Source organism: Bradyrhizobium sp. WSM4873, from assembly GCF_055811355.1.
The window spans coordinates 1-57,671 of the sequence record NZ_JBVVPS010000015.1; the positions used below are offsets into that span (position 1 = coordinate 1).

At 64.3% G+C, this 57,671-nt stretch carries 47 protein-coding genes; 31 read left to right on the plus strand and 16 right to left on the minus strand.

The genetic code is table 11. The features are described from left to right. The coding region (locus AC0L21_RS20105; protein ID WP_473263562.1) for an adenylate/guanylate cyclase domain-containing protein at nucleotides 1-960 on the minus strand (960 nt) is incomplete at its 3' end. A gap of 304 nt (nucleotides 961-1,264) precedes the next feature. On the opposite strand from AC0L21_RS20105, the gene AC0L21_RS20110 reads away from it, so the two are divergent. From AC0L21_RS20110 to AC0L21_RS20135, 6 genes are all read left to right on the plus strand, one after another. Beyond that, nucleotides 1,265-1,885, plus strand: a complete 621-nt coding sequence (locus AC0L21_RS20110; RefSeq protein WP_473263563.1) for a hypothetical protein — start codon at nucleotides 1,265-1,267, stop codon at nucleotides 1,883-1,885. A 31-nt stretch (nucleotides 1,886-1,916) separates the two neighbouring features. After that, on the plus strand, nucleotides 1,917-2,366 hold the full coding sequence (locus AC0L21_RS20115) for a DsrE family protein (protein WP_473263564.1): 450 nt from the start codon (nucleotides 1,917-1,919) through the stop codon (nucleotides 2,364-2,366). Nucleotides 2,367-2,582: 216 nt separating this feature from the next. Further along, complete coding sequence (locus AC0L21_RS20120) at nucleotides 2,583-2,909, plus strand: ArsR/SmtB family transcription factor (RefSeq protein ID WP_473263565.1); 327 nt, start codon at nucleotides 2,583-2,585, stop codon at nucleotides 2,907-2,909. Further along, entirely contained in the window at nucleotides 2,906-3,337 is a 432-nt protein-coding gene (locus AC0L21_RS20125) for an SRPBCC family protein (RefSeq protein ID WP_473263566.1), read from the plus strand. Before AC0L21_RS20120 ends, AC0L21_RS20125 begins: the two co-directional genes overlap by 4 nt. Nucleotides 3,338-3,381: 44 nt before the next feature. Beyond that, nucleotides 3,382-3,600 carry a hypothetical protein gene (locus AC0L21_RS20130; RefSeq protein WP_027570573.1) on the plus strand — a complete coding sequence of 73 codons (219 nt, stop codon included), beginning with the start codon at nucleotides 3,382-3,384 and terminating at the stop codon, nucleotides 3,598-3,600. A 2-nt stretch (nucleotides 3,601-3,602) separates the two neighbouring features. Beyond that, entirely contained in the window at nucleotides 3,603-4,043 is a 441-nt protein-coding gene (locus tag AC0L21_RS20135; protein WP_473263568.1) for a DUF1801 domain-containing protein, read from the plus strand. 223 nt (nucleotides 4,044-4,266) lie between these two features. On the opposite strand, the gene AC0L21_RS20140 is transcribed toward AC0L21_RS20135, so the two are convergent. The 4 genes from AC0L21_RS20140 to AC0L21_RS20155 form a co-directional block, all read right to left on the minus strand. Beyond that, nucleotides 4,267-5,802 carry a SpoVR family protein gene (locus AC0L21_RS20140; protein ID WP_007613791.1) on the minus strand — a complete coding sequence of 512 codons (1,536 nt, stop codon included), beginning with the start codon at nucleotides 5,800-5,802 and terminating at the stop codon, nucleotides 4,267-4,269. Continuing rightward, entirely contained in the window at nucleotides 5,799-7,076 is a 1,278-nt protein-coding gene (locus AC0L21_RS20145; RefSeq protein ID WP_473263718.1) for a YeaH/YhbH family protein, read from the minus strand. Before AC0L21_RS20145 ends, AC0L21_RS20140 begins: the two co-directional genes overlap by 4 nt. Before the next feature lie 19 nt (nucleotides 7,077-7,095). Then, nucleotides 7,096-9,039 (minus strand): PrkA family serine protein kinase, encoded by a 1,944-nt coding sequence (locus AC0L21_RS20150; protein ID WP_473263569.1) that lies wholly within the window; start codon nucleotides 9,037-9,039, stop codon nucleotides 7,096-7,098. A 299-nt stretch (nucleotides 9,040-9,338) separates the two neighbouring features. Further along, nucleotides 9,339-9,989: a hypothetical protein gene (locus AC0L21_RS20155; RefSeq protein ID WP_473263570.1), complete on the minus strand. Its 651-nt coding sequence runs from the start codon at nucleotides 9,987-9,989 to the stop codon at nucleotides 9,339-9,341. A gap of 307 nt (nucleotides 9,990-10,296) precedes the next feature. On the opposite strand from AC0L21_RS20155, the gene AC0L21_RS20160 reads away from it, so the two are divergent. From AC0L21_RS20160 to AC0L21_RS20185, 6 genes are read left to right on the plus strand one after another with little or no spacing between them, the layout of a single operon-like run. Further along, nucleotides 10,297-13,146, plus strand: coding sequence for a bifunctional transaldolase/phosoglucose isomerase (locus tag AC0L21_RS20160; protein WP_473263571.1), 2,850 nt, complete (start codon nucleotides 10,297-10,299; stop codon nucleotides 13,144-13,146). Between the two features lie 13 nt (nucleotides 13,147-13,159). Beyond that, nucleotides 13,160-14,158 carry a phosphogluconate dehydrogenase (NAD(+)-dependent, decarboxylating) gene (gnd, locus tag AC0L21_RS20165; protein WP_473263572.1) on the plus strand — a complete coding sequence of 333 codons (999 nt, stop codon included), beginning with the start codon at nucleotides 13,160-13,162 and terminating at the stop codon, nucleotides 14,156-14,158. Nucleotides 14,159-14,212: 54 nt separating this feature from the next. Continuing rightward, complete coding sequence (gene zwf / locus AC0L21_RS20170; protein WP_473263573.1) at nucleotides 14,213-15,724, plus strand: glucose-6-phosphate dehydrogenase; 1,512 nt, start codon at nucleotides 14,213-14,215, stop codon at nucleotides 15,722-15,724. Beyond that, the gene (gene pgl / locus AC0L21_RS20175; protein WP_473263574.1) at nucleotides 15,721-16,473 is read left to right on the plus strand and encodes a 6-phosphogluconolactonase; all 753 of its coding nucleotides are present in this window, start codon (nucleotides 15,721-15,723) and stop codon (nucleotides 16,471-16,473) included. The genes zwf and pgl overlap by 4 nt, the downstream gene beginning before the upstream one ends. Then, on the plus strand, nucleotides 16,460-17,002 hold the full coding sequence (locus AC0L21_RS20180; RefSeq protein ID WP_473263575.1) for a gluconokinase: 543 nt from the start codon (nucleotides 16,460-16,462) through the stop codon (nucleotides 17,000-17,002). Before pgl ends, AC0L21_RS20180 begins: the two co-directional genes overlap by 14 nt. After that, the gene (locus AC0L21_RS20185; RefSeq protein WP_473263576.1) at nucleotides 16,999-17,811 is read left to right on the plus strand and encodes an HAD family hydrolase; all 813 of its coding nucleotides are present in this window, start codon (nucleotides 16,999-17,001) and stop codon (nucleotides 17,809-17,811) included. The genes AC0L21_RS20180 and AC0L21_RS20185 overlap by 4 nt, the downstream gene beginning before the upstream one ends. 213 nt (nucleotides 17,812-18,024) lie before the next feature. On the opposite strand, the gene AC0L21_RS20190 is transcribed toward AC0L21_RS20185, so the two are convergent. Both AC0L21_RS20190 and malQ read right to left on the minus strand, forming a co-directional pair. Further along, nucleotides 18,025-19,824, minus strand: a complete 1,800-nt coding sequence (locus AC0L21_RS20190; RefSeq protein WP_473263577.1) for a glycoside hydrolase family 15 protein — start codon at nucleotides 19,822-19,824, stop codon at nucleotides 18,025-18,027. Nucleotides 19,825-19,867: 43 nt separating this feature from the next. Further along, nucleotides 19,868-21,829 carry a 4-alpha-glucanotransferase gene (malQ, locus tag AC0L21_RS20195; protein WP_473263578.1) on the minus strand — a complete coding sequence of 654 codons (1,962 nt, stop codon included), beginning with the start codon at nucleotides 21,827-21,829 and terminating at the stop codon, nucleotides 19,868-19,870. Nucleotides 21,830-22,032: 203 nt separating this feature from the next. On the opposite strand from malQ, the gene AC0L21_RS20200 reads away from it, so the two are divergent. Genes AC0L21_RS20200 through treY form a run of 6 tightly spaced genes read left to right on the plus strand, consistent with a single transcriptional unit; the run spans nucleotide 22,033 to nucleotide 36,033 of the window. Continuing rightward, nucleotides 22,033-23,979 carry a maltotransferase domain-containing protein gene (locus AC0L21_RS20200; RefSeq protein ID WP_473263579.1) on the plus strand — a complete coding sequence of 649 codons (1,947 nt, stop codon included), beginning with the start codon at nucleotides 22,033-22,035 and terminating at the stop codon, nucleotides 23,977-23,979. 11 nt (nucleotides 23,980-23,990) lie between these two features. Then, nucleotides 23,991-27,284, plus strand: coding sequence for a maltose alpha-D-glucosyltransferase (treS, locus tag AC0L21_RS20205; protein ID WP_473263580.1), 3,294 nt, complete (start codon nucleotides 23,991-23,993; stop codon nucleotides 27,282-27,284). Then, nucleotides 27,277-29,415 carry a 1,4-alpha-glucan branching protein GlgB gene (gene glgB, locus AC0L21_RS20210; protein ID WP_473263581.1) on the plus strand — a complete coding sequence of 713 codons (2,139 nt, stop codon included), beginning with the start codon at nucleotides 27,277-27,279 and terminating at the stop codon, nucleotides 29,413-29,415. Before treS ends, glgB begins: the two co-directional genes overlap by 8 nt. 3 nt (nucleotides 29,416-29,418) lie before the next feature. Beyond that, entirely contained in the window at nucleotides 29,419-31,497 is a 2,079-nt protein-coding gene (gene glgX / locus AC0L21_RS20215) for a glycogen debranching protein GlgX (protein WP_473263582.1), read from the plus strand. Continuing rightward, nucleotides 31,494-33,245: a malto-oligosyltrehalose trehalohydrolase gene (gene treZ, locus AC0L21_RS20220; protein WP_473263583.1), complete on the plus strand. Its 1,752-nt coding sequence runs from the start codon at nucleotides 31,494-31,496 to the stop codon at nucleotides 33,243-33,245. The genes glgX and treZ overlap by 4 nt, the downstream gene beginning before the upstream one ends. 1 nt (nucleotide 33,246) lies before the next feature. Continuing rightward, nucleotides 33,247-36,033, plus strand: coding sequence for a malto-oligosyltrehalose synthase (treY, locus tag AC0L21_RS20225; RefSeq protein ID WP_473263584.1), 2,787 nt, complete (start codon nucleotides 33,247-33,249; stop codon nucleotides 36,031-36,033). Between the two features lie 3 nt (nucleotides 36,034-36,036). Here the strand turns inward: treY and AC0L21_RS20230 are convergent, their stop codons facing one another. Further along, on the minus strand, nucleotides 36,037-36,354 hold the full coding sequence (locus AC0L21_RS20230) for a polyhydroxyalkanoic acid system family protein (protein WP_473263585.1): 318 nt from the start codon (nucleotides 36,352-36,354) through the stop codon (nucleotides 36,037-36,039). A 185-nt stretch (nucleotides 36,355-36,539) separates the two neighbouring features. Between AC0L21_RS20230 and AC0L21_RS20235 the strand changes: the two genes are divergently transcribed. Then, on the plus strand, nucleotides 36,540-36,704 hold the full coding sequence (locus AC0L21_RS20235; RefSeq protein WP_007595743.1) for a DUF3309 family protein: 165 nt from the start codon (nucleotides 36,540-36,542) through the stop codon (nucleotides 36,702-36,704). 93 nt (nucleotides 36,705-36,797) lie between these two features. On the opposite strand, the gene ligD is transcribed toward AC0L21_RS20235, so the two are convergent. Next, nucleotides 36,798-39,482 carry a DNA ligase D gene (gene ligD / locus AC0L21_RS20240; RefSeq protein ID WP_473263586.1) on the minus strand — a complete coding sequence of 895 codons (2,685 nt, stop codon included), beginning with the start codon at nucleotides 39,480-39,482 and terminating at the stop codon, nucleotides 36,798-36,800. A 118-nt stretch (nucleotides 39,483-39,600) separates the two neighbouring features. Here ligD and ku point away from each other — a divergent pair, with 118 nt between their 5' ends. Further along, a complete protein-coding gene (gene ku / locus AC0L21_RS20245) occupies nucleotides 39,601-40,485 on the plus strand; it encodes a non-homologous end joining protein Ku (protein ID WP_473263587.1) in 885 nt (294 codons plus the stop codon). 143 nt (nucleotides 40,486-40,628) lie between these two features. Here ku and AC0L21_RS20250 read toward each other — a convergent pair whose 3' ends face one another. From AC0L21_RS20250 to AC0L21_RS20275, 6 genes are all read right to left on the minus strand, one after another. Then, a complete protein-coding gene (locus AC0L21_RS20250; RefSeq protein ID WP_473263588.1) occupies nucleotides 40,629-41,318 on the minus strand; it encodes a response regulator in 690 nt (229 codons plus the stop codon). Beyond that, nucleotides 41,315-44,038, minus strand: a complete 2,724-nt coding sequence (locus tag AC0L21_RS20255) for a DUF4118 domain-containing protein (RefSeq protein ID WP_473263589.1) — start codon at nucleotides 44,036-44,038, stop codon at nucleotides 41,315-41,317. Before AC0L21_RS20255 ends, AC0L21_RS20250 begins: the two co-directional genes overlap by 4 nt. Nucleotides 44,039-44,075: 37 nt before the next feature. Then, complete coding sequence (locus AC0L21_RS20260; protein ID WP_473263590.1) at nucleotides 44,076-44,678, minus strand: K(+)-transporting ATPase subunit C; 603 nt, start codon at nucleotides 44,676-44,678, stop codon at nucleotides 44,076-44,078. Between the two features lie 110 nt (nucleotides 44,679-44,788). Further along, entirely contained in the window at nucleotides 44,789-46,903 is a 2,115-nt protein-coding gene (gene kdpB, locus AC0L21_RS20265; protein ID WP_473263591.1) for a potassium-transporting ATPase subunit KdpB, read from the minus strand. Between the two features lie 65 nt (nucleotides 46,904-46,968). After that, on the minus strand, nucleotides 46,969-48,672 hold the full coding sequence (gene kdpA, locus AC0L21_RS20270; RefSeq protein WP_473263592.1) for a potassium-transporting ATPase subunit KdpA: 1,704 nt from the start codon (nucleotides 48,670-48,672) through the stop codon (nucleotides 46,969-46,971). 111 nt (nucleotides 48,673-48,783) lie between these two features. Further along, nucleotides 48,784-48,873: a K(+)-transporting ATPase subunit F gene (locus tag AC0L21_RS20275; protein ID WP_018454042.1), complete on the minus strand. Its 90-nt coding sequence runs from the start codon at nucleotides 48,871-48,873 to the stop codon at nucleotides 48,784-48,786. Between the two features lie 439 nt (nucleotides 48,874-49,312). Between AC0L21_RS20275 and AC0L21_RS20280 the strand changes: the two genes are divergently transcribed. The 9 genes from AC0L21_RS20280 (at nucleotide 49,313) to AC0L21_RS20320 (ending at nucleotide 54,806) form a co-directional block, all read left to right on the plus strand. Then, on the plus strand, nucleotides 49,313-49,783 hold the full coding sequence (locus AC0L21_RS20280) for a hypothetical protein (protein WP_473263594.1): 471 nt from the start codon (nucleotides 49,313-49,315) through the stop codon (nucleotides 49,781-49,783). A gap of 20 nt (nucleotides 49,784-49,803) precedes the next feature. Continuing rightward, on the plus strand, nucleotides 49,804-50,082 hold the full coding sequence (locus AC0L21_RS20285; protein WP_473263596.1) for a hypothetical protein: 279 nt from the start codon (nucleotides 49,804-49,806) through the stop codon (nucleotides 50,080-50,082). Nucleotides 50,083-50,208: 126 nt separating this feature from the next. Continuing rightward, nucleotides 50,209-50,463 (plus strand): hypothetical protein, encoded by a 255-nt coding sequence (locus AC0L21_RS20290; RefSeq protein ID WP_473263597.1) that lies wholly within the window; start codon nucleotides 50,209-50,211, stop codon nucleotides 50,461-50,463. A 24-nt stretch (nucleotides 50,464-50,487) separates the two neighbouring features. Continuing rightward, nucleotides 50,488-51,405, plus strand: coding sequence for a 4-hydroxy-tetrahydrodipicolinate synthase (gene dapA / locus AC0L21_RS20295; RefSeq protein WP_473263598.1), 918 nt, complete (start codon nucleotides 50,488-50,490; stop codon nucleotides 51,403-51,405). Between the two features lie 174 nt (nucleotides 51,406-51,579). Then, complete coding sequence (locus AC0L21_RS20300; RefSeq protein ID WP_473263599.1) at nucleotides 51,580-51,771, plus strand: hypothetical protein; 192 nt, start codon at nucleotides 51,580-51,582, stop codon at nucleotides 51,769-51,771. A 17-nt stretch (nucleotides 51,772-51,788) separates the two neighbouring features. After that, the gene (locus AC0L21_RS20305; RefSeq protein ID WP_473263720.1) at nucleotides 51,789-52,175 is read left to right on the plus strand and encodes a hypothetical protein; all 387 of its coding nucleotides are present in this window, start codon (nucleotides 51,789-51,791) and stop codon (nucleotides 52,173-52,175) included. Between the two features lie 90 nt (nucleotides 52,176-52,265). After that, nucleotides 52,266-52,394 (plus strand): hypothetical protein, encoded by a 129-nt coding sequence (locus AC0L21_RS20310; protein ID WP_473263600.1) that lies wholly within the window; start codon nucleotides 52,266-52,268, stop codon nucleotides 52,392-52,394. Nucleotides 52,395-52,553: 159 nt separating this feature from the next. Further along, a complete protein-coding gene (gene upp / locus AC0L21_RS20315) occupies nucleotides 52,554-53,189 on the plus strand; it encodes a uracil phosphoribosyltransferase (RefSeq protein WP_018454040.1) in 636 nt (211 codons plus the stop codon). A gap of 33 nt (nucleotides 53,190-53,222) precedes the next feature. Further along, on the plus strand, nucleotides 53,223-54,806 hold the full coding sequence (locus AC0L21_RS20320; RefSeq protein WP_473263601.1) for an AMP-binding protein: 1,584 nt from the start codon (nucleotides 53,223-53,225) through the stop codon (nucleotides 54,804-54,806). A 61-nt stretch (nucleotides 54,807-54,867) separates the two neighbouring features. On the opposite strand, the gene AC0L21_RS20325 is transcribed toward AC0L21_RS20320, so the two are convergent. Further along, nucleotides 54,868-56,034, minus strand: coding sequence for an acyl-CoA dehydrogenase family protein (locus AC0L21_RS20325; protein ID WP_473263603.1), 1,167 nt, complete (start codon nucleotides 56,032-56,034; stop codon nucleotides 54,868-54,870). Between the two features lie 179 nt (nucleotides 56,035-56,213). On the opposite strand from AC0L21_RS20325, the gene AC0L21_RS20330 reads away from it, so the two are divergent. Further along, nucleotides 56,214-56,717: a MaoC family dehydratase gene (locus AC0L21_RS20330; RefSeq protein ID WP_473263604.1), complete on the plus strand. Its 504-nt coding sequence runs from the start codon at nucleotides 56,214-56,216 to the stop codon at nucleotides 56,715-56,717. Continuing rightward, complete coding sequence (locus AC0L21_RS20335; protein ID WP_007613847.1) at nucleotides 56,717-57,568, plus strand: HpcH/HpaI aldolase/citrate lyase family protein; 852 nt, start codon at nucleotides 56,717-56,719, stop codon at nucleotides 57,566-57,568. The genes AC0L21_RS20330 and AC0L21_RS20335 overlap by 1 nt, the downstream gene beginning before the upstream one ends. Nucleotides 57,569-57,671: the final 103 nt, after the last annotated feature.

Here is a 57,671-nt window from a genome sequence, read left to right on the forward strand (position 1 = left end):
ATGGACAGGACGCTCGGTCGGGTCGTCATTGCTTCCCATCGCAAAGCTGCCGCCGCGAATGGCGACCATCTCGGGTTCGCGGACGGGGGGTGCCGATTGACTTGTCGATTGACTTGGCGCGGGAGCGGGCGACGGAGATGACGAAGCCGAGGTGGGAGATGGCTGCGGCGTCTGAGGCGCCGCTTCGCGCGGCGGACGCTGCGGGCTCGGTGATGCGGCAGGAGAAGCGTTAGGAGAAACGGTAGTGACGGCAGCCTGCTCGCCCACCCTGCCCGGTGCCTGAGCCAGCAGATACCACAGCACGCCGGCGGCCATCACCGACAGCGTGATCCCCAGCAGAAAGATCAGGGCATTCTCGCGCCGCCCCCGCGTCCTGCCGACCGCGTCTGCATCCGGCAGCACTTTATAGACGCGCACGGGATCGGTGATGTTCTTGACTTTGCGGTCCCCGAGCGACTCGTAGCCGCACACGACCTTGTGCTTGATCTGCTCGTAGATCGCGCCGGAGATAAAGACCTGGCCTGGCTCGGCGATGCCCTCGATGCGCGTCGCGATGTTGACACCATCGCCGTAGACGTCATCAGGCTCCACGATGACGTCACCGAGATTGACGCCAATCCGGTACTCGATCCGGGTCTCCTTCGGAAGCGAGGCGTTGCGGCCGATGAGATTCTGCTGGATGACGATGCTGCATCGCACGGCCTCGACCGGACTGTCGAAAATCGCGATGAAGCCATCGCCCGTCGTCTTCACCAGACTTCCGTGGTGCTCGACGATGCTGGGCTGGATGAGATCCCGCTCGATCCGCTTGACGCGGACGTGCGTGCCCTCCTCGTCGGCCTGCATCAGGCGGCTGTAGGACGCGATGTCACCGACAATGATGGCCGCGAGACGACGAGGCATAGGGCCGTGTGAAGGCGGCTCGTCATTCCCGGATCTGAAGTTGCGAATTTCGCCCATTGCGGGGGACTCCACAAACTTACAAGGCAGGCCCCAGCCTACGACCGCCAGAGGCGATCGTCTGTGAAGGCTATCACATCGATGACGTCGGGTAATGTCGTAAGAACCGCAGGGCGTCAGGTTCCGAAAGGCGAAGGCGTCACGTCGAATGAACCTTCATGACCCCACCGATGACTAAAGCCCGGCGTGGAACTGATCACCTCGCTGCGCCCTGCGATGATCCTGTCAGATGTGCGGACGTTGAACGCATCGCACCCGGGCCGCGTCTACAGCGTACAGCTCAGCTGCTGCAGGCGAGGCCATCATGAAGCTTTTTCTCGTTGCTGCCGTCTTCCTTGCCGCGGTCGGGGGCACCGCTCATGCTGAGGAGGCCGACGATATCCGTGAGGCCAGCAAGGCCGAAGCCGAGACCTTCAACGCGCGCATGTATGCGGGTGCACCCAGCAACAAGGCCTATGCCTGCTTCGTGCGGCGCTACGATGCCGAGCATCTGGCGCGCCATCCGAAGCAGAAGGTCGCCTCGATGAAGCTGCTGATCTCGGCGGAATTGGACACGGAGGACAAGCAGTTCCACAATTCCTTCCGCCTGGGATTCAGATATCGTCACCGCTCCGGCGATTTCGACTCCAGCGGCTCCTGTCATCACGCCGTGTTCACCAAGGACGGCACCGAGATCCGCCTCGGTTGCGGCGTCGACTGCGAGGGCGGCGGCATCGGCGTCGCGCTCTCGAAGGACGACAAATCGGCGATCGTGCGGCTGGCGCGGGTCAGGGTCTGGCAGAACAACAAGCCGGATGAGGATGCCGAACTGTCGCTGGTTGCCGGGGCCGACGACGGAATTTTCCGCCTAGATCGAACGGACAATAAGGAATGCGCCTCGCTCGTGACCGACCGCAAGGAACTCGCCGCGCTCCGCCACAAATGATATGTGTCCGGCGCAATCGAGGGAGATCGTCATGAACCGCCGGAACATGTTGTGGAGCGCCATCTCGGGCTTGGGCGCGGCGCTTGGCGCCTCCAGCGCGAAGGCTGCGACCGAAGCCGGCGCGGGCAACAAGCTGAAGGTGGTCTATCATTTGAGCGATGCCGAGAAGGTCAACTTCGTCCTCGGCAACATCCAGAACCACATCGACGGCGTCGGCGGCCCCGAGCATGTGACGATCGCGCTGGTGATCCACGGGCCGGCGCTGAAGGCGTTTCACTGGGCGCAAGCCAACCCTGACATCAGCAAGCGCGTCGGCGACTTCTCCAAGGATGGCGTCGAGCTTGCCGCCTGCGGCAACACGATGAAGGCGCAGAACGTCACGCTCGCGGATCTCCTGCCGGGCTTCGTCAGCGCGGAGAAAGGCGGCGTGGTCCGTTTGGCCGAGCTCCAGTCGCAGGGCTATCTCTATCTGCGGCCGTAGGGGCGCGGGAGGTGCCGCTACATTGTCCGTCATTGCGAGCGCAGCGAAGCAATCCAGTCCCTCCACGGAAGCAGACTGGATTGCTTCGTCGCAAGGGCTCCTCGCAATGACGGCGGAGCGGGTTGCGCGAGCGAGTACCACATGCTTGCAAGGCGCTTGACTTACCCATAACCCTGCGGTTATGAATACATCCATAACTTACAGGTTATGGATTCCATGCCCGTCGCCGCCCACGACCTTTTGTTCAGGACGCTCGCCGACCCCACGCGTCGGGCGATCTTCGAGCGATTGTGCCGCGAGGGCGAACAGACGGTCCGGGCACTGACAGCACTGTCGGGCGTGTCCCAGCCGGCGGTCTCGAAACATCTCGGCGCGCTGAAGCAGGCTGGCCTCGTGCGCGACCGGCATCAAGGGCGGCAGACGCATTACAGCGCCCAGCCCGGCGCGCTCAATCCGTTGATCGACTGGACCAGCCAGATGGCCGGGTTCTGGCAGAACCGGCTCGACGCGCTCGACGATCTCCTGAAGAGGATGGACCAATGAACGAATCCGCGGCCGAAACCCGATCTGTCGTCGTCGAACGCGAATTTGCCTTTCCCCCCGAGCGGATCTGGCGCGCGCTGACGCAGCCGCATTTGATCGAGGAATGGCTGATGAAGAACGACTTCAAGCCGAACGTGGGCCACCGCTTCAACCTTCGCGGCGAGTGGGGCGGCGTGCTGGACTGCGAGGTCCTCACCATCGAGCCGCAGAAGACGCTCGCCTACACCTGGAATTTCTCGCATGAGGACGCGGCGTTCGATCTCAAGAGCGTCGTGACCTTCACACTGACCCCGACGGGCGCAGGCACGCATCTGCGCGTCGAGCAAGCCGGCTTCAGCCCGACGCAGAAGCAGGCTTTTGGCGGCGCGCATGCCGGCTGGAAGCAGTTTCTCGCCAAGCTGGACGAACTGCTGGCGCGGGCAGATTAGCTCGGCCGCCGGCCTTCATTCGATCATCTCAAGAGGAGGTTTCATTGACCGGAAATATGTGGATTCGGCAGATCCATCGCTGGTTGTCGATCGCTTTCACGCTCGCCGTCATCGCCAACATCGTCGCCCTGACGCTGCAAGTCCAGGCGACGTGGATCGGCTTGCTCGCGTTCGTCCCATTGATCCCATTGCTTGCGACCGGGCTCTATATGTTCGCGCTGCCCTATCTCGGCCGCCGCCGCGGCGCCCGACAAGAGGCGTGAACATGAAGAAGGCCGCGACCGCGAAAAACAGCAGCGCGACGAAAACGGATGGCGCTTCGCCCTCCAGGATGATCGACGGCAGGATCAAGGAGCTCGGCGACTGGCGCGGCGAGATGCTCGGGCGAATCCGCCGCCTGATCAAGGAGGCCGATCCTGAAATCGTCGAGGAATGGAAATGGCGCGGCGTTCCCGTGTGGGAGCACGACGGCATCATCTGTACCGGCGAGACATACAAGGCCGTGGTGAAGATGACCTTTGCCAAGGGCGCGGCGCTGGACGATCCCGCCGGCCTGTTCAACTCGAGCCTCGACGGCAACGTGCGCCGCGCGATCGATATTCGCGAAGGTGAGAAGATCAACGAGAAGGCATTGAAGGCGCTGATCCGCGCGGCCGTGGAGCTGAACGCGTCCAAGGCCAGGAAGAAGCGGGCTGGAAAGCGCTAGTGGAACACTCTCTCCGTTCCCTCCCCCCCTGTGGGGGAGGGTCAGGGAGGGGGGGTGCCACACGGGGGTTCTCTCCATCGCGCAAAGCGCTCGCCGCCATCGACGACTGGCACCTTTTGCTGGGCTACCCCTCTCCCTAGCCCTCCCCCACAAGGGGGGAGGGAACGCACCTTCGTCGGGGCACCAGTAGAGGCTCATCGAGCGCCAGGGGTAGTCAGCAGCGTCAGGCCACCGCGGAGATCGGGCGCGGGCTCACGACGTATTCGCGCAGCACCTTGTCGTTGGCGTCGACCTCGATCAGTGCGACGTCGTAGGTCCAGAGATCGGCGAGATGCTGGAGCACGCGCTTGGCGTCGGTCTCGTTGAGCTGCGCGCCCTTGATGACATGGTGATGCAGGATCAGCCGCCGGTCGCCGGAGAGATCGACGTCGACCACCTCGATATTCGCGTCGATGTAGCCGACATCGTGCTGCCGTGCCAGCTCGCGCCGGACGCGGCGGAAGCCGCGCTCGTCGTGAATGGCGTCGACCCGGATGCCGGCGCGTTCCTCGGGATCGTCATGCAAGTGGAACATGCGAAGGTGCCGCATCAGCTTCGGGCTCAGGAACTGGGCGATGAAGCTTTCATCACGGTAGTTGGCCCAGACGTCGCGCAGCACGCCCATCACGTCATTCTTGCCGGCGATGTCCGGGAACCACTCGCGGTCCTCGTCTTCCGGCCGCGTCACGATGCGCTCGATGTCCTGCATCATGGCGAAGCCGAGCGCATAGGGGTTGAAGCCGGAGAAGCGCTGGTCGTCGAATTCGGGCTGGAACACGACGTTGGTGTGCGACTGCAGGAATTCGAGGAAATTGCCGTCGCTGATGCGGCCCTGCTGATGCAGCTTGGTCATGATGCGATAGTGGACGTAGGTCGCCGTCCCCTCGTTCATCACCTTGGTCTGGCTCTGCGGATAGAAATATTGCGCGATGTGGCGCACGATGCGCAACAGCTCGCGCTGCCATGGCGCCAGCCGCGGCGCGCTCTTCTCGAGGAAATACAGCAGGTTCTCCTGCGGCAGGCCGAGCAGCTTGCGGCGGCGTTCGATGCTGAGCGCGGACCGGGTCTTGCTCTTTCCCGCCGGCACGGTGCGCCAGAGGTCGTTGAAGACCTCCTCCTCGTGCTGGCGGCGGCGCCCTGCCCGCTTCTCTTCGGCGCGGAGATCGAGCTTCTTCTTGCCGGGATAGCGGTCGATCCCATGCGACATCAGCGCATGCGCGGCATCGAGGGTGCGCTCGACCTCGACGCGGCCGTAGCGATCCTCGCATTGCATGACGTAGTTCTTGGCGAAATCCAGATAATCCAGGATGCCGTCGGCGTCGGTCCACTGCTTGAACAGATAGTTGTTCTTGAAGAAATGATTGTGACCGAAGGCGGCGTGCGCGATCACCAGGGTCTGCATCGTCGCCGTGTTCTCCTCCATCAGGTAGGAGATGCAGGGGGAGGAGTTGATCACGATCTCATAGGCAAGACCCATGAGGCCCTTGCGGTATGAGGCCTCGTGATACGCAAAGTGCTTTCCGAACGACCAATGCTTGTAGAACAGCGGCATGCCGACCGACGAATAGGCGTCCAGCATCTGCTCGGCGGTGATGACTTCGATCTGGTTCGGATAGACGTCGAGCCCGAGATCTTTCGTCGCTACCTCCTCGCAGGCATCCGTGATGCGCTGCAAGGTGTGAAAATCCCAATCGGCGCCTTCGAACAAGCGTTCCGTCATGGAGCGGCTTTCTCCTGGGCAGTGTCGCGGCGCTGGAACAGATCGTGGAACACCGGAAAAATCTCGCTGCGCTCGCTGACCTTGCGCATCGAGAGCGGCGCGCCGCTGTTGCGCAGGCGCTCGTAGAGGGTCCACAGCGAGGAGTCGGACAGATCGAAGGCGCTGCCGCCGGACTCGCCGACCTCGAGATAGGCGAAGAACTGGCAGACCGGCAGGATCTTGTCGGTCAGCAGCATGCCCGCGAGCTCGCCGTCGGAATAGGAATTGTCGCCGTCGGAGGCCTGCGCGGCGTAGATATTCCAGTCCGACGGGCTGAAGCGTTCGCGCACGATCTCGTGCATGGCCTGCAGCGCGCTGGAGACCAGCGTGCCGCCGGAAGCCGGGCCGTAGAAGAAGGTCTGCTCGTCCACCTCCTCGGCGCGATCGGTGTGGCGGATGAAGACGATGTCGACATGCTTGTAGCGGCGCTTCAGGAACACGTAGAGCAGCATGTAGAAGCGCTTGGCGAGATCCTTCATGTGCTCGGACATCGAGCCCGACACGTCCATCAGGCAGAACATCACGGCCTGGGCAACGGGCTTGGGCACCGTCTCGAAGCGGCGGTAGCGGATGTCGAGCGGATCGATGAAGGGAATGCGCTTGGACTTCGCCTTCAGTTTTTCGAGCTGGGCCATCAGCACCAGACGCTCGTCCTCGTCCGCGCAGGCGGCGATGGCGGCTTCGAGTTCTTCGATCTCCTCCTTGCTGGGACGCTTGAGCGCGATACGGCGCGCCATCGCGCGCCGAACCGTCCGGCTCACGGAGATGTTGGCGGGCGAGCCCGACGTGGTGTAGCCGGCGCGCTGGATGCCCTCGCTCTCGGTGTGCGCGATCTTGCGCTTGGCGAGATCGGGAAGTTCGAGATCATCGAGGAAGAGATCAACGAATTCGTCGCGGCTGAGCACGAAGCGGAAGGCGTCCTCGCTGTCGCCTTCGCCCGGACCGGAATCCTTGGCGCTGCCCTGGCCGGAGCGCTGGAGGTAGTCACCCTCGATGAACTTCTTGTTCCCGGGCAACACCATGTCGCGCGTTCCGCCGTCGCGGCGGAAACGCGGCTCGTGCATGCCGTCGAGCGGAATCGTGACCTCTCCACCCTCTAGGACGTCCTTGATGTCGCGTTCCTGCGAGGTCTTCTTGACGGCGCCCTGCACCAGGGATTTGGCCCGACGCAAGAACCGCTGCCGGTTCTCGAGACTCTTGCCGCCCGGATTCAGGCGCCTGTCAATAATGTGAATCGGCACTTTTCCATCCGCCTCAACCGGCCTGCTTCACGCGCATGTACCATTCGACGAGCCGGCGAACCTGACGCTCGGTGTAGCCGCGCTCCACCATGCGTGCGACGAACTCGCCGTGCTTCTTCTCCGTCTCGCCGTCCTTCTTCGACCCGAAGGAGATGACCGGAAGCAGGTCCTCGACCTGGGAGAATATCCGCTTTTCGATCACATCGCGAATCTTCTCGTAGGAGATCCAGGTCGGATTCTTGCCACCGTTCTGGGCGCGCGACCGTAACGAGAATTTGACCACCTCGTTGCGGAAATCCTTCGGGTTGGCGATGCCCGCCGGCTTCTCGATCTTGGTCAATTCCTGGTTCAAGAGTTCGCGATCCAGCAGCTGGCCGGTATCGGCATCCTTGAAATCCTGGTCCTCGATCCAGGCATCGGCGTAGTCCACGTAGCGGTCGAACAGGTTCTGGCCGTAATCCGAGTAGGATTCGAGATAAGCCTTCTGGATCTCGTTGCCGATGAACTCGGCATAACGCGGTGCAAGGTCGGCCTTGATGAATTCGAGGTAGCGCTTCTCGACTTCCTCGGGCAGCTGCTCGCGCTTGATCGATTGCTCCAGCGCGTACATGAGATGCACGGCGTCGGCGGCGACTTCCTGCGGATCGTGGTTGAAGGTCGCAGCCAGGATCTTGAAGGCAAAGCGGGTGGAGACACCGTCCATGCCCTCGTCGACGCCGGCGGCATCGCGATATTCCTGGACGCTGCGCGCCTTCGGATCGGTCTCCTTCAGGCTCTCGCCGTCGTAGACCCTCATCTTGGCGTAGGTCGTGGAATTTTCGTGCTTGCGCAGGCGCGACATCACCGAGAACCGCGCCAGAGTTTCCAGCGTCGCGGGCGCGCAAGGCGCGGCCGCGAGCTCGGAGCCCTGGATCAGCTTCTCGTAGATCTTCTGCTCTTCCGTGATCCGCAGGCAATAAGGCACCTTGATCACGCAGATGCGGTCGATGAAGGCCTCGTTGTTCTTGTTGGCCTTGAAGCTCGACCACTCGGCTTCGTTGGAGTGCGCGAGGATGACGCCGGTGAACGGGATCGCGCCGATGTTCTCGGTGCCGATGTAGTTGCCTTCCTGCGTCGCGGTGAGCAGCGGGTGCAGCATCTTGATCGGCGCCTTGAACATCTCGACGAACTCGAGCACGCCCTGGTTGGCGCGGTTGAGGCCGCCGGAATAGCTGTAGGCGTCGGGATCGTTCTGCGCGTAGGTTTCGAGCTTGCGGATGTCGACCTTGCCGACAAGCGAGGAGATGTCCTGGTTGTTCTCGTCACCCGGCTCGGTCTTGGCGATCGCGATCTGGCGCAGCCGTGACGGCTGGATTTTTGCGACCCGAAACTGGGAAATGTCGCCGCCGAAGGCTTCCAGCCGCTTGTAGCACCATGGGCTCATCAGGCCGGTGAGACGGCGGCGCGGAATGCCGTATTTCTCTTCCAGCATCGGGCCGAGCTGATCCGGATCGAACAGGCTGAGCGGGCTTTCGAACACGGGCGAGAGCTCGTCGCCGGCCTTGAGCACGTAGATCGGATGCACTTCCATCAGCGACTTGAGCCGCTCGGCGAGGGAGGATTTGCCACCGCCGACCGGACCGAGCAGATACAGGATCTGCTTGCGCTCTTCGAGGCCCTGCGCCGCGTGACGGAAGAAACCAACGATGCGCTCGATGGTTTCTTCCATGCCGTAGAAGCCGGCGAAGGCCGGATAGGTGCGGATCGTGCGGTTCAAAAAAATACGGCCAAGGCGTGGGTCCTTGGCCGTGTCAATCGTCTGGGGCTCACCGATCGCTGCTAGCAGTCGTTCGGCCGCGTTCGCGTATTTCATGGGATCGCTTCGACACGATTCCAGATATTCCGCCATCGACATGTCGTGTTGGCTTCTCGCCTCGAACGACTTAGCGAAAGCGTTGAATAGAGAATCGTTGTACATGATCCCTCTCCGCGTGAGTTCCGCTACACAATTGAACGAAAGCAGCGACCGGACCGTTCCTTAGCGCCACTCTCGAATCAGCGTGAGCACATGACGATCATTCGACACCCGGGCGCCTTCTCGGCGCAACGCACAACGTAGGCACAGGGTGAGTTACGAACAGGCACCTGCCTGATATTTGAGCGAATCTTTGTCTATATTGGCTCATTTCCAGAAAATGTCACTCGCTCGCAACATCCGGGCATTACCGGGGATGCGTTCATCCGGCGCCGCATCATAGCCGTCTGCGAACGGCGATCTTATGACGCTTGTACGGCGAAGCCTTGGGTGCCGCGTTCATCTTCCTGCTGCAATGCGGTGCGCGGACCGCCGGCGGCGTGACAGTCGCGGCAAGCGCGCAGCAGTGTATCAAAATCGGTCGCCGGGCCCTCCGACCGGATGACGATGCGATCGTCCGTCACACCGCGGGCCAAGCCGCGGATGCTGCAAAGCTGCCGCTGCAAGGCCGGCGTCGGCGTCAGCACGATCACCTTGCGCCCGCGGCGTTGTTCAGCCGAAATCTCTGCGATCGAGTCCCACAGCAGAAATTCATTGCCGATGCGGAGGTCGCGAATGCCGTAGGGGGTGACGATCACCACCGATCCCCGCTCGGCGGGGAGCATCCAGATCAGCCGACCGGTCATGACGGCGAATGCCACCACGCCGGCACAGCCGAGCGTCGTGTCGTAATCGCCAAAAGCGTTCCACCAGCCCAGGGCGAGCGTTGCGCTGAGCAGCGTCATTGCGAAGCCCGCTACGACCAGCAATCGCAGTTGGGTCGTACATGGACCGATTTCGAGATCGTGGGACGCATCGACGCATCCGGCCGACGTGACCGGCTGGGGCATGTCTGTGACAGCGAGCGCCAGACGGTCATGATGTGCTTGCATGCTTTCCCCCAGCATGGCCATTCGCGACCGAGCCACGATGCATCAGGCGGACCGGAATCCGCTGATGAGTACTCCGCGCAGCCGCTAGCGGCGAGGCGAGGCAGCTGGCGTTACACAACAAGGCTTGGCCGATTCCTCACGGCCAACGACCTTTTACGCAACTCGGCTCCCTCTACGCGGATCGCCACGATCGCGACGGAGTTACACTGGAGGATATGACGCCCATACCCTTGATTGGTTCCCTCAAGGAAGCATGTAAGCTAGAGGATAGCGCGTCAGGACCGGCGCGGAAACCCCTCGCCCGCAGGCTTGGAGATAAATTAGCATCATGAATCCCGTCAAAGAACTGGAAAAGCACGGACAAGCCGTCTGGCTGGACTTCCTGGCCCGTGGCTTCATCGCCAAGGGCGACCTCAAGCGGCTGATCGATACCGACGGCGTCAAGGGTGTCACCTCCAACCCCTCGATCTTCGAGAAAGCGATCGGCAGCTCGGACGAGTACGACGCGCCGATCGGCAAGGCGTTGAAGCGCGGCGACCGGTCGGTCGCCGACCTGTTCGAGGCCGTCGCGGTCGAGGACATCCAGAACGCCGCCGACGTGCTGCGCCCAGTCTACGACCGCCTCAAGGGGGGCGACGGCTATGTCAGCCTGGAAGTCTCGCCCTATCTGGCGATGGACACGGGTGAAACGGTCACAGAGGCGCGGCGGCTCTGGAAGGACGTCAACCGCAAGAACCTGATGGTGAAGGTGCCGGCAACGCCTGAGGGCCTGCCGGCGATCGAGACCCTGATCGGCGACGGCATCAGCATCAACATCACGCTGCTGTTCTCCAGGGACGTCTATCTGCAGGTTGCCGAGGCCTATCTCGCCGGTCTGGAGACATACGTCGCAGGTGGCGGCGACCCCTCGCACGTGGCGAGCGTGGCGAGCTTTTTCGTCAGCCGCATCGACTCGGTGGTCGACAAACAGCTCGACGAGAAGATCGCCCGCGCCAACGACCCGAGCGAGAAGGAACGGCTCGCCGCGCTGAAGGGCAAGGTCGCGATCGCCAATGCGAAGGTCGCCTATCAAGATTACAAGCGCCTGTTCTCGGGTCCCCGCTGGGACAAGCTCGCAGCCAAGGGCGCCAAACCGCAGCGCATGCTGTGGGCCTCGACCGGCACCAAGAACAAGGATTACAGCGACGTCCTCTATGTCGAGGAATTGATCGGCCCCGACACCATCAACACAGTGCCGCCGGCGACGCTGGATGCGTTCCGCGACCACGGCAAGCCGCGCGACAGCCTGGAAGAGAATGTCGACGACGCCAGGCGCGTGCTGGAGGAGCTGGAGCGCTCCGGCGTGTCGCTCGATGCCATCACAGAGGAACTCGTCAAGGACGGCGTCAAGCAGTTTGCCGACGCCGCCGACAAGCTCTATGGCGCGGTCGCACACAAGCGGGCCACGGTGCTCGGGCCCGCGATCGACCGCCAGCTGCTCTCGCTCGGCGACGGGCTCGGCAAGGCCGTGGCTGAGAGCACCGAGGAATGGCGCGCGTCAGCCAAGATCCGTAGGCTGTGGCAGCGCGACAAATCGGTCTGGACCGGCACCGACGAGGACAAATGGCTCGGCTGGCTCGACAGCGCCGCCAAGGCCGACGTCGCCGATTACGAGGATTATGCCAGCCGCGTGAAAGGCCAGAAATTCTCCGACGCCGTCGTGCTCGGCATGGGCGGCTCGAGCCTCGGGCCGGAGGTGCTGGCCGAGACCTTCGGCAAGAAGCCCGGGTTCCCGAAGCTGCACGTGCTGGATTCCACCGATCCGGCGCAGGTGCGGGCAATGGAGGCCAGGATCGACATCGCAAACACCGTGTTCATCGTTTCCAGCAAATCCGGCGGCACCACCGAACCGAATGCGATGAAGGATTATTTCCACGAACGCGTTGCGCAGGCGGTCGGGCCGAAGGTCAAGACCGGCCATCGCTTCATCGCGGTCACCGATCCCGGATCGTCGCTGGAGAAGGCGGCGAAGACGCTGAGCTATGCGCGCATCTTCCACGGCGAGCCCTCCATCGGCGGACGCTATTCGGTGCTCTCGCCGTTCGGCCTGGTGCCGGCGGCAACCGCGGGCATCGACATCAAGACCTTCATCAAGCACGCGCTTGCGATGGCCCGCTCCTGCGGACCGGACGTGCCACCAAGTGAGAACCCCGGCGTGCAGCTTGGCCTTGCCATGGGCCATGCAGCGCTCGAAGGCCGCGACAAGGTGACGATCCTGTCGTCGAGGAAGATCGCCGATTTCGGCGCCTGGGCCGAGCAGCTCATCGCGGAATCGACCGGCAAGGACGGCAAGGGCCTGATCCCGATCGACGGCGAGCCGCTGGGCGAGCCCGCGGTCTACGGCAATGACCGGCTCTTCATCGACATCCGTATCGAGGGCGAAGCGGACGCCGCCCATGACTCGCAGCTTGCGGCGATCGAGGCGGCCGGCCATCCCGTCGTGCGCATCGTGATGAAGTCGATCGACCATCTCGGCCAGGAGTTCTTCCGCTTCGAGATGGCAACGGCGGTGGCGGGCAGCATCCTCGGCATCAACCCGTTCGACCAGCCGGACGTGGAAGCCGCCAAGATCAAGACCCGGGAGCTCACCGCCTCGTTCGAAAAGACCGGCGCGCTGCCCGCGGAGCAGCCGGTCGTCAGCACGGATGAGGCCGATCTCTACACCGACGAGGCCAACGCTACGGCCCTGCGCGCGGCCGGCGCCAACGGCGACCTCACCTCATGGCTGAAGGCGCATCTGTCGCGCTCCAACCATGGCGATTATGTCGCCCTGCTCGGCTACATCGCCCGCGACAAGGCGACGATCGACGCACTCCAGGCCATGCGGCTCGAAGTGCGCGAGAAGCGACATGTCGCAACCTGCGCCGAGTTCGGCCCGCGTTTCCTGCACTCCACAGGGCAAGCCTACAAGGGCGGCCCCGACAGCGGCGTGTTCCTCCAGATCACCGCCGACGATGCGAGGGACCTGCCGGTGCCGGGCCAGAAGGCGAGCTTTGGCGTCATCAAGGCCGCGCAGGCGCGCGGCGATTTCGACGTGCTCACCGAGCGCGGCCGGCGCGCGCTGCGGGTCCACCTGAAGGGCGGGCTCAAGAAGGGTCTCGCGGCGCTCAATGCGGCGCTCAACGACGCACTGAACTAAGGGAATTTCTCAAATGCAACTCGGCATGATCGGCCTCGGCCGGATGGGCGGCAACATCGTTCGCCGGCTGATGCGCCACGGCCACTCGACCGTGGTCTACGACAAGGACGCCAGGGCCGTCGCGGGCCTTGCCGCAGACGGCGCCGTCGGCTCGGCGACGCTCGAAGAGTTCATTGCGAAACTGGAGCGGCCGCGCACGGCCTGGGTGATGCTGCCGGCCGGCCACATCACCGAGACCACGATCGACACGATCGCGGGCGCGATGCAGGAAGGCGACGTCATCATCGACGGCGGCAACACGTTCTGGCAGGACGACGTCCGCCGCGGCAAGGCGCTGAAGGAGCGCGGCATCCACTATGTCGACGTCGGCACCTCCGGCGGCGTCTGGGGCCTCGACCGTGGCTATTGCATGATGATCGGCGGCGAGAAACAGGTGGTCGATCGGCTCGATCCGATCTTCGCCGCGCTCGCGCCCGGCGCCGGCGACATTCCACGCACGGAGGGACGTGAGGGGCGCGATCCCCGCATCGAGCAGGGCTACATCCATGCCGGCCCGGTCGGCGCCGGGCATTTCGTCAAGATGATCCACAATGGCATCGAATACGGCTTGATGCAGGCCTATGCCGAAGGTTTTGACATCCTCAAGAACGCCAACATCGAGGCCTTGCCGGCGGATCATCGTTACGATTTCGATCTCGCCGACATCGCAGAAGTCTGGCGGCGCGGCAGCGTGATCCCGTCCTGGCTGCTCGACCTCACCTCGACGGCACTGGCCGACAGCCCGGCGTTGGCGGAATATTCCGGCTTCGTCGAGGATTCCGGCGAAGGACGCTGGACCGTCAATGCCGCGATCGACGAGGCGGTGCCGGCTGAAGTCCTGACCGCGGCGCTCTACGCGCGTTTCCGGTCCCGCAAGGAACACACCTTCGCCGAAAAAATTCTCTCCGCGATGCGTGCGGGATTCGGCGGCCACAAGGAGCCGAAACAGCCGGGCGCGTCGAAGCCGAAATAAGAAGCTGAAGTAAAAAGCCGAAGTAACAGGTAACAGAGCCAAGGCCGATCATTCGTGACAAAAGACCCGCAAGCCAAGCGCAAGCCGGAAAATTGCGCCTTCGTCATCTTTGGTGTCACCGGCGACCTCACCCATCGGCTGGTGATGCCGTCGCTCTACAATCTGGCGGCCGAGCATCTGTTACCGGAAAAGTTCTGCGTGGTCGGCGTCGCCCGCAGGAGCCAGTCGGACGACGAGCTGCGCGACGGCCTGATGAAGGGCCTGCGCCAGTTCGCAACCCGGCCCGTGGACGACGACATCGCTAAAAGGCTGCTGGAATGCGTGACCTTCGTCGAGGCCGACGCAAAGGATCCGCCCTCGTTTGATCGCCTGCGCGAGCATCTGGATTCGCTGGAATGCGCACAGGACACCGGCGGCAACCGCTTGTTCTATCTGGCGACGCCGCCCGCCGCATTCGCACCGACCGCGCGCGAGCTCGGCCGCACCGGCATGATGAAGGAGAACGGCGCCTGGCGACGGCTGGTGATCGAGAAGCCGTTCGGCACCGACCTTGCCTCGGCCAAGGCGCTGAATGCAGAGCTGCTGAAGATGATGGAGGAGCACCAGATCTACCGGATCGACCACTATCTCGGCAAGGAGACGGTGCAGAACATTCTGGTGCTGCGCTTTGCCAACGGTATGTTCGAGCCGATCTGGAATCGCAACCATATCGACCACGTCCAGATCACCGTGGCGGAGAAGCTCGGCGTCGGCCATCGCGGTGGCTTCTACGATGCCACCGGCGCGTTGCGGGACATGGTGCCGAACCATCTGTTCCAGTTGATGTCGCTGGTGGCGATGGAGCCGCCCGCCCGCTTCGACGCGCATTCCGTGCGTTCCGAAAAGGCCGAAGTGCTCAGCTCGATCCAGCAGCCGGGCCACGAGGACGCGCTGAGGAATTCGGTCCGCGCGCAATATCTCGCGGGGCGCATCGGCGACGACGAGATCATCGACTATCGCAAGACCGAGGATGTCAGGCCCGGCAGCACCACGGAGACCTTTGTCGCGCTGAAGCTGATGATCGACAATTGGCGCTGGGCCGGCGTGCCGTTCTATCTGCGGACCGGCAAGGCGCTCGGCCACAAGCGCACGGAAGTGGCCATCAAGTTCAAGCAGGCGCCGCTGTCGATGTTCTCAGGCACAGCCGTCGATCGCCTGTCGCAGAACTTTCTCACCATCGGCATCGCGCCGACCGAGACCATCGAGCTTCAGTTCAACGCCAAGATTCCGGGGCCGAGCATCACCATCGACGGCGTGGAGATGAAGTTCCGCTACGGCGACTATTTTCGGGCCGATCCCTCGACCGGCTACGAGACGCTGATCTACGACTGCATGATCGGCGACAACATCCTGTTCCAACGCGCCGACGGCATCGAAGCCGGATGGCAGGCCGTGCAGCCGTTCCTGGACGCCTGGAAGAGTGAAGGCACCAACGGCATCGAGACCTATGAGGCCGGCAGCGACGGCCCGGCCTGCGCCGACGAGTTGCTGCGGCGCGACGGCCGAAGCTGGCGGAAGTTTACGTGACGGCGACGGCCGGACAGCCGAAGCTGATCGTCGAGCCCGACGTCGATTCACTCGCGCGGGCCGCGGCCGAGCGGGTGATGGCGCGAATCGCGGCTAATCCCGGGCGCATTGCGATCTGCCTGACCGGCGGCTCCAGCCCAAAGAGGCTCTACCAGCTACTGGGCAGCGAGGCCTGGCGCGAAAAGATCCCGTGGGAGCGCGTGCACTGGTTCATCGGTGACGAGCGCTTCGTGCCCGAAAGCGATCCTCTCAACAACATGGCGGTCGCGCGCGCGACCTTTCTCGATCGCAACGCGCCCTCCGGCCATGTTCACCCGATCCCGACGACGGCTGACACCCCCGATCAGAGCGCCGAGGCCTATGCGCGCGAGCTGCAGGCTTTCTACGGCGCTGCAAGCCTGGATCCCGCACGGCCGCTGTTCGACATGGTTTTGATGGGCGCAGGTCCCGACGGCCACACCGCTTCGCTCTTCCCGGGCTACCCCGCGATCGAGGAGACCGGGCGCTGGGTGGTCGGCGTCCCCAAGGCCAATGTTGCCCCCTTCGTGCCGCGGGTCACGCTCACCCTGCCCGCGCTGGCGTCCTGCCGCGAAATGCTGTTCGAGATAGCGGGGCATGACAAGCAGCCGATCTTGACGCGCCTGCTCAATGGCGAGACTCTGCCGGCTGTACGCGCGCGCTCTAATGGCGAGACCGTCTGGCTGGTCGACCAGGCCGCGCTTCCGGAGGGAATTCGTGGCGGGCGTTGAAGCACCTTGTGCATTGATCGTGATGGGCGTGTCGGGCTCGGGCAAGAGTACGGTTGCAAAAGCGCTCGGCGAGCGCCTCGGGTGGCGATTCGAGGACGGAGATAGCTTTCATCCCGCCAGCAATGTCGAGAAGATGCGGGCTGGCCATCCCCTCACCGACGAGGACCGCTGGCCCTGGCTCAATGCCATTGCCGACGAGATCGCGCGGGTCTGCGACAACGGCGGGCAAATCATCATTGCCTGCTCGGCGCTGAAGCACACTTATCGTGACGTGCTCCTGCGCGGACGCGACGACGTCCGCTTCATATTCCTGAGGGGTACGAAGGAGCTGATCGCCGCCCGCCTCGCGCAACGCAAGGGGCACTTCATGCCGCCCGGCCTGCTGACGAGCCAGTTCGACACGCTGGAGCCGCCGGAGGCCGGCGAGCACGTGATCACCGTCTCGATCGACGAATCCGTCGAGGCAATCGTGGACGGCGTCTTGCGACAATTGAAGCTGGGCGGCGCAATACCCAAGGTTCTGCCATGACAAAAATCTCGCTCGTCGTCTCCGACGTCGACGGCACGCTGCTGACCAAGGGCAAGACGCTGACCGACCGCGCGAGGTCCGCGGTGCAGCGTTTGCACCGGGCCGGCATCGGCTTCACGATTACGTCGAGCCGCCCCGCGATCGGCATGCGGTTCCTGATCGAGCCGCTGGCGCTCTGGCTGCCGGTCGGCCCGTTCAACGGCTCCTCGATCGTCGACCCCGAGATGAATCCGGTCGAGCAGCATCTCATCCCGGCCAGCGCGGCCGAGCGAAGCTTGCAAATTCTCCGGGACTTCGGCGCCGATATCTGGCTGTTCACCACCGACAAATGGCTGATCGACAGGCCTGATGGCCAATACGTCGCTCACGAGCAGCACACCATCCGCTCCGATCCCACCATCGTCGCGGACTTTTCACCGTATCTCGCGAGTGCCTGCAAGATCGTCGGCGCCAGCGCCGATGCGGCGGGCCTCGAAGCCTGCGAGAAGGCGATGCAGAAGGCGCTCGGCAGCGAGGCGATGGCGGTGCGCTCGCAGACCTACTACCTCGACATCACCCCGCCCGGCTTCGACAAGGGCACCTTCGTGCAAGCCATGGCCAAGCGTCTCGGCATTTCAACGGACGCAGTGGCCACCATCGGCGACATGCAGAACGACCTCGCGATGTTCCGCGTCAGCGGCGTCTCGATCGCGATGGGCAATGCGGCCGACAACGTCAAGGACCAGGCCACCCACGTTACCGCGACAAACGAGCAGGACGGTTTTGCCGAGGCGATGGAGATGATCTTGAAGCGGAACGGGAGTGGGTGAGGCCCGACGGGACAAGACTCGACTGGCGCCGCAATGGAAGTGCGTTCCCTCCCCCCTTGTGGGGGAGGGTTAGGGAGAGGGGTAGCCCAAGAAAAGGTGCCGTTGTTGGTGAAGCACCAGGGGCGGGGGCGCTACCGATAAAATCCCCGTGTGACACCCCCCTCCCTGCCCTCCCCCACAAGGGGGGAGGGAACGGAGAGAGCGCCGCCAACCTCACTTCGACCGCTGCATCGCCGGCTTCTGGCTGCCCTGCCTTGCCGCCGACAGATTATGCGCCGTGTTGACCAGCGCGATATGGGTCAGCGCCTGCGGGAAATTGCCGGTCTGACGCCTGGCGCCTGAATCATATTCCTCGGCCAGCAGCCCGACGTCATTCGCGATACCGACCACGCGATCGAACAAGATCTGCGCCTTGTCGAGATCGCCTGACAGCACATGGGCATCGGCCAGCCACAGGCTGCAGGCGAGGAAGGCGCCTTCGAGCGGCGGCTGCCCCGCAGGCACCTCGCGGGGATCGTGCCGCAGCACGAAGCCGTCGCGGAGCATGTGGTTTTCGACCGCCGCGATGGTGCCGCGAATGCGCGGATCCGACGCTTCCAGGAAGCCGACGGCCGGCAGCAGCAGCACGCTGGCATCGAGCAGCTTCGAGCCGTAGGACTCGACGAAGGCGTTTTCGCTCGCGTCGAAGCCCCGGTTGCAGACGTCGCGATGAATGGCGTCGCGCAAGGTGCGCCAGTGCAGGAGCGGGGCCTTGAAGCCGAAGGTCTCGGCGCTCTTGATGCCGCGATCGAAGGCGACCCAGGTCATCACCTTGGAGAAGACATAGTGCTTCGGCTCTCCGCGTCGCTCCCAGATGCCGTGATCGGGCTGGTCCCAGGCTTCGGCGAGATGCTTGAGCACGGCGCATTCCAGCGCCCAGCTCTCGTCGTCGAGCTTGAGCTTGGCCATCCGCGACTGGTGGAAGGCGTCGATCAGTTCGCCGTAGACGTCGAGCTGGAGCTGCGCATGCGCGGCATTGCCGACGCGCACCGGCTGTGCGCCTTCGTAGCCGTCGAGCCAGGTCGCCTCCCATTCCAGCAGCCGCCGCTGGCCCCAGATGCCGTACATGATCTGCATGTTCGCCGGCGAGCCTGCAGCCGCACGCAACAGCCAACTGTGCCAAGCGGAGGCTTCCTCGGTGTAACCCGAGTTCATCAGCGCCAGCAGCGTGAAGGTGGCATCGCGCAGCCAGCAGAAGCGGTAGTCCCAATTCCTGGCGCCGCCGAGCTTCTCCGGCAACGAGGTGGTCGGCGCCGCGACGATGCCGCCGGTCGGACCGAACGTCAGCGCCTTGAGTGTGATCAGCGAGCGCACGATCAGGTCGCGATAGTCGCCATCGCGATTACAGTGGCTGCACCAGTCCTGCCAGAATTTTTCCGTCTCCTGAAGCGCGAGCTCCGGATCGATCGGCGCGGGCGGCTCGAGATGCGAGGGACCGTAGGTCAACACGAACGGCACGGTCTCGCCGGCCTTGACCTCGAAATCAGAAACCGTGGTCAGATCCTCGCCGCGGGTCTTCGCCGGCGTCCGCAGCACGGTCATGTCCTGCCCCGCGACCGCCAGCAGGGAATGGTCGATCCGCCGCACCCACGGGATGTCGACGCCGAAGCCGAAGCGGATGACGAGCTCCATCCGCATCTTCACCGTGCCGCTGACACCGCGGACCAGCCGCACGATATCGGAGGCCTTGCCGCGCGGCGGCATGAAGTCGATCAGCGCGACGGTGCCGCTGTCAGTCTCAAAGCGCGTTTCGAGGATGAGGGTGTCGCCGAGATAGCGGCGCGACGTCGCGGTGACGTCCTCGCCCGGCGCGATCAGCCAGCGGCCGTTCTTGTGCGTGCCGAGGAGCGCTGCAAAGCAGGCGTCGGAATCGAAGGCCGGCCAGCACAGCCAGTCGATCGAGCCGTTGCGGCCGACCAGCGCCGCGGTCTCGCAGTCGCCGATCAGCGCGTAGTCCTCAATCCTCTGAGACAATGTGGTACGAGCCTTGAAAACGGCACCCTCGAAGCCCCGGCGATCAACGCCCGCCGGGCAACGAGCGTTCCCGCGTCGCGGCCTTCAAAGCCGCGAGATCGACTTTCGAGGCAATCTTGTCGAGCGTCACAGGCAGGCGCTGGCGCCAGTTCGGATGCTCGTCGATCGTACCGGGAATGTTGGGCTGGTCGATCACGCCGAGCAGATCCTCCAGCGACACCGCAAGCAGCCGCGACGGCGTGCGCGACAGGAAGGCGAGCACCGAATAGACATCATTGGCACGGATGCCGTTGGCACGCAGGATCTCGTCGAGCAGGCCGAGCGCATCCCAGCGGGCCTGATCGTTCTCGCCGGGATCGAGCCCGAGCGAGCGCTTCATCTTGAGATCGCTGAAGGAGCGCCAGCCGGCATAGGTCGACAAATCATGGGTGTTCAGCGTCACCAGCGCGTTGGGCCGGTAGTGATCGACGGGCCGGAAGTGACCGGCATCGTCGCGCTCGAACATCATGACGAGGTAGGACCAGATGCCGAAATCCTGCATGGTCTCGCGAAAACCTTCCGGCACCGTGCCGAGGTCCTCGCCGATCACGATGCACTTATGGGCGGCGCTCTCGCGCGCCACGGTCGCCAGCAGCGCCTCGAACGGCATCTGCACATAGGCGCCGTTGTCGGGCTTGAAGCCGCGCGGCACCAGATACAGCCGCTTCAGGCCCAACACGTGGTCGAGACGGATGGCCCCGGAATGGCGCATCGAAGCCGCAAGCATATCGGCAAACGGCACGAAGGATTGCGCCTCCAGGCCGCCGGCGTTGAAACCCGCAAGCCCCCAATCCTGGCCGATGGTGTTGAGCACGTCCGGCGGCGCGCCGACGGCGAGATGGCGGGAAATCGCCCCCTGCTCGTTCCAGGCGTCGAAGCCGTTCGACTGCACGCCGACAGCCACGTCGAGATAGAGCCCGACCCGCATGCCGAGCTGGCCGGCCAGCTCCTTGGCGGCATGTAATTGGCTATCAGCCGTCCATTGCACGAATTCGACGAACTCGACCTCGTGCTGGTCGGGCCCGCCGCGAAGCTCGGCGCATTTCGCCTCGTCCGGCTGCTGCCATTCCATGGGCCATTCCCACCACGGCGCCGCGAAGCGATGACGGAGCACCTCGAAGCAGGCAAAACGGGACAACAGCGGCGCGCGAGCCGCGCGGAAGGCGTCGAACTGGTTGCGGCGGACGCCGCTCGCGGTTTTCACGAAGCTGTCGAAGGCGGCGCGCAGGCCGAGCCATTTCAAGGCCGCCATGTCCGGATAGGGCACGCGATCGCCGTCGCGGAGCCGCGCGGCGGTCGCGGCCACGTCGGGGACGAGGTCTGCGGAAAATTCCGGGATCGCCTCGACGTCGATATAGAGCGGATTGAGAAACAGCCGGCTGTTCGGCGAATAAGGGCTGCAATCGGCCGGATGGTCGTCGAACAACACATGCAGGGGATTGAGCCCGACGCCGTCGGCCCCCAACTGCTTGGCGAGCCGGACGAGACCGGCGAGATCGGTGAAATCGCCGATGCCCCAATTGCGGTCCGACCGGACGCTGTAGAGCTGCACGGCAAGCAGCCAGCCGCGGTCGAAATCGCCGCCGAAAGCCCGCTCCGGCGCCACGATCATCGGCACCTCTTCCGTCACGCCTTCGGCATCGGTCAGCGTCAGGCGGTGATAGCCGAGCGGCAGGCCCGCGGGCCAGGCAATCACGGGCTCGCGCGTCTCACCTTGCGCGATCAAATTGCCGTTGCCGGTCATCTTCCATTTGAGCGGCGGCGCACCGATCGCCACCAATTCGGTGCGCGGCTGTCCCAAGGCGCGGACCACCACGGGCCCGCTGACAAAGCGGTAAACCCGCTTCTCCGGCAGGGCGTCGAGGATAGATTTGAGGGCCACGGGATCGGTGACCCGCAGCTTTCCGAGGGCATCGACGAATTCAGATTGAACGCCCTTGATCCGGGCTTGAGCTAAAAGATCCATTCGGCACGCAGCTTGCAGGCCATTTTTTGGCCGGGGGCATCGATTTTAACGAGGTCGCGGAAGAGGTTAGTCAGGTCAACTCGCAAGCCGCGCCTGCCGTTCCCCAGGGAACCAATGACACACAAGCGGCTTTCTATAGTGGTATCAAGCGTAGGTTCCCGGCAAGGGAAACGGGCTCCTGCTTTCTTGTCAATGGCATCACCGTGAACAAGACAATTCAAACTGTCGAGAGTGCCGCAGCCGGCAGCACTTTCCTCATCGAGGACGTCTATCCCCTGATCGACGGCGGGCGCTTCCCCGTGAAGCGGATCGCGCGCGAACCGGTCGAGGTCTGGGCCGACATCTACCGGGACGGCGACGCCGTGATCGGCGCAACGCTGATCTGGCGACAGGAGCAGGACCGCGAATGGCAGAGCGAGCCGATGATCCCTCACGGCAATGACCGCTGGTCCGGCGCGTTCACACCCGTCGAGCCCGGCAAATATGTCTATGCGATCGAAGCCTGGACCGACGAGTTCGCGACGTGGTCGCACGCGGTCGCGCGCAAGCAGCGCTCCGGTGCCGACGTCACTCTCGATGCGATCGAGGGCGCGGGCCTCCTGACCAAGGCGCATGGCGCGCAGCAGGACGCCGCCGCTGTCATCGTGAGACAATGCGAGGACTATCTTCAGACCGGCGATGTTGCCCCGCTGCTGGCAACCGAGCTCGGCGCAGCCATGGCCGAGAGCCAGTCGCGGCCTGATCTCACGCGCTCGGCGCTATTCCCGCTGTTCGTCGACCGCGACAAGGCGCGCTTCGGCGCCTGGTATCAGATGATGCCGCGCAGCCAGAGCGTGGTGCCAGGACAGCACGGCACGCTCCGCGACTGCATCGCGCGCGTGCCCGACATCGCCGCGATGGGCTTTGACGTGCTCTACTTCACGCCGATCCATCCCATTGGCCGCACCCGACGCAAGGGCCGCAACAACGCGCCGGTGGCGGGCGACGGCGATCCCGGCTCGCCTTATGCGATCGGCGCCATCGAGGGCGGGCACGATGCGCTGCACCCCGAACTCGGCACGATCGAGGATTTTCGCGCGCTGGTCGCGACCTGCCTGGAATACGGCCTCGAGCTCGCGCTCGACTTCGCCGTGCAATGCTCGCCGGACCACCCGTGGCTGACGCAGCATCCGGAATGGTTCAAATGGCGCCCGGATCGCTCGGTGCGGACGGCTGACGGGCCCTATTCCGATATCGTCATCCCCGATTTCACGTCCGTCGACCGGGCTGGACTGTGGAACGCGTTTCGCGACGCCATGCTGTTCTGGATCGACCACGGCGTCACCATCTTTGCAATCGACAATCACGACACCGCGCCGCTCGCCTTCTGGGAGTGGCTGATCCGTGACATCCGCCGCCGGCATCCCGAGGTGATCCTGTTCTCCAAGACGTTCGCGCGCCCGAAGCTGATGAAAGGCCTCGCCAAGCTCGGCTTTGCACAATCGTTCAGCTATTTCCCCTGGCGAACGGCGAAGTGGGAGCTGGAGCAATATCTCGGCGAGCTGACGCGCTATCCCGAACGTGACTTCTATCGGCCGAACCTCTTCGTGAATACGCCCGATCTTTTGCCCTATCATCTCCAGGGCGGCGAAACCTGGGCGTTCAAATCGCGCGGCGCGCTGGCGGCGACGCTGTCCGGTAATTACGGCATCTACAGCGGGTTCGAGTTGCTGGAGCACGACGCGATCCCCGGCCGCGAGGAGTATCTCGACTCCGAGAAATACCAGATCAAGCAGCGCGACTGGAACAAGCCCGGCAACATCAAGACCTACATCACGGAGCTCAATCGCATCCGCAACGAGAATGCTGCGCTTCAGCAGACGGCGAACCTGCGCTTCCTCGGCATCGAAGACGGCGAGACGATCGCTTTCGTCAAGGAGGCGATCGACCCGACCAACATCGTCGTGGCCGTGGTTGCGCTCTCGCGCCACGTGCGCGAATTCTGGTTGCCGCTCGGCGACGTCACGGTTGACGCCGGCGGGCAGCGACACCATGTGTCGGCACTCGAAAACCTCCTCACCGGCGAACAGGCCCGCATCGAATGGGGCGGGATCAGATTGCGTATCGATCCCGAGCGCGATCCGGCGCTGCTGTTCCGCTGCCTGGCGTAAAGGCGCACGCCATGAACGTATTGTCTTCCGTCGACACCAAGAAAGCCGAGGCTGCCGAGATCGTGGATGAACTCTGGTACAAGGACGCCATCATCTATCAGCTCCACGTCAAGGCGTTTGCCGATAGCAATCAGGACGGCATCGGCGATTTCGCAGGGCTGACAGAGAAGCTGCCTTATCTCCAGGAGCTCGGCGTCACCGCGCTGTGGCTGCTGCCGTTCTATCCTTCGCCCGGCCGTGACGACGGCTACGACATCGCCGATTACGGCGCGGTCAATCCCGATTTCGGAACGATGAAGGATTTCAAGCGCTTCATCCAGGAAGCGCAGAAGCGGGGCTTGCGCGTCATCACCGAGCTCGTCGTCAACCACACCTCGGACCAGCACAATTGGTTCAAGCGCGCGCGCCGCAGCCCTCCGGGCTCGAGCGCCCGCAACTGGTATGTCTGGAGCGACACCGACCAGAAATACCAGGGCACCCGCATCATCTTCACCGACACCGAGAAGTCGAACTGGACCTGGGATCACGAGGCCGGCGCGTTTTACTGGCACCGCTTCTTCTCGCACCAGCCGGATCTCAATTTCGACAATCCGCGGGTCGTCAGCGCCCTGATCCAGGTGATGAAGCGCTGGCTGGACGCCGGCGTCGACGGCTTCCGCCTGGATGCCATTCCCTATCTCTGCGAACGCGAGGGCACCTCGAACGAGAACCTCCCGGAGACGCATGCCATCATCAAGCGGCTGCGCCACGAGCTGGATTCCTACTCCAAGGGCAAGCTGCTGCTGGCCGAGGCCAATCAATGGCCGGAGGACGTGCAGGAATATTTCGGCCGCGGCGACGAGTGCCACATGGCCTACCACTTCCCGCTGATGCCGCGCATCTACATGGCGATCGCGCAGGAGGACCGTTTCCCGATCACCGACATCCTGCGCCAGACGCCGGACATTCCTGCGAGCTGCCAATGGGCGCTGTTCCTGCGCAACCATGACGAACTGACGCTGGAGATGGTGACCGATGTCGAGCGCGATTATCTGTGGACCACCTACGCCAACGACCCGCGCGCTCGCATCAATGTCGGCATCCGCCGGCGCCTCGCGCCGCTGATGGACAATGACCGGCGCAAGATCGAGCTGATGAACTCGCTGCTGCTGTCCTTCCCGGGAACGCCGATCATCTATTACGGCGACGAGATCGGGATGGGCGACAACATCTATCTCGGCGATCGCAACGGCGTGCGCACGCCGATGCAGTGGAGCCCGGACCGCAACGGCGGCTTCTCGCGCTGCGACCCGGCCCGCCTCTATGCGCCGCTGATCATGGATCCCGTCTACGGCTACGAATCGGTGAACGTGGAGGCGCAGTCGCGCAGCCTGTCGTCGCTGCTCAGCGCAACCAAGCGCCTGATCTCGGTGCGCAAATCGACGCTCGCCTTCGGCCGCGGCACCATGACCTTCATCCGCCCGGCCAACCGCGCCGTGCTGGCCTATGTCCGGCAGTACCGCGACGAGGTGATCCTCTGCGTCGCCAATCTGTCGCGCGCGGCCCAGGCGACCGAGCTCGATCTGTCGCCCTGGAAGGACCGCATCCCGCAGGAGATGCTCGGCCGCACGCGTTTTCCGGCGATCGGCGAACTGCCCTACATGGTCACGCTGGGGCCCTATGGCTTCTACTGGTTCCAGCTCACCGAGCGCGACAAGTCCGAGCCGGTGACGCCGCGCGCGGTGCCGGAATTCGAGACGCTGGTGGTGCCGGTGAACTCGACCTGGGTGTCGCTGGCGCGCGAGCGCGGCGTGTTCGAGCACGAGGTGCTGCCGGGATTCCTGTCGCGCACGCGCTGGTATCCGGAGCACAATCCCAAGCAGATCAAGCCGACGCTGACCTCGGCGGTGCCGTTCTGCGACATCGGCGACAACAGGCCCTGGATCGCGTTCTTCGAGGCGGCGCAGGGCGACGTCACCACGCGCTACGTGCTGCCGATGCAGATCGAATGGGTGCGCTTCGACCGCGAACGCTTCAATCCCAGGGCGCTCGCCGCCGTGCGCCAGGGTGCCCGCGAAGGCACGCTGCTGGATGTGGCAACCGAGCAGATCTTCATTGGCCTGTTCCTGCGCAACCTGTCGCAGAACCTGGTGGTGGAAGAAAACAATCTGCGGCTGGAGTTCAAGGCGACCAGCCGGTTTGCCGAGTACACCATCAAGGAGCCCGAACGCATCCGCGCGATCGAGCAGTCGAACAGCACGGCGCTGGTCGACAACCAGTATGTCGCCAAGATCTATCGCCAGCTCGAAACCGGCATCAATCCCGAGATCGAGATCGGCTCCTACCTCACCGAAATCGCCCGCTTTGCCAATACGCCGGCACTGCTCGGCAGCGTCGAGCTGGTCGAAGACGACCGCCGCAGCGCAGTCGGCGTGCTGCACGCCTATGTCGAGAACCAGGGCGACGGCTGGGGCGTCACCGCGGGCTATCTCGACCGCTATATCGACGAGCAGCGGGTGCTGCCACCGGGCGAGATGCCCCGCGAGACCCAGGAGCAAGCGCCTTATCTGCACTTCATCGCGCAGATCGGCCGGCGGCTCGCCGAGCTGCATGTGGCTCTGGCCGCCGCAAAGCCAGGCGATCTCGCGCCGGAGCCGATTGGCTCCGCACAAATCAAGCGCTGGTCATCCGAGCTCAAGGCACGGGCCGAGCGGGTTTTCGAGCGGCTGGCCGCCGGCACCGACGGCCTGCGGGAGGTGGACCGACCGCTGATCAATCAGCTCGTCGCGGAGCGCGCGTCCCTGTCGGGCCGGCTCAACGCGCTATTACCTTCCGAGCCCGGCGGGTTGAACATCCGTCATCATGGCGACTTCCGCCTCGGGCAAACTCTGATCGTGAAGGACGATATCTTCATCATCGACTTCGACGGAGATCCGCATTTACCGCTGGCCGGCAAGCGGCGCAAGCTGCCTGCGTCGCGCGACGTTGCTGGCCTGATCCGCTCGATTGATCTTTCGGTTAACGCGGCGCTCCACCGCGCGCTCACGGGTGCCTCCGACGAACAGGGCCGTCTCACGGCTGCGCTCGACGAATGGCGCGAGCGCACCACCGCCACGTTCCTCACCGCCTACCGCGAAGCCATGACCGATCGGCGGCTGTGGCCGGAAGATCCGCAATCCGCGGCAGGCCTGTTAAGGTTTTTCCTGCTTGATCAAGCGTTCGAGGAAGTAGAGTACGAGCTGTCCCACCGGCCTGAGGGGCTCCATGCGCCGCTGTCCGGACTGCTTCGCATTCTGTCCAGTATCGAGAGCGAAGCCCATGCCTAAACTCCCTGCCGAGGCCTATGCGATCATCGAGGGTCGCCACTCCGATCCCTTCCACTATCTCGGGCTGCATCCCGAGGGTGACAAGAGCGTGGTGCGCGCATTTCTTCCCGATGCCTCGAACGTCGAAGCGGTGGGCGAGCACGGCGAGGTGGCGAAGCTCGATCGTGTCCATGATGCCGGCCTGTTCATCGGCGCTCTGCCGAACGGCGCGAAGCACTACCAGCTCCGCGCGAAATTCGGCGACAGCGTCATCGAATTCGAGGACACCTATCGCTTTCCGCCGATCCTGACCGATTTCGATCTCTATCTGCTCGGCGAAGGCACCCACCAGCGCCTTTACGACAAGCTCGGCGCGCATCCGATGCGGCTCGAAGGTATCGATGGCATCGGCTTCGTGGTGCTGGCGCCCAACGCCCGACGTGTCTCCGTGGTCGGCGACTTCAACTTCTGGGACGGACGGCGCCATCCGATGCGGGTGCGCGGCGCGGGTTATTGGGAATTGTTCATCCCGCACGCCAAGGCCGGCGACCACTACAAGTTCGAAATCATCGGACCGCATGGCCATCTGCTTCCGCTGAAGTCCGATCCGACGGCCTTTGCAAGCGAGGTGCGGCCGAAGACCGCTTCCATCGTGTTCGACGAAGCGCATCTGCCCCGGCCGCGACCGGCGCCCGACGGCATCAACGCGTTGTCCGCGCCGATGTCGATCTACGAGGTCCATCTCGGCTCATGGCGGCGCAAGAACGGCAATGAATGGCTGACCTATCGCGAGCTGGCCGAGCAGCTGCCGGCCTACGCCCGCGACATGGGCTTCACCCATCTCGAATTCCTCCCGGTGAGCGAGCATCCTTTCGACGGTTCGTGGGGCTATCAGCCGACCGGGCTGTATGCGCCGACCAGCCGCTTCGGCACGCCGGAGGACTTTGCCGCGCTGGTCGACGCCTGCCACCGCGAGGGCGTGGGCGTGCTGCTCGACTGGGTGCCCGGCCACTTCCCGGACGATCCGCACGGGCTCGGCAGCTTCGACGGCACGGCGCTGTACGAGCACGCCAATCCGCTCCAGGGCCGCCATCTCGATTGGGGCACGCTGATCTACAATTACGGCCGCACCGAAGTGACGAACTTCCTGGTCTCGAACGCGCTGTTCTGGCTCGAGCGCTACGCAATCGACGGACTGCGCGTCGACGCCGTCGCGTCCATGCTCTACCTCGACTACAGCCGTCCGCCCGGCGCCTGGATTCCGAACCAGCATGGCGGCCGGGAGAACATCGAGGCAATCGCGTTCCTGCGCCGCTTCAACACCGAGCTGTTCGCGCGTTTCCCGCAAGCGACCACGGCCGCCGAAGAGTCCACCGCCTGGCCGCAGGTCTCGCGTCCGGTCGAATTCGGCGGGCTCGGCTTCGGCTACAAGTGGAACATGGGCTGGATGCACGACACGCTGAACTACATCAGCAAGGACCCGATCCACCGCAAGCATCATCACGGCGACATCCTGTTCGGCCTGCACTACGCCTTCTCGGAGAACTTCGTCCTGCCGCTGTCGCATGACGAGGTCGTGCACGGCAAGCGCTCGATCCTCGGGCGCATGCCCGGCGACGAATGGCAGCGCTTCGCGAATTTGCGCGCCTATTACAGCTTCATGTTCGGCCATCCGGGCAAGAAGCTGCTGTTCATGGGCGCCGAGATCGCGCAAAGCCGCGAATGGAATCACGACCAGTCACTCGACTGGCACTTGCTCGAATACAAGCCCCATTCAGGCATCCAGGCGCTGATCCGTGATCTCAACCGGCTCTATCGCGCGGTACCCGCGCTGCACCAGATGGACTGCGAGCAGGCCGGGTTCGAATGGCTGATCACCGACGACGCCAACCGCAACGTGTTCGCATGGCTGCGCAAGGGATTTGACGAGCACGCGCGGTGCATGGTGATCGTCAACTTCTCACCCAACGTCTATCGCAACTACCGCGTTCGCGCGCCCCTCAGTGGCAAGTGGAAGGAAGTCTTCAACTCCGACTCCGCCCATTACGGCGGCAGCAATGTCGGCAACATCGGCGAAGTCCACGCCATCAATGGCGAGCTCCGCCTCACCATTCCGCCGCTCGCTGCGATCTTCCTCGTTCCGGAAAGCTGAACGATGCGCCTGACTGCTGGATCGCCCGCACGCCTCGGCGCAAGCTGGGACGGACGCGGCACCAATTTCGCGCTGTTCTCCGCCAACGCGCAGAAGGTCGAGCTGTGCCTGTTCGACATGCAGGGCCGCCGCGAACTCGAGCGCGTCGAGCTGCCGGAGCGCACCGAGGATGTCTGGCACGGCTATCTCAACGACGTCTCGCCCGGCCAGCTCTACGGCTACCGCGTGCATGGCCCCTACGAACCGGAGCACGGCCACCGCTTCAACGCCAACAAGCTGCTGCTCGACCCCTATGCCAAGCGGCTTTCCGGGCGGCTGGTCTGGAGTGACGCGCATTTCGCCTATCGCACCGGAAGTCCACGCGAGGACCTGTCGTTCGACCGGCGCGACAACGCGCGCGGCATGCCGAAGGCCGTCGTCGTCGACGAGACCTTCAACTGGGGCCGTCGCGAGATCCGGCCCAACATTCCCTGGGAAGACACCATCATCTACGAGGCCCACGTCAAGGGACTGACACAGAAGCGCGACGACGTGCCGCCGAATTTGCGCGGCACCTATGGCGGCCTGTCCTCGCCGGCGATGATCGAGCACCTGAAGAAGCTCGGCGTCACCACCGTGGAGCTTCTGCCGGTGCATAGCTTTGTCGATGACCGCATCCTGGTGGAAAAGAAGCTCGCCAATTACTGGGGCTACAACACCTTGTCCTTCTTCGCGCCCGAGCAGCGCTACGCCCAGGACAACGCCCTCGATTCCTTCCGCACCACGGTCGCACGCCTGCACGATGCCGGCATCGAGGTGATGCTCGACGTCGTCTACAACCACACCGCCGAGGGCAATCACCTCGGCCCGACGCTGTGCTACCGCGGCATCGACAACGCCTCCTATTACTGGCTCAACCGCGAGAACCCGCGCTATTACGACGACTTCACCGGCTGCGGCTCGTCGGTGAACCTCACCCATCCGCGCGTGCTGCAGATGGTGATGGATTCCCTGCGCTACTGGGTCGAGGTCTGCCATGTCGACGGCTTCCGTTTCGACCTCGCCACCACGCTGGCGCGCGGGCCGAACGGTTATGATCGCGGCAGTTCGTTCCTGACCGCGATCCGCCAGGACCCGGTGCTGGCGAGCGTCAAGCTCGTCGCCGAACCCTGGGACCTCGGCCTCGGCGGCTATCAGGTCGGTGCATTTCCCTCGCAATGGTCGGAGTGGAACGACCGGTACCGCAGCGCCATGCGCCGCTACTGGAGCGGCGAAGGCAGCCTGATCGGCGACATCTCCAGCCGCATGACGGCGTCCTCCGACCTGTTCAACCACGACGGACGGCGGCCGCGCGCCAGCGTCAACCACATCACCGTGCATGACGGTTTCACCCTGGCCGATCTCTTCAGCTACAACGAGAAGCACAACGAGGCCAATGGCGAAGACAATCGCGACGGCTCCAACGACAACCACAGCAACAATTGCGGTGTCGAGGGTCCGACCGACGATCCCCAAATCGTCAGCTTGCGCCGGCAGCTTCGCAAGAACGTGCTGGCCTGCCTCATGCTGGCGCAGGGCATTCCGCTGATCCTCGCCGGCGACGAGGTCGGGAATTCGCAATCAGGCAACAACAACGCCTATTGCCAGGACAACGAGGTTGGCTGGGTCGGCTGGGACAATCTCGGCAAGGACGGCGACGACATGGTCGATTTCGTCGCCGAGCTCGCCGAAATCCGCCGCCGGTTCTCGCAGCTTCGCAGCCATCGCTGGCTCGACGGCCGCCCCAAGGACGGCATCTCCTACGGCGCGCTGTGGCTGACGCCGGCCGGCGACGAAATGACGGAAAGCGACTGGAAATTCCCGGAAGGGCGGTTCCTCTCCTATGTGATGGGGCCGATGGAACCCGGCAGCGCCGCGATCTTTATCGTACTCAACGCAGCCCCCGAAGAGATCGCATTCAAATTGCCAAAAATGACCGAATACAAGAGTTGGCAGCAAATCCTGAACACGACCGACGCCAAGCTGAACACGGTCGACTTCCAGCCCGGGAGCGACAGCAAGGCGCCGCCGCGCTCCGTGCTCGCTTTCGCGGGGGCGCTATGAGGCCATCCTTCGGGGCGAGGCCGACGAAGGACGGCGTGTCGTTCCGGCTGTGGGCGCCTGCCGCGCGCCGCGTCGATCTCCTGCTCGACAGACGACACGCGATGCAGCGCCGGCAGGATGGCTGGTATGTCGCCGAGATTGCCAATCTGCCCGTCGGCAGCAACTACAAATTCAGGATCGACGACGAGATCGACGTGCCCGATCCGGCGTCTGCATTCCAGCCCGACGACGTGTTCGGCCCGAGCGAGGTGATCGATCACGACGCCTTTGCCTGGCGCGCATCCGATTGGCGCGGCCGTCCCTGGGAAGAGACGGTGCTGATCGAGACGCATGTCGGCACCTTCACCGCGGAAGGCACCTATCGCGCCATGATCGACAAGCTCGATCATCTCGTCGCCACCGGCATCACCGCGATCGAGCTGATGCCGCTGGCCGACTTCGCCGGTCGTCGCGGCTGGGGTTATGATGGTGTATTGTGGTACGCGCCCGACAGCACCTATGGTCATCCCGATGAATTGAAGACGCTGATCGACGAAGCACATCTGCGCGGGCTGATGGTGTTCCTCGACGTCGTCTATAATCATTTCGGGCCCGAGGGAAATTACCTCGGCCGCTACGCGCCGACCTTCTTCACCGACGCGCACACGCCGTGGGGCAGTGCGATCGATTATCGCGTGCCGCAGGTTCGCGCTTTTGCCGTCGAGAACGCGCTGTCGTGGCTCAGCGACTATCGCTTCGACGGCCTGAGGCTTGATGCCGCCAATCACATCATGGCGATCCCCGGCGAGCAATCGATGCTGCAGGACCTCAGCGTCGCCGCGGGCGAGCTTGCCAAGGCGACGGGGCGGCACATCCATCTCGTGCTGGAGAACGGCGACAATCGCGCGAGCCTGCTCGATGCCGCGCAGGAGCCCCCGAACAGCAAGTTTCGCGCCCAGTGGAACGACGACTACCACCACGTCTGGCACGTGATGCTGACGGGCGAGCTCGCCGGCTACTATGCGGACTATCAAACGCCGCGGCTCGATCTCGCACGCGCGCTCGCCTCCGGCTTCGTCTATCAGGGCGAGATCTCGGAATTCTGGGGCAAGAAGCCGCGCGGCGAGAAAAGCGACGAGCTGCCGCCGGCAACCTTCGTCAACTTCCTGCAAAACCACGACCAGATCGGCAACCGGCCGCTCGGCGACCGGCTCGAAAGCCTCGCATCGCCCAAGCAGATCGAAGCAGCACTCGCGGTGACCCTGCTCGCGCCGATGGTGCCGATGCTGTTTCAGGGCGAGGAGTGGGGCTCCACCGTGCCCTTCCCGTTCTTCTGCGACTTCCAGGGCGGCCTGGCTGACGCCGTCCGCAAGGGGCGCAGGCAGGAATACGCCTGGGCCTACGAGAAGTACGGGGACGAGGTGCCCGACCCGCTCGATCCGGCAACGCTGCAATCGGCCGTGCTCGACTGGACCGGCCACACGCCGGAGCAGGATGCACGTCTCGCGCTGGTGCGGGAGCTGCTCGCTCTCCGCCACAAGGAGATCGCGCCACGACTGAAAGCTGCGCGCTTCGGTGATGCCGCCGTGGCCGATAGCGGCCTGCTCACCGCACATTGGCACATGGGAGATGGCGCGACGTTGCGCCTCGTCGCCAATCTCTCCGACAAGGACGCCGCATATTCCGGCGGTGTGGGCACCCTGATCTGGGGCGGCCCGACCGGCGACCGGTTTGCGCCCTGGTCGGTGGTCTGGCGCCTCGGAGTTTGACATGGCTTCAGCCGTTCCTCTCGCAACGTACCGGCTTCAGCTCACCGCGGATTTCGACTTCGACAAGGCCGCCGCGGTCGTGCCCTACCTGAAGGCGCTGGGAATCACGCATCTCTACACCTCGCCGGTGATGAAGGCCCGCAAGGGCTCGACGCACGGCTATGACACCGTCGATCACAGCCAGTTCAATCCGGAGCTCGGCGGCGAGGCCGGCTTCGCCCGGCTGAGCGAGGCGCTGACGCAGAACGACCTCGGCCTCATCATCGATTTCGTACCGAACCATGTCGGCGTCCACTTCGCCGACAATCCCTGGTGGCTGGACGTGCTGGAATGGGGCCAAGCCTCGCCGCACGCCGTCTCCTTCGATATCGACTGGGATCAACTGGCCTTCCGCGCCCGTGGCGGCGTGTTGCTGCCGATCCTCGGCGCGTCCTATGGCGAAGCGCTCGAGAGCGGCGACATCGAGCTGCGCTACGATGCCAACGAAGGCAGCTTTTCCGCCTGGTATTTCGAGCACCGCCTGCCGATCGCGCCGGAGCGCTATGGCGAGATGCTGCGGATGATCGTGAAGGAAGCCGACGCCGCCGAGACCGAGGCCGGCAAGCGCCTGCTGTCGCTCGCGACCCGCTACACGGGACTGCGCCGCCCCAACCGCAAGGAAGCGCCCGGCTTCAAGGCGGAGCTTAGGGAGATCGCAGGCAGCGCCGATATCATCGCGCGCGGCCTCGGCGCCTATCGCGCCGCCAAGGACCGCCCCGCGCAGACGCTGGCGCTGCATCATTTGCTGGAGCGCCAGCACTACAAGCTCGGGCACTGGCGGCTTGCCTCCAGCGACATCAACTATCGCCGCTTCTTCGACGTCAACGGGCTCGCCGGCATGCGCGTCGAGGATCCCGGTACGTTCGCCGCCACGCACCGGCTGGTGAAGCAACTCATTGCCGACGGTAAACTGCAAGGCATCCGGCTCGATCATATCGACGGCCTGCGTGATCCCGCGCAATATTGCCAGCGGCTGCGCCGGCTGGTGCGCGACGCGCAGGGCGCCACAAAGCCGTTCTATACGGTGATCGAGAAAATCCTGTGCGAGCACGAGCGCCTGCCGCATTTCGCCGGCGTCCAGGGCACCACCGGCTATGAGTGGATGAACGCCATCACTCACGTTCTGGTCGACGCCAAGGGGCTGGAGGCGCTGGACGAGACCTGGCGGCAGATCAGCAACCGCCCGCCGCGGCTCGCGCCTTATGTCAAGGACGCCAAACGGCGCGTGCTGGAGACGCTGCTGACCAGCGAATTCACGGTTCTGACCCGCCTGCTTGCGCGCATCGCCAACGGGCACTACTCGACCCGCGACTTTTCCGCCGACAGCCTGCGGCAGGCGCTCGAGCTCTACGTGCTGCATTTCCCGGTGTACCGTACCTACCTGACGACAAGCGCGCCGACCGCAAACGATCGTAAGCTGATCGACGACACCATCGAGCACGCTCGCCGGGAATGGTTCGCCGCGGACGAAGGCATTTTCGACTTCCTGCGCGACGCGCTCACCATGGATTTGCTCAAGCCTGGCCGTCCCCCGCACAGCGCCCCGCGCGTGCGTCGGTTTGCGCTGAAGGTGCAGCAATTCACCGGGCCGATGATGGCGAAGTCGCTGGAGGACACCGCTTTCTATCAATTCCACCGGCTGCTCGCCCTGAACGAAGTCGGTGGCGATCCCGCGAGCAAGGGCCTCACCATTCCCGCTTTTCACGAGATCATGCAGACCCGCGCCAGGGAATGGCCGCAAGGGATGACGGCGACCGCCACGCATGACACCAAGCGCGGCGAGGACGCCCGGGCACGGATCGCGGCCTTAAGTGAAATTCCCGGCGAATGGACCAGCGCCGTGGCGCGTTGGAAAGTCCTGAACGCACCGCACCTCGCGCTCGACGGCAATCTGCGCGCTCCGTCGGCCACGTTCGAATACATGCTCTACCAGACGCTGCTCGGCGCCTGGCCGCTTGGAGAGACGGCCGATGCCGGCTTCGTCGCGCGTATCCAGGCCTATGCGCTCAAGGCCGCACGCGAGGGCAAGGAGGAGACCAGCTGGCTCAACCCGCACGAGGCCTATGAGAACGGCGTCCAGAGCTTCATCGCGAAGATCCTCGATCCCGCGCAATCAGGCGAGTTCCTGGAGGCACTGAAAACCCTGGCTCGCCGCGTTGCGCTGCTCGGCGCGCTGAACGGGCTGAGCCAGGTCACGCTGAAGGCGACACTGCCGGGCGTGCCCGACTTTTACCAAGGCACCGAATTCTGGGACCTCTCGCTGGTCGATCCCGACAACCGGCGCCCGGTGGATTTTTCCGCGCGACACGCGGCGCTGGGCACGCTGGACAATCCGGATTGGAATCATCTGATCAAGAGCTGGCCGGACGGCCAGCTCAAGCTGGCCTGGACGCGGCACCTGCTCAAGCTACGCAATGAGCTGCCCGACGTTTTCGCGCGAGGCGACTACCAGCCGCTTCAGGTGCGGGGCGCACATGCCGACCATGTCGTGGCCTTTGCCCGCCGCCACGGCCGCACTGCTGCGATCGTCGCTATCGGGCGCCACTTCGCACCTTTCACGCAAGCAGGACGCGAATGGCCGGCGTTCGAGGGGCTCGACGCCACCATCGACGTCACAGGCTATAGCGTGCCGGGATTTGTAGGCAACGATCTGCCGCTCGCGCAGGCGCTTCGCGGTTTTCCAGCTTCGGTCATCCCGGCGCGCCCCGCGGATGCGGCGAAGCCGGTGCGACAGCGCACCCGCGCTTGATTGCTAGCTTTTCGCGTCTTTGCCCAACAGCAGCTGGCCGCGCTTGCGGATCGTGGCCTGAGCCATCTCCGCAAAGCGCTGCAATAGCCAGGGCAGCACCACCTGCACCTTGACATGGTCGTCGGCGACATCGACCTGCCCCGTCGCGATTTGCCCGAGCGCGCGGATGCGGAAATTCATGCTGTCGCCGTTCCAGCGCTCCTCCTCGACCTGCATCACGGGAACGCTGGCGGCAGCACGGCCGAGCCCGGTCTTGAGACGACGCACCGCCTCCTCGCGGCCGAGGCGGTGGGGAATAGAGACGACAAGCGGTGCTGACATGGCTCTGCCCGGTTAGTGATTAAATCTCACATAGTCATGCCCCCCGACACCGCAAAGGTTCCATGCAAGTGGAGCGTGCAACCGGTGTTTCATTGGGGGAACTTTAAAACCTGCGGCAAGTTGCCCTCGCACCACGGGACAGGTTGCAAGAGACCCTTCCAACGAAGGGCTGGAGGAGATTTGGCATGTCTATCGGTACGATCATTCTGATCATTTTGGTCATCGCGCTGCTCGGCGGCTTCAGCGGCATCGGCGGCGGCCCGTTCTACGGCACCGGCTATTACGGCGGCGGCGGCCTCGGGCTCGTCATCGTGATCCTGCTGATCCTGCTGCTGCTGGGACGGATCTAGCCGGGTTCGGTAGGTGGGTTAGCCGCAAGGCGTAACCCTCCTCTTTTCTTTCCGCGTCAACAGAAGTGGTGGGTTACGCTTCGCTAACCCCCCCTACTTCTTTTTCGCCGCGAGCTTCTTGATCGCCGCCTTGATCGACACGGCCGCATCGTCATAACCATCCCACGCCTTCGATCGCGCCAGCAAGCCTGGCACCGTTCGCACCGTGTACCGCTTCGGATCGAGGTCGCTCTTCACCTGCGCCCACGTGACCGGCATCGACACAGTCGCACCATCGCGCGCGCGGGGGGACAGCGGGGCCACCGCCGTCGACATGCGGTCGTTGCGCAGATAGTCCAGGAAGATCTTTCCCGTTCGCAGCTTCTTCGACATGTTGAGCAGATAGCGCTCGGGATCGTCGTCCGCCATCCACTGGCAAACGCCCTGCGCGAAGGCCTTCGCCTCTTTCCAGCTCACCTGATCGCGGGCGCCATGACGCAAGGGCACCACGACGTGCAGGCCCTTGCCGCCGGTGGTCTTGCAGAAGCTTTCCATGCCGATGTCGGTCAGCCGCTGCCGCATCTCCTTGGCGGCCTCGACGACCTCGGCGAAGACGACGTCGGGCGCCGGATCGAGATCGAACACCAGCCGGCCCGGGGTATCGTAGGCGTAGGGCGCGCAATTCCAGGGATGCAGCTCGACGCCGCCGATCTGCGCTACCGCCGCGAGCCCTTCGATGCGGTCGATCTGCAAATAGGGCTTGCGGTCGCCGGAGACCCGCGCGAGCTCCAGAAGGTTCGAGGTGCCCTGCATGGCGTGGCGCTGGAAGAAGCATTCGCCCTTGATGCCGTCAGGGGCGCGGATCAGCGAGCACGGACGGCCCTTCAGGTGGACGATCATCCATTCGCCGACAGCTTCGAGATAGCGCGCGAGATCCAGCTTGGTGACGGGATCGCCATTGCCGTCGTCCGGCCAGAGCTCCTTGTCCGGCTTGGAGATGACGACTCCCATCACTTCGGCACTGCCGGCTTGCGCTGTTCGTTCGCCGGTCTTCGCTTTCGCGCGCGGCTTGGCCTGCCGCCTCGTCGAGGGCTCGGCAAGCTCGGTATCGACCGGTGTCTCGGCCTCGACCTCCTCCGCCGGCTTGTCCTGCCGTAGACCCTTGAAGGCGGCCTGGCGGATATTGCCGTCGGCGGTGAAGCCGGCGAACTCGATCTCCGCCACGAGCTCCGGCTTCAGCCAGTGCACCTCGCGCGCTTTTTTCGGTGCGTTCTTGCCGCCAAAGGGGCTTTGCTTGGCCTCCATCGCCTTCAAGGACGGCATGATGCGCTTGACCTTGTCGGCGCCGAAGCCCGTGCCGACCATGCCGACGAAGGCGAGATGATCGCCGCGGTGCACGCCGGCCATCAGCGAACGGAATTTGCCATTGGTGGTCTTGTAGCCGCCGATGACGACCTCATGGCCGGCACGGCATTTAGCCTTGGTCCAGCTTTCTGTCCGCCCCGAACGATAGGGCGCGTCGAGCTTCTTCGACACCACGCCCTCAAGCTCGAGCTTGCAGGCCGACTGCAGCACGGCGTCGCCGCCGCTTTCGAAATGCTCGACATAGCGAATCTGGCTCGATTTGCGCTTGCGCGCCTCCAGCAGCTCCTTCAACCGCGCCTTGCGCTCGCCGAGCGGCAGCCGGCGGTAATCGAGACCTTCCGCAAACAACAGGTCGAACGCGAAGAAGATGAGCTCGTCGGTCTTGCCGTCCGACAGCGCGGCCTGGAGCGACGAAAAATTCGGTGCTCCGTTATGGTCGAGCGCGACGATCTCGCCGTCGATCATCATGTCCGGCTGCGCGCCCGCTTCCTTCGCGATGCTTGCGAATTTTCCGGTCCAGTCGAGGCCTTTGCGCGTCTTCAACGTCGCCTTGCCGCCTTCGACCCGCAGTTGCACGCGGTAGCCGTCGAACTTGATTTCGTGGCACCAGCCATCGCCGCCCGGCGGGCGCTCGACCGAGGTGCAGAGCTGCGGCGCGACGAAATCAGGCATCTCCGCCTTCTTCGCGGTCGTCGCGGTTGTGGCCTTCTTCTTTGCCGTCTTGCCGGTCTTCAACGCCGCGCGGGGTGCCGGCGTGACCGTGCGCTCTTTCGCCTCGTCCGCCCGGTTGGACTGCCAGACCGCGTCGGCCTTGGCCTTGGTGCCCTTCGCCAGCATGAACGGTTTTGGTGCTCGCCCCTTGCCTTCGGCGATCTGATCCATCACGCGGCCGGAGGCGACCGACTTGTCCTGCTCGAGAATGTCATTGTCTGCGCCCTCGCGAACATATTCGTCGCGATGCTTGATCAGGAGCCAATTGGTCCGTTTGCCGCCGGTGCGGTCGTTGCGCATGCGCACCAGGACCCAGCTGCCGTGCAGCTTCTCGCCATGCAGGGCGAACTTCAGATCGCCCTTCTTGAAACCGCGTTCGGGATCTTCGGATTCCCAGGTGCCGCGATCCCAAAGCATGACCGTGCCGCCGCCGTACTGGCCTTCCGGAATCGTGCCCTCGAAGTCGCCATAGTCGAGCGGATGGTCCTCGACCTCGACGGCCAGCCGCTTGTCGTGCGGATCGAGCGAGGGCCCTTTCGTCACCGCCCAGGACTTGAAGACGCCGTCGAACTCGAGCCGCAGATCGTAGTGCAGCCGCGTGGCGTCATGCTTCTGGATCACGAAACGCCGCTGCTTCGATGGCGCCACCGCGGCCTTGCCCGACGGCTCCGGCGTCTTCTCGAAATCACGTTTCTGTCGATACTTGGATAGTTTTTGCAGCACGATTGGTCCCGGATTCTCTTTCGGCGTGGAAGCCTATCACGGCCCGCATCCCACCCGGAACCAAAACCCCGCGGGACGGTTGGGGTTCCAAAATGACTCGTAGACGCTGGAGAACGGAATGGCACCGCGCGCCTATTGGAAGGGAACGTTGAAGCTCTCGCTGGTCAGTTGCCCCGTTGTGCTTTATCCGGCGACCACCGCGGCCGAGAAGACGCGATTTCACATGATCAACCGCGAGACCGGCAACCGATTGAAGCAGCAGATGATCGACGCCGAGACCGGCGACGTCGTCGAAAGCGACCAGAAGGGACGCGGCTACGAGCTGCGCAAGGGCAAGTATGTCGAGATCGAGCCGGAGGAGCTCGAAGCCGTCCAGATCGAGAGCAACCACACCATCGACATCGAGAGCTTTGTGCCGAGCGACGAGATCGACCAGCGCTACCTCAACCATCCCTACTACATCGCGCCCGACGGCAAGGCCGCGGTCGATGCCTTTGCCGTAATCCGCGACGCCATGAAGGACCAGGATCGCGTCGCGCTCGCCAAGATCGTGCTCACCAACCGCGAGCACATCATCGCGATCGAGCCGCTCGGCAAGGGCCTGCTCGGCACCACGCTGCGCTTCCCCTACGAACTGCGCGACGAGGACCAATTCTTCAACGACATCAAGAGCCCGAAGATCACCAAGGACATGGTCGAACTCGCCGGCCATATCCTCCAGACCAAGGCCTCCCATTTCGATCCCAGCAAGTTCAAGGACGATTACGAGAACGCGCTGAAGGCCCTGGTGAAGCGCAAGGCCAGCGGCAAGACAATCGAACTGCCGGAGCCTGAGGAGAAGCCGAGCAACGTCGTCAGCCTGATGGATGCGCTGAAGCAGAGCTTGAAGGGACGCAGCGGGAAGAAGACGGCGGCGAAGTCCCATGCGCGCCGGGCGTCGGGGCGAACGAGGGCCGCGAAGAAGACGCACCGGTCGACGGCGCGGCAGAGGAAAGCGGGTTAGCTCTCCGCCGCGCACTTCACTCTCTTCCCTCATGGTGAGGAGGCGCGAATTGCCGTCTCGAACCATGCAGGCCCCCGCTGCGGGAGTCGGGCCTTCATCCTTCGAGACGCGCGTTCCGCGCTCCTCAGGATGAGGATCGAAAGCTAGTCCCCCGCCTTTAGCCGATAGCCGATCCCCGTCTCCGTCAGCACGTATTGCGGCCGTTCCGGATCGGCTTCGATCTTCTGCCGGAGCTGGCGGACATAGACACGCAGATATTGCGCGTCGGTCAACTCATCCCAGAGCTCCCTCAGCAGAAAGCGGTGGGTGAGCACCTTGCCGGCGTGCTGCACCAGCACGCGCAGGAGGTCATATTCCTTCGGCGACAGTTTGACGTCGCGCTCGCCGACCTTGACGATCCGGCGCACCAGATCGACCGAGAGATCGCCGGCACGAAACACTGGGCGCTCGCCCTGGATCTGAAGCTGGTGCCGCAGCGCGGCGCGCAGGCGCGCCAGCAGCTCGTCCATGCCGAACGGCTTTGTCAGGTAATCGTCGGCCCCGAGGTCGAGCGCCTGCACCTTGCCGGCCTCGTCGCCGCGGCTCGACAGCACCACGATCGGCACAGCTTCATTGCGGGCGCGGATGGTACGCAACAACTCGTGACCCTGGATGTCCGGCAGGCCGAGATCGAGGATGATCAGCGCGGGATCCTCGCTGAGCTTCTCCAGCGCGGTCTTGCCGTTGGACGCCTCCAGGATCTCATAGCCTTGGGTCGAGAGCCCCATCCGCAGCAATTTGCGGATCGGCGGCTCGTCGTCGATGACCAGCACTTTGATCGCGGCGGCGCTCATGCGGCGGTATCCAATGCGTGGGTCCGGGCCGGAATGGGCAGACGGATGGTCAGTACCGCGCCGCTCCGGTCGCTGCGATTCGCGGCCGAGATCGTGCCATGCATCGCCTCGACGAAGCCGCGGGAGATGGCGAGCCCGAGCCCGGTGCCGGGGCGGACATGGTCGCCCTTCTGCACGCGATAAAACTTGTCGAACACGCTCTCGAGCTCCTCGGACGGAATGCCGTCGCCCTCGTCCGCAATCTGGAGCACCACATGATCGCTGTCGCGCCGGCTGCGAATCGAGACCGTCGCGTGGGGCGGCGAATATTTGGCGGCGTTGTCGAGCAGGTTGAACAGCACCTGCTCGAACAGCACCGCATCGAGCTGGAGCATAGGAAGGTCTGCGGCCAACTCCAGCTCCACCTTGTGGGCGGTGAGGATCTTGGCTGCACGGCGGAGCGCGCTGCCGACGATCTCTCCAAGATCGTGCAACGCAGCGTTGGGCACGATGGCGCCGGATTCGAGCTTGGTCATGTCGAGCAGATTGGCGATGAAGCGGTTGAGCCGTTCGGATTCGTCGATCACGGTGGCGAGCAGGTCGCGCTTCTCGGTGTCGGAGAGCGCGCTGGCGAGATCGCGCATGGTCGAGGCCGCACCCAGCACGGATGCGAGCGGCGTCTTCAGGTCGTGTGAAATCGAGGTCAGCAATGCGGAACGCAGCCGCTCGGATTCCACGGTGCGCTTGACGCGATCGACGTCCTCGACCAGCAGCACGCGCTCGATCGCCAGCGCGCCCTGGTCGACCAGCGCGTCGAGCAGGCGACGCTGGTCCGGCGTCAGCAAGGGACCTGTGCGGTCGTCGTCGATGCCGATGACGCCGATCGGGCCGCGCCCGGTGCGCATCGGCAGGAACAGCCGTTTTGCTCCCGGCAGCGTGTCCGAGCCGCGGCCTGCAGGGCGGTCATTGCTCCAGGCCCAGTTGGCGGCGGCAAGGTCCGCCTGATCGAGATCGTCCTCGGGGGGATAGCCCGACTTCACCGTGAGCAGGCCGTCGTCCGGCAGCAAGAGCACGACGCGGACCTTGAGCATGAGCGCGGTCTGGTAAGCGGTCGCCCACAGCACGTCGTCGAGCGTGCCGGTGCCGGCGAGCTTGCGGCTGAACGCATACAGCTGCTCGGTGGTCCTGATGCGCCCGATCGCGGTGTCGGCCTGGGTGCGCACCCGCGCTGCGACATTCGAGACGATCATCGCAACCACCGTAAACAGGACGAAGGCGGCGACGTTGGTCGGATCGGTGATCGTGAAGGTGTAGATCGGCGGGATGAAGAAGAAATTGTAGGAGAGCGAGGCCGCGACGGTCGCGAGCAGCGACGGCCACAGTCCATACCGCACAGCGACCGCCACCACAGCCGTCAGCAGCACGAGGTCCACGTTCTCGATGCCGAATCTCGGCTGAATCAGCTCGGCGGCGCCGAGGCCGACCAGAACGATGCCGAGCGCCTTCAGATAGGGCAGCGGATTGAACGGTTCCGAGCGTGCAGCGGTCTGCACCGACGTCTTCGGCGCGGGCTCGCCGGACAACTCGTCGCCCGGAATGACGTGAATGCTGATATTGCCGGCGCGGCCCACCAGATCATGCACGACGGAGCCGCGCGTCATCTCGAACCAGCGCGAGCGCGTCGACTTGCCGATCACGATCTGGGTGACATTGTTGCCTTGCGCGAAGTTGATGACGTCGTCGGCGATGCGGCGGCCGACAGCCGGAATGGTCAGCGCCTCGCCGCCGAGCGCTTCGGCAAGCCGCAGCGTGTCGGCGAGCTGGTCTCGCGCCTCGTCTGAGAGTTGGAGCGAGCGCCGCGTCTCGATCGAGATCGCAGTGAACGGCGCATGCAGCCGGTCGGCCAGGCGCTTGGTATAGCGCACGAGCCCGGCCGCTCGCGGATCTTCGCTGACGCAGACGAGGATGCGCTCGCCCGCTGCCCAGGGACCGGCGATCGCGTTCGCCTGCATGTGGGTGAGCAGCTGCTCGTCGACCCGTTCGGCGGTGCGCCGCAGGGCGAGTTCGCGCAGCGCGGTCAGGTTGCCCGGCGAGAAATAATGCTCCAGCGCCCGCTCGGCCTGCCTGGGGACATAGACCTTGCCCTCTTTCAGCCGCTGGATCAGATCGTCGGGCGTGAGGTCGATCAGTTCGATGGCGTCTGCGCGGTCGAACACCGAATCCGGCACGGTCTCCCGCACCCGCACATGGGTGATCTGCGCGACGACGTCGTTCAGGCTCTCGATGTGCTGAATATTGACGGCGGTGTAGACGTCGATGCCGTGGGACAGCAGCTCCTCGACGTCGAGATAGCGTTTTGGATGGCGGCTGCCGGCGGCATTGGTGTGGGCGAGTTCGTCCACCAGCGCGATTTTCGGCCGGCGCGCGATCACGGCATCGAGGTCCATTTCCTCGACAATCTGGCCGCGGTAGTCGAGCTTCTTGCGCGGGATCACTTCCAGCCCCCGCACCAGCGCCTCGGTCTCGGCGCGGCCATGGGTCTCGACGAAGCCGACCACGACGTCAAGGCCTGACTTGCGCCTGGCGTGGGCGCTTTGCAGCATCTCGTAGGTCTTGCCGACGCCGGGAGCGGCGCCGACGAAGATCTTCAGCTTGCCGCTCACGCCCTCCTCCCGGCGCGCGGCTTCCAGCAGCGCCTCGGGCGAAGGACGTTGTTCGGGATCGCGGCGCTCTCGGACCATCAGGCCAATATAATCATCGGCGCGGACCTAGCCTAGACTACTTTGTGGCACGATCGAGCGCGAGGTTCAGAGCCAACACGTTGACCCGGGGCTCGCCGATCAGGCCGAGCAGGCGGCCCTGGATGTTGGAAGCCACCAGTTGCTTGACCTGATCCTCCGGCACGTTTCGCGCCTTCGCCACGCGCGGCACCTGGAATTGCGCCGCTTCCGGCGAAATGTCGGGATCGAGGCCGCTGGCCGAGGTCGTCACGAGGTCGACCGGCACGGCGGCATTCGGGTTCTCGCTTTTGAGCTTGTCCACATCTTCCTTCAGCCGGTCGGCCAGCGCCTTGCTGGTCGGGCCGAGATTGGAGCCACCAGAATTGGCGGCGTTGTAGGGCGCCGGCACGGTCTTGGTCGAATCGCTCGGATCCGGCGCCACCGTCGCCGAGAGGCGGCCGTGGAAATATTTGTCGTCCTTGAACTCCTGCCCGATCAGGGCGGAGCCGACCACGTGACCGTCCTTCTCGATCAGGCTGCCCTGCGCCTGCGCGGGGAAGATTGCGCCGGCAATAGCGGTCATCGCCAGCGGATAGGCAAGTCCGGTGATGGCGGTGAGCACCAGCAGCAGGACGATGGCGGGGCGGATTTCTCTGAGCATGTGTTTCTCCTATTTCTTTCGTCATTGCGAGGAGCGAAGCGACGTAGCAATCCAGTCTCTCAGTCGTGGCAAGAATTCTGGACTGCATCGCTTCGCTCGCAATGACGGGGTTAAGCCAGGTGCAAGGCAACGACGACGAGGTCGATCGCCTTGATGCCGATGAAGGGTATGACGATGCCGCCGAGGCCGTAGATCAGCAGATTGCGCCGGAGCAGTGCGCCGGCCCCGACCGCGCGATAGGCGACGCCCTTCAGCGCCAGCGGGATCAGCGCGATGATAACAAGCGCGTTGAAGATGATCGCCGACAGGATAGCACTCTGCGGGCTCGACAGGTTCATGACGTTGAGCACGTTGAGCTGGGGGTAGAACGCCAGGAACATTGCCGGGATGATCGCGAAATACTTCGCAACGTCGTTGGCGATCGAGAACGTGGTGAGTGCGCCGCGCGTCATCAGCAGCTGCTTGCCGATCTCGACCACCTCGATCAGCTTGGTGGGGTTGGAGTCGAGGTCGACCATGTTGCCGGCCTCGCGAGCAGCCTGCGTGCCGGTGTTCATGGCGACACCGACGTCTGCCTGCGCGAGCGCCGGCGCGTCGTTGGTGCCGTCGCCGCACATCGCCACCAGCTTGCCCTTGGCCTGCTCGTCGCGGATCAGCTTGAGCTTGTCCTCGGGAGTTGCCTGCGCCAGGAAGTCGTCGACGCCGGCTTCCGCTGCGATCGCGGCGGCCGTCATGGGATTGTCGCCGGTAATCATGACGGTGCGGATGCCCATGCGTCGCAGCTCGGCAAAGCGCTCACGGATACCGCCCTTGACGATGTCCTTGAGCTGAATGACGCCTAGCAGCTTGCCGTCCCTGGCGACCGCCAGCGGCGTGCCGCCGGCCTTCGATATGTCGTCGGCAATGGTTTGGATCTCGCGACCGATGTCCGAGAGCCCGGCGGGCTGGATGGAACGAGCCGTGTTGCCCGAGGCGACCACCAGCGGCGCACCGCCGCCGACATAATTGAGGATCGCATCGACCGCGCCCTTGCGCACCGACGAGCCGCCGGCATCGACGCCGCTCATGCGGGTCTGCGCGGTGAATGGGATGAAGGTGGCTCCCAACTCGGCCATGTCGCGGCCACGGATGCCGTATTTCTCCTTGGCCAGCACCACGATCGAACGGCCCTCCGGAGTCTCGTCGGCGAGCGAGGCGAGCTGGGCCGCGTCCGCGAGCTCCTGCTCGGTGACGCCGCGCACCGGGCGGAAGGAGGTCGCCTGGCGGTTGCCAAGTGTAATCGTTCCGGTCTTGTCGAGCAGCAGCGTGTCGACGTCGCCGGCGGCCTCGACGGCGCGACCGGACATCGCCAACACGTTGAAGCGGACCAGGCGATCCATGCCGGCAATGCCGATTGCCGACAGCAGCGCGCCGATGGTGGTCGGGATCAGCGTCACGAACAGCGCAACCAGCACAACCACCGAGATCGAGCCGCCGGCATAGGCCGCGTAGCTCGGGATGGTGACGGTTGCGAACACGAAGATGATGGTGAGGCCGGCCAGCAGAATGTTGAGCGCGATCTCGTTCGGGGTCTTCGCCCGCTCGGCGCCCTCGACGAGCTTGATCATGCGGTCGATGAAGGTCGAACCTTGCGCTGCCGTGATCCGCACGCGGATCCAGTCGGACAGCACCTGGGTGCCGCCGGTCACCGCCGAACGATCGCCGCCGGATTCGCGGATCACGGGTGCGGACTCGCCGGTGATGGCGGCCTCGTTGACGGACGCGACGCCCTCGATCACCTCGCCATCGGAGGGAATGGTATCGCCGGCCTCGACCAGCACGATGTCGCCGACCTTGAGGTTGGTGCCCGGCACCAACTTGAAAGTGCGGTCAGAGCCGGTCAGCAGCTTGGCCTGGCTCTCGGTGCGGGTCTTGCGCAGCGATTCCGCTTGTGCCTTGCCGCGGCCTTCGGCCACGGCTTCGGCAAGATTGGCAAACAGCACCGTGAACCAGAGCCAGACGATGATCTGGAAGGTAAAGCCGAGATTCCCGCCGCCCGTGACGAGGTCGCGCAGGAAGATCACCGTGGTGAGCGCGGCCACGATCTCGACCACGAACATCACGGGGTTCTTGATCATCAAGCGCGGATCGAGCTTGATGAAGGACGCGCGGATCGCAGGCACGACGATCTTGGGATCGAACATCGCCGAGACGGACGCACGCTTTTGCAGTTTCATGGTATCCATGGAGGTCACTCCAAACAATCAGAAGGCTATCGATCAGAACACTTGCTGTTCAGAACACTTGCTGGTCAGAAGATTTGGCCGGCGTTCATCGCGAGATGCTCGACGATCGGACCGAGGGCGAGCGCCGGGAAGAAGGTCAGTCCCCCGATGATCAGGATCACGCCGACGACCAGGCCGACGAACAGCCCGCCGGTGGTCGGGAGGGTGCCCGCGGACGGCGGGATCGATTTCTTGGCGGCCAGCGAACCCGCAATCGCCATCGCGGGAATGATCATGAAGAAGCGGCCGACGAACATCGCGCTTGCCAGCGTGAGGTTGTAGAAGAAGGTGTTGCCGGTGAGGCCTGCGAAGGCCGAGCCGTTGTTGCCGGTCGCCGAGGTGAAGGCATAGAGCACCTCGGTGAAGCCGTGCGGTCCGGCATTTGCCATCGAGGCGACCGCCGCCGGATAGACCACGCCGACCGCGGTCCAGCCAAGGATCATCAGTGGCAGCACCAGGATCGCGAGCATTGCCATCTTGACCTCGCGCGCCTCGATCTTCTTGCCGACATATTCCGGCGTGCGACCGACCATGAGGCCCGCCACGAAGATCGCGAGGATGACGAACAGCAGCATGCCGTACATACCGGCCCCGACGCCGCCGACAATGATTTCGCCGAGCTCGATGTTGATCAGCGGAATCATGCCGCCGAGTGCGGTGAAGCTGTCATGCATGGCGTTGACCGCGCCGCAGGAGGCGGCCGTCGTGATCACGGCGAACAGGGAGGACGCGACGACACCGAAGCGGACCTCCTTGCCCTCCATGTTGCCGCCGGTCAGGCCGAGCGCGTGCAGGGTCGAGGTGCCGCTGGCTTCCGCCCAATAGGTGACGGCGACACCGGCGAGGAACAGCACGCCCATCACCGCGAGGATCGCCCAACCCTGGCGCTGGTTGCCAACCATGCGGCCGAACACGTTGGTGAGCGCCGCGCCGAGTGCGAAGATCGACAGCATCTGAATGAAGTTCGACAGCGCAGTCGGATTCTCGAACGGATGCGCCGCGTTGGCGTTGAAGAAGCCGCCGCCGTTGGTGCCGAGCATCTTGATCGCGACCTGCGAGGCGACCGGACCGACCGCGATGGTCTGCTTGGCACCTTCGAGCGTGGTGGCCTCGACATAGTCACCCAGCGTCTGCGGCATGCCCTGCGAGACCAGGAACAGCGTGTAGACGATGCAGATCGGCAGCAGGACGTACAATGTGCAGCGGGTGACATCGACCCAGAAATTCCCGACGGTGCGTGCCGACGCACGCGAGAAGCCGCGGATCAGGGCCACCGCGAGCGCGATGCCGGTCGCCGCCGACAGGAAGTTCTGGTGCGTCAGGCCGAGCATCTGCACGAGATAGGAGATCGTGCTCTCACCACCGTAGTTCTGCCAGTTGGTGTTGGTGATGAAGGAGATCGCGGTGTTAAAGGACAAATCCGCGGCGACCGCCGACTGCCCGGCCGGATTGAACGGCAGTACATCCTGCAGCCGCATCACGCCGTAGATGATGAGGAAGCCACCGACATGGAACAGCAGCATGGCGACCGTATAAGTGAGCCAATGCTGCTCGCGCTTCTCGTCGACGCCGGAGAACCAGTAGATGCCGGTCTCGATCGGACGCAGCACCGGCGACAGGAAGGTCCGCTCGCCGTTGAACACGCGCGTCATGTACCAGCCGAGCGGTTTTGCGAGCGCGACGATAATGACGCAAAAGAGAATGATCTGGAGCCAACCGATCATGGTCATGGATTTAACCCTTTAGGACTTGTGTCCTGCGCAGGAGCGGCAGGAGCAGCGCAAGCAGGCAGGCGACGAGCGCGGCGTCCGCCAGCAGCAGTTTGAGAAGCAGGAGCACGGTCAGAATCGCTCGGGCCGCAGCAGCGCGTAAGTGAGGTAGAACAGGAGGCCGAGCGAAACGGCACCGGCGAGCGAATAATCGAAGATCATGGTCTGCTCCCTCAGAGCCGTTCGCAGGCGTAGGTGTAGCCGATCGCAACGGCGAAGAAGCCGAAGCCCAGCGCCAGCATCAGAATGTCCATCATGGAGATACTCCTCGTTGCGCCCTTGATTTCGGCGCAACCGTTTCTCGGGAGACCCGGTCGGCGCGTGAAAAGAAATGCCGGTGCATTTCCACGGCGCCTACCGGGACTTTTGACCGGGCTGAAGTGCCACCGCGGGCATAGGTTTTCGAGACGAGGGCCATCGCGAAGATATAGGAATCTCATAAAAGGCCGGGACGATGGCGGAGGATGGCGCGCCACCGCTCCATCCCACACTTATGAAATCCTTATATCTACCGCCGCTTCCCCATCTCGTTTTCAAATGCCGCTTTGGCCATCTTGGAGACGCCGGCCGACTGACCGACGCCACCTCCAGGAGGCCTGACATGACCACCGCCGCTCTCCGACACTACGATCCACCGTCACTTGGTAACCGCTTGCGCAATGCGCAGGTGATGACGCAACCGTTGATGCTCGAGATCATCGACAAGGCCTGCCGGCGCTTCCCTTCACTCGGCCGAAGCGAGCGCACGGCACGTGTCATGCGCCTGATCGATGCCGAGGCCTGGGCCGATGCGACGCTGGCATTGATGGAGCTCGAGCTGCCGATGTGGCAGGTCCGCCGCCTCGCCTATGACGAGGGCGAATGGCACTGCGCGCTCTCGCGGGAGCGCGAATTACCGGACTGGCTGGACGCCGCGATCGAAGGATGCCATGGCGACCTCGCGATCGCCCTGCTGTCGGCGTTCGTCGAGGTCCAGGCACTCGCCGCGGAAGCGTCGCGGCCGAGCGTTCCCTCCGTTCGTCCTGTACTGGATCCGCTTTACGAACCGCTCGCCTGCGACAATTTCGGCTAGCGGCCTGACGGATTCACGCCGTGTCGCAAGCCCCCGACATTTCGCACACGCTGAGCCCGGCGCGCGTGATCGCACGCTTCGCCGTTCGCGTTGTGCTGCTCGTTGTCTTTGCCGCATTCGGCAGCGTCGGTTTTGGCCGAAGCCTCGCCGTCCTGCTCTGGATGTCGATCATCCTGTGCGTGCTCGCCGGCCTCGTCAGGCGCGAACCGCTGTTCAGCCCTGCCCTCAATCATTGGGACGAAGCTGTCGCCTTCGGCGCATTGTTCGCGCTGGTCCACATCGCCAATGATGTGGCCTGAGCGACCGGCTTTATGACCTTCCTATGAGATCGCCGCGCAGGCGCCCTCGAAATCATATTCGCAAGACAGGATATTGAGCGCGCAGGCAGGCCTCCCCCGCCGGCGTTGTTCAGAAGGAATACATCCGTGAAACTCGTCGAACCTCCCTCGTGCAGCTTCCTCTCGACCATTGTTTTCATCGGCCGCAACCATAGAGGACAATGGGTCGCGCAGGAGCAGAACGGCCTCTATGGCGGCCTGTTCGTCAGCCGCGCCCAGGCCGTCAAATATGCGCTGTTCGAGAACGGACAGCATCCGGAAACCGTCGTCGAGCTGCCGCGCGAGATCGAGCTCGACATGGGCAAGAACCCTAACACCATCGTCTCGCAGCGCGCCGCCTGAGCCGGCGCTCTTCCGCGGGAAGCCATGTTCATTCCTCCCTCTGCCTGGTTCACCGGCTTCATTCCGGATCTGCCGACGCCGTTCGACGCCGCTGACGCCATCGATCTCAAGGCGTTCGCAGCGCTCTGCGAGCGCCAAGTCGCGGCGGGCGTCTCCGCCATCGTGGTCTGCGAGACCGCCGGCGAGGCACCAACGCTCTCGCCGGCCGAGCAGGAGCTCGTGATTCGCACCGCGGTCGATGTCGCTCGCGGCCGCGTGCGGATCATCGCCGGCGCGCTGTCGAATTCGACCGGCCATGCCATCGAACTTGCCCGCCGCGCCGAGGCCGCCGGCGCCGATGCCGTGATGGCGGTGGTGCCGGCCTACAACAAGCCGATGCAGGACGGCATGCTCGCGCACTTCCGCGCCATTGCCGGTGCGACCGGTTTGTCCTTGATCCTGCACGACATTCCCTCCCGTACGCTGCGCCCACTCGCCGACGAGACGCTTCTGCGCCTCGTCGAATCCCGTCAGTTCGTGGGCCTGCGCGACGCAAGCGGTGACATCACCCGCCCGATGCGCCTCGCCCGGCTGCTGCCATCAGGCTTTCGCCTGCTCTCCGGCGACGACGTCACCGCCTTAGGCTATATCGCAAGCGGCGGCGACGGCGCGATCTCGGAGGTCGCCAACATCGCGCCGGGTCTGTGCCGAACGATCTTTTCCCAGGTCAGGCAAGGCCGCCTGCAATCCGCCCGCTACCTGCACAAGCGCCTGATCCCGCTCATCGCCTGCCTCGCCAAGGACAGCCCGGCGGCGCTCAAGAGCGCACTGAGCGTGCTGGGTCTGATGTCGCCGGCCACAAGGCTGCCGATCGTGCCGCTGGACGCGGCCGCGCAGCGGGAGGTGGTACGCGCCTTCGCGGCGCTCGCCGACGAGGAGCTGACTGACAGCGTCGGGGCCTGACGCCTCGCGTAGCGTTGCGGATATCGCATGCAGCCAAGGTGCGACCGCCGGCGTCTTTATGACATTCCTATGCGGCGGCCCCGGCGGTCATCTCGCAATCTTACGCTGCGGTGGTCATCATGAGAGGCAGATTGGAGCGGCCTTCTAGCCACTCCACAGACAAGGACTTTCAAGATGTCGATGCTGACACATAGCCTTGACCGGCCCTTCGGTGAGGCCGATCGCCCGTCGGGGATCTCGACCGCGCGCAAAGCCCAGCTCAAGCGCCTCGTCCTCGGCGCGCTCACGCTGCTCTCGATGGGTAGCGTACTCACTGCGCTGATCGCACTGAGGACCGCAATCTATGTCTGGCACATGCACGTCTGACCGGCATGGAGACCATCATGACCTTGCAGATGTGTGAAGAGGCCGCCATGGCCGCAATTAGCCTTCAGACTTCCCGTCGCGGAGCTCACATCAAACAGGCGGCAACGCTCAGGCCGCTCGATCCGGATGTCGTCAGCAACGCCATTCCCGCCTTCTTCATTGGGCGCAACAGCGCCGGCCTCTGGGTCGCGCGCGAAGCGAATGAACGTGTCGGCGGTCTGTTCCTGTTCAAGAGCTCGGCGGTGGATTTTGCCAACCGTCAGAGCGCACCGGCGCACTGCGCCCTGGTGTTCCCCACCGACACCTTCGAACTCGACGTCGAGAACCGCGGCAATTTCCTGATCGTGCTGGCGCAGCGAGCCAGGCAGATTCTTGCGCGCGTGGCGGCAAGGCTGTGGCCGTGATCGAGCTCAAGATCGCCATCCTGGTCGCATTGCTGGGTGCGTTGCTGCTCGGCACGCGCATCGGCGCTGCGCCTGCCCCGGACAGGTAACGTGCACCTCCTCAAGGGAAATCTCGAGCACGCGGTCACCACGACGATCCTGACCATGACGCTGAGTCTGGTCTGGGGCGCGATCCTAACGATCGTGATCACGCTCGTCGCGCGCGGGCTCGGGGTCTAGGATTTCCGCGCGGCGATCGACCGCCAATTGACCATGGCTGCCTACGAGGCAAGCAGCCGGGCGCACAGCGCGGTCGCGATGCCCGCCTGAGGCCACGTATCCCGCGGAAAATACCCGGCCGATCTGGCGAAATTTCATGGAACCGTGTAGATCGGTTTCATGAGCATCAGCAACGTCAACGTGGTCGCCCATCCCCTGGTCCAGCACAAGCTCTCCCTGATGCGGGAGAAGGACCGCTCGACCAAGAGCTTTCGCGAGATCCTGAACGAGATCGGGATGCTGCTCGGCTACGAGGTAACGCGCGACCTGCCGCTGGAGCTGGTCGAGATCGAGACGCCGATTGCTCCGATGCGGGCGCCCAAGATCGCCGGCAAGAAGCTCACGCTGGCGCCGATCCTGCGCGCCGGCGTCGGCTTCCTCGATGGCATGCTGGCGCTGATGCCCTCGGCGCGCATCGCTCATATCGGGCTCTACCGCGATCCTGATACGTTGCAGGCGGTGGAGTATTACTTCAAGGCGCCGCAGGACCTGTCGGACCGCACCGTGATCCTGATGGACCCTATGCTGGCGACCGGCAACTCGGCCTGCGCCGGCGCCTCGCTGCTGAAGGCGCGCGGCGCCCGCGACATCCGCTTCGTCTGCCTTCTGGCGGCGCCTGAAGGCATCGCGCAGTTCCAGAGCGAGCATCCCGACGTGCCGGTCTGGACCGCCGCGATCGACGAGCGGCTCAACGACCACGGCTATATCGTGCCGGGGCTGGGCGACGCCGGCGACCGGATGTTCGGCACCAAGTAGACAGGTTCGCGCGGTCGGGTTAGTCCGGTTGCCATGAGCGCCAATGAATTTTCGCTGCAATCGCTGATCCGGACCGAGGCGGCCTATCCGGCCTTCGTGTTCGATGGCACGCCGGTCTCGCGCGCGGAGTTCTCGGAAAAGATCGAGCAGACCGCCGCCTGGCTTGCCGCGCACGGTATCGGCAAGGGCGACGTCGTCGCGGTCTGGCTGGTCAACCGGATCGAATGGATCGCGCTGCTGTTCGCCGCCGCCCGGCGTGGGGCAATCGTCGCCGCCGTCAATACGCGCTACCGCAGCGCGGAGGTCGCGCATCTCCTGAAGCTGTCCGGCGCCAGGCTAATGGTGATCGAAGCCGCGTTCCGCTCGATCGACTTTGCTGCTATTCTCGCCGACGTTGCGAAGGACGAGGTGCCTGCGCTGCGAGAGCTCGCGGTGGTCGGCGGGCATGCGATTCCCACACATTGGCCCTGTGTGCGCTTCGATGCCTTCGAGAAGCGCTATCCGCCCGCCCCGCCGGCTCAGGATGATTTCGATCTGCCGGTTCTGCTCTACACGACGTCAGGCACGACCAAAGGACCGAAGCTTGTCGCGCATTCGCAGCGAACGTTGGCCACGCACGCCGCCTGCGTTGCCAAGGCGCTAAAGCTCTCACCGCAGCGCCATGCATTGCTGGCCATGCTGCCGTTCTGCGGCACCTTCGGCATGACGAGCCTGCTCGGCTTCGTCGCAGCGGGTGCGACCGTCCATGCGCTCGACGCCTTCGAGGCGGCACCGGCGCTGAAGCTTCTCCGCGAGTGCGGGATCACGCATGCCTTTGGCTCGGACGAGATGTTCCGCCGCATCCTCGCCCTCACAGACGCGGCGCGTCCGTTTCCGCCTCTCGAAGTCTGCGGCTTTGCCGCGTTCCAGCCCGGCTGGCGCGAGCTTGCCGCGGAGGCCGAGGCGCGCGGCATGCCGTTGCACGGCCTCTACGGTTCGAGTGAGGTGCAGGCGCTGTTCTCGATCGCACACTCGAGTGATGGCTTCACCGATCGCATCGAGGGCGGCGGCAGGCCGATGTCGCCGGAGGCCGGGGTCCGTGTGCGCGACACCGAGACCGGCGAACTCGCGGCTCCCGGGGTCTCCGGCGAGATCGAGATCCGGGCGCCGTCACGCTTCCTCGGCTACTACAACAATTCCGACGCGACGCACGACGCCATCACCGCAGACGGCTTCTTCCGCACCGGCGACATCGGCCGGCTGCGCGGCGACGGCTCCTTCGTCTACGAGACCCGCGCGGGCGACGCCATGCGGCTCGGCGGCTTCCTGGTTGCGCCGGGCGAGATCGAGGACGAGCTCAAAGCGTGCGCTGGTGTGGCCGACGCCCAGGTCGTCGCGGTCGATCTGAAGGGAAACGCACGCTGCGTTGCCTTCGTGATCGCCACCCAGGACCCCCACCACGAGCCGCCGCGGCAGGACGCGTTGATCGCGCGCCTGCGCGAGCGGCTCGCCGGCTACAAGGTCCCGGCGCGGATCTATGTCGTGGAGGCCTTCCCCGTCACCGACAGCGCGAACGGCGTCAAGATCCAGCGCGCCAGGCTTCGGGCCATGGCGATGGACCGGATCGCTGCGGAATAACGTCTATGGGCTTCGCTTGGAGGCGACCATCGCAGCGCCCCGCAATGGTGCGCGCTCAAGCCTAGTATGACTTGGCCAGCCCCAGCACCTTTTCCGCAATGAAGCTGAGCGCAAGCTGCGGGCTGACCGGCGCGATGCGCGGGATCAGCACTTCGCGCAAGTAACGCTCGACGTGGAATTCCTTGGCGTAGCCGAAGCCGCCATGGGTCATCACCGCCTGCTCGCAGGCATGGTATCCGGCCTCACCCGCAATGTATTTCGCGGCATTGGCAGCGCCGCCGCAGGGCATGCCCTTGTCGTATTGCCAGGCCGCCGACATCACCATCAACCAGGCCGCCTCGAGTTCAACCCAGTTTACGGCCAGCGGATGCTGAATGCCCTGATTCTTGCCGATGGGCCGGTTGAACACCACGCGGGTCTTGGCGTATTCGGTGGCGCGCGACAACGCGAGCTTGCCGAGGCCGACGGCTTCCGCTGCGATCAGGATGCGCTCGGGGTTCATGCCTTCGAGAATGTACTGGAAGCCTTTGCCTTCTTCGCCGATGCGATCCTCCATCGGGATTTCAAACTCCTCGAAGAACAGCTCGTTGGAATCGACGACCTTGCGGCCCATCTTCTCGATCTCGTGGACCTTGATCCTGTTGCGATCGAAATCCGTATAGAACAGGCTCAGCCCATGCGTGGGCGAGCGCACGTCCTCCAGCGGCGTGGTGCGCGCCAGCAGCAGGATCTTGTGCGCGACCTGCGCGGTCGAGATCCACACCTTCTGGCCGTTGACGATGTAGCGGTCGTTCTTGGCCACCGCGCGGGTCTTGAGCTGGGTGGTGTTGAGGCCGGTGTTGGGCTCGGTGACGGCGAAGCAGGCCTTCTCGCGACCCTCCACCATCGGCGGCAGCATGCGCTTGCGCTGCTCTTCGGTGCCGAACACGACCACGGGATTGAGGCCGAACACGTTGATGTGCACCGCGGATGCGCCGGACATGCCGGCGCCGGATTCGGCGATGGCGCGCATCATGATCGCGGCCTCGGTGATGCCGAGGCCGGAGCCGCCATATTCCTCCGGCACGCAGATGCCGAGCCAGCCGGCCTCCGCCATGGCCTTGTGAAAGTCGTGCGGGAAGCCGCCGTCGTGGTCCTTCTTCAGCCAATAAGCGTCGGGAAAGTCTTCGCAAACCTTTGCGACGGCGTCGCGAATGGCTTCCTGCTGAGCGGTGAGCGCGAAATCCATATTCTTGATCTCCTTCTTGGGAGAAGCGACCGCGCAATCTCCCCCTCGTCGCGTTCCCCACTCGAAGGCCGTGGTGGATTGGTGCGCCCGAACGTGCCTTCGCTTGCGTTCTTTAACTTGAAAAACAGGGTACAGATACGTGAATTTCCCTATCAACTGTGTGTAGCATGCATAGGGTCATGCGGCGCGAGGATGCGGGCGCGCCGTTATTTCGCAGGGAGGAAACCGCGATGGCCGGACTTTATTTCGAGGACTTTTCCGTGGGCCAGGAGTTCAGTCATCCGCTGACCCGGACCGTCACGGAGATGGACAACACGATGTTCAGCCTGCTGACGCTCAATCCGCAGCCGCTGCACATCGACGCACATTTTGCGGCCCAGACCGAGTTCGGCCAGCGCATTTTCAACAGCCTTTACACCCTCGGCATCATGATCGGCATGACGGTCTATGATACGACCATGGGCACCACCGTTGCCAATCTCGGCATGACCGACGTCACGTTTCCGAAACCGGTCTTCCATGGCGACACTTTGCGGGCGACGACGAAGGTGCTTTCATTGCGGGAATCCAAATCGCGCCCCAAGGCGGGCATCGTCGAGTTCGAGCACCACGCTCTCAACCAGAACGACGAGATTGTCGGCAAATGCCGCCGCATGGCGATGATGCACAAGAGGCCGGTCTGATGCGTTCGATGCTGTTCGTGCCGGGCGACTCCCCGCGCAAATTCGAGAAGGCCAACGAAGGCAACGCCGACGCGCTGATCATCGATCTCGAGGATTCCGTCGTCACCGACAAGAAGCCGGAGGCGCGCGGGTTGACGCTGGCGATGCTGAAGGGCCGCAACAAGCCCCATCAGCTTTATGTCCGCGTCAACGCGCTCGACACCGGCATGACGCTCGCTGACCTTGCCGCGGTGATTCCAGGCAAGCCCGACGGCATCGTCCTGCCGAAATCGCAGGGCGGCGACGACGTGCGGCAGGTCGCGACCTGGCTCGAAGCCTTGGAAGCTGCGGCTGGTATCGCAATCGGCTCAACGCGCATCGTCTGCGTCGCGACCGAAACCGCAGGATCGATCTTCGGGCTCGGCAGCTACAAGGGCTGCTCCCCTCGCCTCGCGGGCCTGATGTGGGGCGCGGAAGATCTCTCGGCCTCGCTCGGCGCGACTGAAAAGGCATCAGGCGGCGTGTTCCATAGCCCTTATCGCCTGGCGCGCGATCTCTGCCTGATGGCCGCCGCCGCGGCCGAGGTCGCGCCGATCGACACGGTATATACCGACATCGACAATCTGGCCGGGCTCGAACAGGAAACGCGCGCGGCGCGGCGCGACGGTTTTTCGGCGAAAGCGCTGATCCATCCCAAGCACGTCGACGTGGTCAACGCGGCGTTCGAGCCGACCGAGGCCGAGCGCAATTGGGCGGAGAAGGTGATCGCGGCGTTCGCGAGCAATCCGAACTCCGGCACGCTGCGCCTCGACGGCCAGATGATCGACAAGCCGCATCTTCGCGCCGCGAAGAAGATCCTCGGCCAGAGCTAGATCAGGAACAGCATAAACTGGACTCGCGGAGACTTACCCTCACCCGGATTGCATCCTCGATGCAATCCGGCCTCTCCCCGCCAGCAGGGAGAGGCGAGGACAA

Excerpts from the sequence above, each read along its gene's own strand:
- AC0L21_RS20110 (WP_473263563.1), top strand. The coding sequence starts at position 1,265 with ATGAAGCTTTTTCTCGTTGCTGCCGTCTTCCTTGCCGCGGTCGGGGGC.
- AC0L21_RS20115 (WP_473263564.1), top strand. The coding sequence starts at position 1,917 with ATGAACCGCCGGAACATGTTGTGGAGCGCCATCTCGGGCTTGGGCGCG.
- AC0L21_RS20120 (WP_473263565.1), top strand. The coding sequence starts at position 2,583 with ATGCCCGTCGCCGCCCACGACCTTTTGTTCAGGACGCTCGCCGACCCC.
- AC0L21_RS20125 (WP_473263566.1), top strand. The coding sequence starts at position 2,906 with ATGAACGAATCCGCGGCCGAAACCCGATCTGTCGTCGTCGAACGCGAA.
- AC0L21_RS20135 (WP_473263568.1), top strand. The coding sequence starts at position 3,603 with ATGAAGAAGGCCGCGACCGCGAAAAACAGCAGCGCGACGAAAACGGAT.
- AC0L21_RS20140 (WP_007613791.1), bottom strand. The coding sequence starts at position 5,802 with ATGACGGAACGCTTGTTCGAAGGCGCCGATTGGGATTTTCACACCTTG.
- AC0L21_RS20150 (WP_473263569.1), bottom strand. The coding sequence starts at position 9,039 with ATGTACAACGATTCTCTATTCAACGCTTTCGCTAAGTCGTTCGAGGCG.
- AC0L21_RS20155 (WP_473263570.1), bottom strand. The coding sequence starts at position 9,989 with ATGGCCATGCTGGGGGAAAGCATGCAAGCACATCATGACCGTCTGGCG.
- AC0L21_RS20160 (WP_473263571.1), top strand. The coding sequence starts at position 10,297 with ATGAATCCCGTCAAAGAACTGGAAAAGCACGGACAAGCCGTCTGGCTG.
- gnd (WP_473263572.1), top strand. The coding sequence starts at position 13,160 with ATGCAACTCGGCATGATCGGCCTCGGCCGGATGGGCGGCAACATCGTT.
- AC0L21_RS20185 (WP_473263576.1), top strand. The coding sequence starts at position 16,999 with ATGACAAAAATCTCGCTCGTCGTCTCCGACGTCGACGGCACGCTGCTG.
- malQ (WP_473263578.1), bottom strand. The coding sequence starts at position 21,829 with ATGGATCTTTTAGCTCAAGCCCGGATCAAGGGCGTTCAATCTGAATTC.
- treS (WP_473263580.1), top strand. The coding sequence starts at position 23,991 with ATGAACGTATTGTCTTCCGTCGACACCAAGAAAGCCGAGGCTGCCGAG.
- glgB (WP_473263581.1), top strand. The coding sequence starts at position 27,277 with ATGCCTAAACTCCCTGCCGAGGCCTATGCGATCATCGAGGGTCGCCAC.
- glgX (WP_473263582.1), top strand. The coding sequence starts at position 29,419 with ATGCGCCTGACTGCTGGATCGCCCGCACGCCTCGGCGCAAGCTGGGAC.
- treZ (WP_473263583.1), top strand. The coding sequence starts at position 31,494 with ATGAGGCCATCCTTCGGGGCGAGGCCGACGAAGGACGGCGTGTCGTTC.
- treY (WP_473263584.1), top strand. The coding sequence starts at position 33,247 with ATGGCTTCAGCCGTTCCTCTCGCAACGTACCGGCTTCAGCTCACCGCG.
- AC0L21_RS20230 (WP_473263585.1), bottom strand. The coding sequence starts at position 36,354 with ATGTCAGCACCGCTTGTCGTCTCTATTCCCCACCGCCTCGGCCGCGAG.
- AC0L21_RS20235 (WP_007595743.1), top strand. The coding sequence starts at position 36,540 with ATGTCTATCGGTACGATCATTCTGATCATTTTGGTCATCGCGCTGCTC.
- ku (WP_473263587.1), top strand. The coding sequence starts at position 39,601 with ATGGCACCGCGCGCCTATTGGAAGGGAACGTTGAAGCTCTCGCTGGTC.
- AC0L21_RS20250 (WP_473263588.1), bottom strand. The coding sequence starts at position 41,318 with ATGAGCGCCGCCGCGATCAAAGTGCTGGTCATCGACGACGAGCCGCCG.
- AC0L21_RS20255 (WP_473263589.1), bottom strand. The coding sequence starts at position 44,038 with ATGGTCCGAGAGCGCCGCGATCCCGAACAACGTCCTTCGCCCGAGGCG.
- AC0L21_RS20260 (WP_473263590.1), bottom strand. The coding sequence starts at position 44,678 with ATGCTCAGAGAAATCCGCCCCGCCATCGTCCTGCTGCTGGTGCTCACC.
- kdpB (WP_473263591.1), bottom strand. The coding sequence starts at position 46,903 with ATGGATACCATGAAACTGCAAAAGCGTGCGTCCGTCTCGGCGATGTTC.
- kdpA (WP_473263592.1), bottom strand. The coding sequence starts at position 48,672 with ATGACCATGATCGGTTGGCTCCAGATCATTCTCTTTTGCGTCATTATC.
- AC0L21_RS20275 (WP_018454042.1), bottom strand. The coding sequence starts at position 48,873 with ATGATCTTCGATTATTCGCTCGCCGGTGCCGTTTCGCTCGGCCTCCTG.
- AC0L21_RS20280 (WP_473263594.1), top strand. The coding sequence starts at position 49,313 with ATGACCACCGCCGCTCTCCGACACTACGATCCACCGTCACTTGGTAAC.
- dapA (WP_473263598.1), top strand. The coding sequence starts at position 50,488 with ATGTTCATTCCTCCCTCTGCCTGGTTCACCGGCTTCATTCCGGATCTG.
- AC0L21_RS20300 (WP_473263599.1), top strand. The coding sequence starts at position 51,580 with ATGTCGATGCTGACACATAGCCTTGACCGGCCCTTCGGTGAGGCCGAT.
- AC0L21_RS20305 (WP_473263720.1), top strand. The coding sequence starts at position 51,789 with ATGACCTTGCAGATGTGTGAAGAGGCCGCCATGGCCGCAATTAGCCTT.
- upp (WP_018454040.1), top strand. The coding sequence starts at position 52,554 with ATGAGCATCAGCAACGTCAACGTGGTCGCCCATCCCCTGGTCCAGCAC.
- AC0L21_RS20320 (WP_473263601.1), top strand. The coding sequence starts at position 53,223 with ATGAGCGCCAATGAATTTTCGCTGCAATCGCTGATCCGGACCGAGGCG.
- AC0L21_RS20325 (WP_473263603.1), bottom strand. The coding sequence starts at position 56,034 with ATGGATTTCGCGCTCACCGCTCAGCAGGAAGCCATTCGCGACGCCGTC.
- AC0L21_RS20330 (WP_473263604.1), top strand. The coding sequence starts at position 56,214 with ATGCGGCGCGAGGATGCGGGCGCGCCGTTATTTCGCAGGGAGGAAACC.
- AC0L21_RS20335 (WP_007613847.1), top strand. The coding sequence starts at position 56,717 with ATGCGTTCGATGCTGTTCGTGCCGGGCGACTCCCCGCGCAAATTCGAG.